Genomic DNA, 56,330 nt, shown 5'->3' with positions numbered 1-56,330 from the left:
CGGATGACGGCCTGCTCGCTGATGCCGCGGGCGCGGGCGGTGTCGGGGATCTGCTGCTCGACCAGCGGTGTCAGCACATAGCCCGGGCAGACCGCGTTGACCGTGATGCCGGCCTCGGCCAGCTCCAGCGCCACGGTCTTGGTGAAGCCAGCCACGCCGTGCTTGGCCGCCACGTAGGCCGACTTGTATTTGCTGGCCACCAGCGCATGGGCCGAAGCCACGTTGACGATGCGGCCCCAGCCCTTCTTCTTCATGGCCGGCACGGCCAGGCGGGTGGTGTGGAAGCCCGCACTGAGGTTGATCGCCAGGATGGCGTACCACCTGTCGACCGGGAACTCTTCGACCGGCGCCACATGCTGGATGCCGGCGTTGTTGACGAGCAGGTCGATGGCGCCGAACTCGGCAATCGCCTTGCCCATCATGCGGTCGATCTGGTCGGGCTGGCTCATGTCGGCCGGGTCGTAGCGCACCTGCACATCGTGCTGCTCGATCAGGGTCAGGCGCAGTTTCTCGATGTCGTGCGGGTCGCCGAAGCCGTTGAGCACGACGTTGGCGCCCTGGGCGGCCAGCGAGCGGGCGATGCCGAGGCCGATGCCCGACGTGGAGCCGGTGACGAGGGCGGTCTTGCCGATGAACATGACGGTTCTCCTTACTTGGAAACTGAAGGGGGTGGGGTGCCGCGGTCAACCTCGGTCGTGCGGGTGAAGCGCAGGTGCGTGATGTCGAGCGGGAAGAACAGGCCCCAGGTCCACTCGACCCAGATGCGCGTCTTGCGGCCCAGCGTGGGCATGCGCAGCAGGTAGTAGCCGCGCCACAGCAGCCAGGCGGGCAGGCCGGAAAGCCGCAGGCCGAACAGCAGCGCCACGCCCTTGAGGTGGCCGGTCGTGGCCATCATTCCGCGGGCGGCATGAGCGAAGGGCCGGGTCGGCTGGCCGCTGAGGCAGCGCAGCAGGTTGTCGGCGAGGGCCTTGGCCTGGGCGACGGCAAACTGCGCCGTCGGTGGACAGCTCTGGCCGTCGTGGGCGTTGGGTTGGGCGGCACAGTCGCCCAGCGCCCACAGGCCGGGCTCGCCTGACACGCGGCCGTCCGGGCCGGTGGCGATGCGGCCGCGCTGCAGCGGTAGCGCCAGCGCCTCCACCAGCGGGTTGGGGCGGGTTCCGACGGTACAGACGACGGTCGCGCTGGGCAGCTTCTGGCCGTCGGACAGTTCGACGGCATCGGCGCAGATGCGCGCCGCCCGCGTGCCGCAGCGCACGTGCACACCGCGGCGCGACAGCGAGCGTGCGGCGGCGTCGCCCAGGGCCGGCGGCAGTTCGGGCAGCAGGCGGTCGCCGTCGTGCAGCAGCGTGATGCCGAAGCCGGCGGCGCGGGTGCGTGGGTAGTGGCGGCTGGCGCTCTTGACGAAGTCGGCCAGCGCGCCGGCCACCTCGACGCCGGAGAAGCCGCCGCCGATGACGACGAAGTGGGCGAGGGCCCGCCGCTGCGTCGCGTCATCGCAGAGCTCCATACGAGCCAGCGCCTGCAGCACGCGGTTGCGGATGTGCATGGCGTCGCCCACCAGCTTCAGCGGCAACGCGTGCTCGGCCATGCCGGGCAGCAGGTCCAGCCGGGCGCGCTGGCCCAGGGCCAGCACGAGGTGGTCGTAGCCGAATGTCAATGGGCCGTGCAGGGTGTCGCAGGTCAGGCGCTGCGCGGCCTTGTCGATGCGGCTGACGGCGCCCATCACAAAGCGCACGCCGGGCAGCATCTCGCGGATGGGTGCCACCACATGCTCCGGAAAGACACCCGCGCCGACCACCTCGGGCAGCATGGGGTTGAAGGTGGTGTAGCTCTCCTCGCTGATCAGCAGCAGCTGCCAGCCAGCGGGCAGGCGGCCATGCAGGGACTTGGCCAGCGTGGTGCCGGCAAAGCCGCCGCCGATGATGGCAAGCGTGCGGACTGGCGGGTTAGGTGCTGTGGTGGACATGGCGGCTGGAGGATGCGAGGGCCGCAGTGTCTGGATCGCCGCGTCAGCCGTGAAATCTCATCAATTCATGACCCGATGCGTGTCGGTTATCGCGGTTTGTGTAAGGAAACCACCGGCCCGTGCGACCGCCGCGCATGGAGCTCTACCAGATCCGCTACTTCCTGGCCGTGGCCGAGACGCTGAACTTCACGCGCGCGTCGGAGCGTTCCTTCGTGTCCCAGCCCGCGCTGACCAAGGCCATCCAGCGCCTGGAAGAGACCATCGGCGGGCGGCTGTTTGACCGCACCAAGAACTCCGTGCAGCTCAGCGAGCTGGGCCAGGCCATGCTGCCCAACTTCCGCCAGATCTTCGACACCGCCCAGGCCGCGCGCGAGCAGGCGCGCCGTTTCAAGCGCGACAAGCGCGAGGTGGTGCGCGTCGGCGTCATGTGCACCATCGACTTCCATCAGGTGCTGCCTGGCTTTGTCGAAAGCCAGGATCGGCATGCCATCGAACTGCATTTCCGCGAAGGCAACCTGGAGGCGCTGACCGACGAGCTGGACCGCGGCGACGTCGATATCGGCATCATGTGCTCGCCTTATGAGACGCCGCGCCGCTTCGAGGCGCAGATGCTGTTCCTCGAGGACTACGTCGTCGCCATCGGCGAGGACCATCGCTTCAGTGGCCGGCAGACCATTGACATGGCCGAGCTGGATCGCGAGCGCTACTGCGAGCGCATCTACTGCGAGTTCTCCAGCTATATCGAGCGCCTGCTGATTGATCGCGGCGTGCGGCTGGAGGTGGTGCAGCAGTCCCACCGCGAGGACTGGATTCAGGCCTTCGTGCGCTCCAACTTCGGCGTCGCCTTCATGCCCCGGTCCATCGCCGACGCCGCCGGGCTCATGCATGTGCGCACGGCCGACTGCCCGATCGTCCGAGAGGTCAAGCTGCTGGTGCAGTCGGAGCGGCCGCTGAGCACGGCGCAGCAGGCCGTCATCGATTCACTGGTGGCCCACGACTGGCGGCCGGCGGCCTAGGTTTCCGGGCGGCGCCACAGCCAGATCGCCACGGCGGCCATCATGGCGGGCACGGCGATCTTCACGGCCAGCGGCGCCGGTGTCAGCACCAGCATGACGGCACTGCAGGCCATCATCACGACCGCCAGCCACTTGGCGCGACGCGGCACGGCGCCGCGCTCGCGCCAACGGCGGATGCCGGGGCCGAAGTGCGCGTGGTTGAGCAGCCAGGTCTCCAGCGCCGGCCAGCCCTTGCCGGCCGCCCAGGCGGCCAGCAGCAGGAAGGGCACCGTCGGCAGCACCGGCAGCACGACGCCGATCATGGCCAGCACGAGGCTCAGCACCGCCAGCGCGCGCCACAGCAGTCGGGCCAGCGCGCGGTGCATGCCGCTGCCTACTTCAACCCGCCGCTGAGGAACTGCTGCAATCGCTCGCACTGCGGGCGCAGCAACATTTCCTTGGGGTTGCCTTCCTCTTCGACCTTGCCCTGGTGCAGGAACAGGCAGTGGTTGGAGACCTCGCGCGCAAAGCCCATTTCATGGGTCACGACGATCATCGTGCGGCCTTCCGCCGCCAGGTCGCGCATGACCTTGAGGACCTCGCCGACCAGTTCCGGGTCCAGCGCCGACGTGGGCTCGTCGAACAGCATGACCTCGGGGTCGACCGCCAGCGCCCGGGCAATGGCCACGCGCTGCTGCTCGCCGCCCGACAGCTGGGCCGGGTAGACGTTCGCGCGATGCGAGACGCCGACGCGCGCCAGCAGCGCCTGCGCGCGCTCGATGGCCTCGGCCTTGGGCTTGCCCAGCACGTGGATGGGTGCCTCGATGACGTTCTCCAGCACTGTCATGTGAGCCCAGAGGTTGAAGTTCTGGAACACCATGGCCAGCTTGGCGCGCCACAGCTGCAGCTGCTGAGGCGAGGCGGCCTTCAGCGTGCCGTCGCGGTCGCGGGTCAGCTTCAGCGCTTCGCCGCACAGGCTCAGTTCGCCTTCGTTGGGCTGTTCCAGCAGGTTCAGGCAGCGCAGGAAGGTGCTCTTGCCCGAGCCCGAGGACCCGATCAATGTGACGACATCGCCGCGACGCGCCGCGAAGGAAATGCCCTTGAGCACCTCGCGATCACCGAAGCGCTTGTGGATGTTGGTGGCCTGGAGTTGGATCGTCATTTCAGTTTCTCTTTGCGGGCCGAACGCAGGGCCGCTCCCAAGCCGGCCCGCGCTGGCGATGTGCTCGCGGCTCGATGCCGCGAGCATCGCCGTCCCCCAGGGGGCTGAGGCCGGACACATGGCGCCCTGCGGGCGGCATGTGCCTGCCGAAGGGCTGCGGCACATGCCGCAGCGCGGTCTGCAAGACCGACCGGACCTGCCCGCGTTCAGCGCGGCTGGGCTGGGCGAGGGGCTTCATGTCAAGCACCGAGCAGCTTGCCGGTGCGCAGCGCCTCGCGGCCCGCGACCTTGGCGACGCGCATGCCGGCGTTCGCAAAGCGCAGGAAGTCGCGCGCGAAGAACAGGCCGTCGACCGGGCTCTTCAATTCAGTGACCTCGGCCGTGATGGGGTCGATGACATGGGCCAGCACTTCGCCGGCCGTCACCTCCACACCCACCTCCTTGACGAAGGTCAGCACGCCGGCCACCGGCGACTTGATCGGCATGCTGCCGGCCAGCGGGCGGGCGTCGCCGATGGCCTCCGGCACTTCGGGCTTGTCGCCGGCAATCAGGCCGCGCCAGCGCAGGAAGTCGACGATGTTCTTCGCATCGGCGGCGGCCAGCTCATGCGTCACGTCGGCCGCGCCGCGCAGCTCGACGGTGACCGACAGGCAGGCCTGCGGAATCGGGAACTTGCCGCCGAAATGCTTGTCCCACTTCCACCAGACCTGGGAGCAGGCCTCGTCGAAGGGGTTGTCACCCGAGTCCTGGGCCAGCAGCGTCAGGCGCGAACGCAGGAAGCGCGCCAGCGGGTCGCAGTCGGGCCAGCAGGGCGTCTCGGTGTAGAGGTGCATCAGCGCCTGGGCGTCGCAATGCAGGTCCAACACGATGTCGGCGTCGCAGGACAGGCTCAGCAGCTTGCGGCGCTGCGACTGCAGCTCGGTATCGACCGGGCTGGCCAGCACCGCCGCCTTCAGCGCGCGGCGCAGCAGGGCGACATTGGCCGCGGCGTCGCTGCCCAGCTGGGTTGCGACCGCCTGGGCGACGGCATCGATCTGGTCCGGGTAATGGCGGTTGAAGTTCTCACCCGTCGTCAGCTCGAAGCGGCCCAGATGGGCATGCAGCATGAACTGGCTCAGGCCGATGGGGTTGGCCATGGGGACGAGGACGATCTCGCCGCTGATCTGGCCGGCAGCCTCCAGCGCGTCAAGCTGCAGGCGCAGGTGGTGGGCGACCAGCATGCCAGGCAGCTCGTCGCCGTGCAGCGAAGCCTGGATGTAGGCCTTTTGTCCGCCGGGCTGGCCGTAATGCAGCGAGACCAGCTCGCGCTGCGTGCCCGGGGCAGGGGAGAGCAAGGGATGGCGTTGGATATTCATGGCTAGCGGGACATCATCGGCTTGAGCCAGCGGTTCTCGGCCCAGCGGAACAGGCCGACCAGGCACAGCGTCAGCACGAAATAGAAGGCGCCGGCCGTGATGAAGGCCTCGAAGGGAAGGTAGTACTTGGCATAGACCTGTTGGGCCGCGCCGGTCACGTCCAGCAGTGTCACCGTGCTGGCCAGCGAGGTGCCATGCAGCATGAAGATGGCCTCGTTGCCATAGGCCGGCAGGGCACGGCGAAGCGCGGCAGGCAGAACGATGCGGCGCAGCATCAGCCCGCGGCCCATGCCCAGCGCCTTGGCGGCCTCGATCTCGCCGGCCGGCAAAGCGCGGATGCTGCCCGCAATGATCTCGGTCGTGTAGGCGGCCGTGTTCAGCGTGAAGGTCAGCCAGGCGCAGAAGGTGGCCGACGACAGCCAGGGCCAGGCCCAGCTGTCGCGCACGATCTCGAACTGGGCCGCGCCGTAGTAGATGAGGAAGAGCTGCACCAGCATCGGCGTGCCGCGGAAGACATAGGTGTAGAGCCAGACAAGCCGCGATGGCCAGCCCAGGAACACGGTCCGCACGATGGCCAGCGGCACGGCCAGCACCAGGCCGCCTGCCAAAGACAGTGCCAGCAGCTGCAGCGAGGTGACGAGCCCGGTTAGGTAGAGCGGGAAGTTCTCGCCGACGGCATCGAAGTTCATTTGTGCACCCTTCGCGCTTCGCGCTGTCCCGCCAAGCGGGAGCGAGCCCCTTCGGGCGGCCGTGCGGCGCTCATAACCGGCCCGCCTTGGTGCCGATGGCCAGGCGCCGCTGTGCCCAGGCGAAGACGAGTTCCGACACGCTGGTGAACACGAGATAGATGAGGGCCACGGCCAGGAAGAAGGTGAAGGGCTCGCGGGTCGTGCCGGCGGCCTGCTTGCCGCGCGTCATCAGGTCGGACAGGCCGATGATGGACACGATGGCCGTGCTCTTGATCAGCACCAGCCAGTTGTTGGAGATGCCGGGCAGGGCATGTCGCAGCATCTGCGGCAGTGTGATGCGCCAAAGCACCAGGCGGGGGCTCATGCCATAGGCCAGGCCCGCCTCGCGCTGGCCCGGCGGTACGGCCAGGAAGGCGCCGCGGAAGGCCTCGGTCAAGTAGGCGCCAAAGATGAAGCCGATGGTCAGCACGCCGGCGATGAAGGGGTCGATGTCGATGAAGTCGTCATGGCCAAGCTTGGGCGCGATGGTATTGACGGCGAGCTGGCCACCGTAGAAGACGAGCAGCATCAGCACCAGGTCGGGCACGCCGCGGATCAGCGTGGTGTAGGTGGCTGCCACGCCTCGCGCGACGCGTGAGCGCGACAGCTTGGCCAGCGCGCCAATCAGGCCCAGCAGGGAGGCAATGGCCAGCGAAGACAGCGCTACCGCCAGCGTGACGGCGGAGCCTTCGAGCAGGCTGGGGAGGAATCCGTGCAACATGAGAAAGAAGGCCGCGCTCAGCGGGGAGGGGTGATGAGGTCGAAGCTGAAGTAGCGGTCGTTGAGAGTCTTCAAAGTGCCGTTGCCGCGCATTGCGGCCAGTGCCTCGTCGATGCGCTGGCCCAGCGTCGCCGCATCGGCCTTGCGCAGGCCCACGCCGATGCCCTTGCCGTAGTAGCGCTGGTCCTTGGCGAAATCGGGCCCGACAAAGCCGAAGCCGCGGCCGTCGGCATGGTTGAGGAAGCCGAACTGCGCGATGACGGCGTCCACCAGCGTGGCGTCCAGGCGGCCAGACTTCAGATCCAGGAAAGCCTGATCCTGGGTGGCGTAGCGCATCAGCTGAATGCCTTTGAATTGTTCGGCCAGGAAGCGTTCATGGATGGTGCCGCGCTCCACGCCGATGCGCTTGCCCTTAAGGCCGGCTGGGCTGACGTCGGCGCGTGGGTCGCCGCGCATGACCAGGCGGGCCGGCGAGTAGTAGTAGGGCGACGAGAAGGCAACGACCTGCTGGCGCTCCGGCGTGATCGACATCGAGGCCATGATGGCGTCGATCTTGCGCGATTGCAGCGCCGGGATCAGGCCGTCGAACTCCAGGATGACGGGCGCGCACTGCTGGCCCAGACGCGCGCACAGGGCCTGGGCCACGTCGATCTCGAAGCCCTTGAGCTGGCCGTCGGTGCCGATCTCGCTGAAAGGGGCGTAGCCCACGGCGAAACCGATGCGCAGGCGCTGCGGCGCCTGGGCCCCGGCCGTACCGGCGAGGGCCAGGGCAACGGGCAGGGCCAGGGCGGAGCGGCGACGCATCACTGCTTGGTGCGCGGCGCGATGTCGTAGTCGAAGTATTTGTCGGCGAGCTTCTTGAACGTGCCGTTGGCCTGCACGGCATCGATGGCGGCGTTGAACTTCTTGCCCAGCGTGGCCTCGTCGGCCTTGCGCATGCCCACACCGGTGCCGACGCCGAAGACCTTGTCGTCGATGATGGCGGGGCCCGAGAAGGCAAAGCCCTTGCCCTCTGGCTTCTTCAGGAATCCGAAGTCGCCGGCGGGCGAATCCATCAGCGTGGCGTCGATGCGGCCGGACTTGAGGTCCAGGAAGACCTGGTCCTGGCTGCCGTAGCGCACGATCTCGCTCTGCTTGAAGGTCGCGGCGGCGTAGGTCTCATGCGTCGTGCCGCGCTGCACGCCGATCTTCTTGCCCTTCAGTCCCGCGGCCGTGGGGTCGAGCTTCACGCCCGCCTTGGCGATGAGGCGGGCCGGGGTGTTGTAGTAAGGCTTGGAGAAGGCGACAACCTTCTGGCGTTCCTCGGTGATGGAGACGCTAGCGAAGATGGCGTCCACCTTGCGCGATTGCAGGGCGGGGATGAGGCCGTCGAAGTCCTGCTGCACCAGGGTGCACTGGGCCTTCATTTCGGCGCAATAGGCCTGCACGAGCTCGATCTCGAAGCCCTTCAGCTTGCCGTCCGGGCCGATCTCGGAGAAGGGCGGGTAAGCGCCTTCGACGCCGATGCGCAGCTTCTTCCATTCGGGTGCCTGGGCCTGGGCCAGCGAGGCGACGGCCAGCAGGGCCAGCGCGATGAGGGAGCGTTTCTTCATGTCAAACCTCTTGGGTGGGACGGTGTTCAGCGGGCGACGTTGGGTAGCCAGTCGCGCAAGGCCGCAAGGGTAGCAGCCGGGTCTTCCTCCTGAGGCACATGGCCCAGCTTCGGGAAAACCACCAACTTGTTGTTCGGGATGGCTTTTGCGAACTCGCGGCCCCAGCGCAGCGGGATCAGCCGGTCGCGCTCGCCCCAGAGGATGAGGGTGGGGACCTTGATCTCGGGCAGGCGTTGGAAGGGGCCAGGAGCGAGCTGATCCATGCGCCGCATCAAGGCGACACGGTTGCCTTCGCGCAACGTCAGCTCGTAGTAACGGTCCACCAGGGCGGCGGTCACGCGGCTCTTGTCGCCGTAGACGTCGAGCACGCTTTCCTCGATGGCGCGGCGTGGCAGCAGCCAGCGCATGGGCTCGCGCAGCACCGGGATGCGGGCGATGCGAAAGCCCAGCGGCATGGATTCCGGCTCGAAATCGAAGCCAGCGGCGTCGACCAGGACGAGGCCGGCGACGCTGGCGGGGTCGGCCAGGGCCACCTGCCAGGCGATTTCGCCGCCCAGGGAGTTGCCACCCAGAATGACCCGACCCACGCCCAGGCGCGCCAGCAACTGGCGCACGAAGGCGACGTAGCGGGCATCGCTGTAGTCGTTGTCGGCGTTCGGCCCGGTCAGGCCGAAGCCGGGCAGGTCGAAGCTGATGACGCGCCGGGTGGACTTCAACTCGGCCGCCCAGCCTTCCCAGGTGTGCAGGCTGGCGCCGGTGCCATGGATGAGGACGATGGGCAGCGGGTCACTGCTCGGCCCCTGGTCGCGGTAGTGCACGAGCAGGCCATCGAGGTCGACGAAGTCCGACGGCGGCGGCGCCCAGCGTGGCACCAGGCTTTCCAGCGAGCGGTCCGGCGCCTTGCTGACGGCAAAGCCGAGCGCCGCCAGCATCAGCAGGATGCCGATGGCCTTCAGCGCGAAGTCGCCAAATCGCCCTTTCATCACGTTGGGCTCAGATCGGCGTTGACGCCGCGACGATCATCAAAGACGAAGCAGTTGCCGTGGTAATGCTTGCCGCCGGTGTCCTCGAAATACTTCAGGATGCCGCCATCGAGCTGCCAGGCCGTCAGGCCTTGCTCCTCCAGCACCATGGCCGCCTTCTCGCAGCGGATGCCGCCGGTGCAATAGCTCACCACGGTTTTGCCGACCAGTTCCTGCTTGTGCGAGGCCAGGGCCTCGGGGAAGTCGCTGAACTTGTCGAGCCGCCAGTCGATGGCGCCGTCGAAGGCACCCTGGTCGACCTCGAAGCCATTGCGCGTGTCCAGCATGACGATCTCGCGGCCGGCGTCGTCATGGCCCTGGTCCAGCCAGCGGGCCAGCACGGCCGGCGCCAGGGCCGGTGCGCGCGGCGCCTGGTCAGGGCGGATGGTCGGGTGGTTCATGCGGATGATCTCGGGCTTGACCTTGACCTTCAGGCGCTGGAAGGGCTGCACCTCGCTCCAGCTCTCCTTGGGTGTCAGTGTCGCGAAGCGTGGGTCGGTGCGCAGCTCGGCCACCCAGGCGTTCACGGCTTCGGCCGGGCCGGCCAAGAAGAGATTGATGCCCTCCTCGGCGATCAGCACCGTGCCCTTGAGGCCCAGGGCTTCGGCGCGGGCATGGAGCCGATCGCGCAGCGCTGCCGTGTCGGCCAGCGAGACGAAGAGATAGCAGGAGATGTTGAGGATGGGGCCGGACTGCATGAGGCCGCGGATTATCGGGGCGGCTCAGTCAGCCCAGCGCGAAGCAATGCCGCGCACCTCGTCCAGGCAGGCATTGAGCGCCTCGACGATGCGCGGGTCGAAATGGCTGCCGGCGCCGTTGCGGATGAAGGCCAGCGCCTCGTCGTGGCTCATGGCCTGCTTGTAGGGCCGCACGCTGATCAAGGCGTCATAGACGTCGGCAACGGCCATCAGCCGGGCCGACAACGGAATGGCCTCGCCGGCCAGGCCGTCCGGATAGCCACTGCCGTCCCATTTCTCGTGGTGGTGGCGGGCAATCTGCTTGCCGAAGGTCAGCATCGGACCGGCGTCGTCGCCAAGGCGGTCGATGGCGCGCTGCAGCAGGTCGGCGCCGTGTTCGGCATGGGTCTTCATGACCTGCCATTCTTCCGGCGACAGCTTGCCGGGCTTGAGAAGGATGGCGTCAGGGATGGCAACCTTGCCGATGTCGTGCAGCGGCGCGGCTTTGGCGAGCTCGTCGATGGCTTCGGGCGTGAGGTCCAGCGGCCCGTCGGGCTGGGCGGCGATCCACTGTGCCAGCGTACGCACATATTCCTGGGTGCGCTGGATGTGGTTGCCGGTATCGGCGTCGCGGAACTCCGCCAGGCCGACCATGACGAAGAGGGTGGTGTCGCGCAGCCGCTCGACCTCACGCCGGCGCGCGCCCAGCTCGCCGCTCAGCAGCTCGTTGTGGCGCAGCAGGTGGTCCTCGGCCAGCTTGAGCTGCAGATGGGTGCGCACGCGGGCCAGCACGGTGGCGGGGTTGAAGGGCTTGTGGATGAAGTCGGCGCCGCCGACCTGGAAGCCGGCGCTCTCGTCCTCGGGCCGGGTCAACGCGGTCAGGAAGATGACGGGCACGCGGCGTGTGGCCGGGTCGGCCTTGAGCCGGCGGCAGACCTCGTAGCCATCCAGCTCCGGCATCATCACGTCGAGCACGATCAGGTCGGGCGGTTGGCGGCGGCATATTTCCAGCGCCTTCGCGCCGCTGACGGCCAGCTGCACGCGGTAGTCGGGCTTGAGCACCTGGGCCAGCAGCGTCAGGTTGGCCGGCGTGTCGTCGACGACCAGCACCGTGGCCTGTGACGTACCGGTGAACTCGGGCAGCATCATCGTCATGGCGGGCTTGCGTCCTTGGTCTCACCGCGCAACGCGGCCTGGGCCTCGTCGAAATCGAAGCGTTGCATGGCACCCGCCAGGGCTTTGGCCCGCGGTGCCGGCAACATCTCGATGAAGGCGGATTCATGCTGCTCCCACAACGTCAGCGCATTGCTGTCGGCCTCGCCCAGCAGGGTGTCGAGCTCATTGATCAGCGTGGCCGGGTCGGTGCCGGGCGTTGTCCGGTTCAGGACTTTGGGCAGGGGCAGGAGCAGGTCGACCGGCAGAGGGCGGTCCAGGTCCAGCAGACGGCGCAGCATGTGCGGCAGCAGGGGCTTGCTGCACAGGGCCTCGGCGCCCAGGCGCAGTGCGCGCTCGCGCAGCACCGGCGTGTCGAAGGCGCTCAGCAGCACGGTGCGGCGGGCGCGCGACGGGCCGCTGTCGCGCAGGCTGGCCAGCAGCTCGCTGCCCTCCATGTCGGGCAGCACCCAGTCGACGATCAACAGGTCATAGGGCTGGCTGGCGGGCACGGTGACCAGGCGGGACAGGGCCTGGCGGCCCTGGGCCAGCAGGTCGATGCGGCTGGTCGGTGCCAGCGCCTTCAGCAGCGCGATCAACGTTTCGTGGCCACCGCTGTGGGCCGCCTGCACCAGCAGCACGCGCTGCGGTGGCGGGGCGGGCGGTGGCGCCAGCTCAGGGCAGGGAGCCGGCGGCAGGCTGAGCTCGAACTCGCTGCCGCGGCCCGGAGCGCTGCTTGCCGAGAGGGTTCCGCCCATGCGCTCGGCCAGCGCGCGGCAGATCGCCAGGCCCAGGCCCGTGCCGCCAAAGCGTCGTGTCGCGCCGGCCTCGGCCTGGGCGAAGGGCGTGAACAGGCGCGCCAGTTGGTCCGGCGCCATGCCCAGACCGGTGTCACGCACGCGCAGGATCCAGCCGCCGGCCGCATCCAGCTCGGCGCTGAGCTTGACCTGACCGGTTGGCGTGAATTTGACGGCGTTGACGAGCAGCTCGGTGATGAGCTGGGTGAGGCGCACCACGTCGCCGCGGCGCGCGCCCGCCGCGCCCAGCAGCTCCGGCGAGGCGATGTCGCAGACCAGTTCCAGCTGCTTGGCCTGGGCCGCCGGCCGCACGGCTTCGAAAGCACTGGCCAGCAGCTGCTCGAGGTGCAGGGGCTCGGCGGCGAGCTGCATGCGGCCGGCGTCGAGGTCGGCGTAGTCCAGCAGGCCATCGATGAGCCTGACGAGGGACTCGCCGGCGCTCGCCACCTGCTGCAGCCGGCCGCGTTGCTCACCGGGCAGCCGCCCGGCCAGCATCAGCCTTGTCAGGCCGAGCACGGTGTTCATGGGCGTGCGGATCTCGTGGCCGATATTGGCCAGGAAGTCGGATTTGGCCCGCGAGGCCGCTTCGGCTGCGGCGCGCGAACGCTCCAGTTCGATGAGACGGGCTTCGATGAGGTCTTCGGCCGTGCCCAGGCCCCTGGCAGCGGGCGCGAGTTGGGTCAGGCGCCCGAGCTGGCGCGACAGGCCCCACAGCGCGACGCAGAACATGGTCTGGCACAGCCCAAGGTTGGCGATCAGCGGCCAGCCTTGCATCAGCCATTGCGGTGGCGTGCCGGAGAAGCGCAGCAGCGTGGGCGGCGCCAGCATGGCGACGAGCAGGCTCAGCGAGATCCAGAGCGCCTCGCGGGCGCGCCAGGTCGTGAACAGCAGCAGGCTGCCACCCATGGCCCAAGGCGCAAAGCTGCCCAGGGTGTAGAGGCTCGGTCCAGGGTCGGGCCGCAGCGTGAACACCAGCATGGTCAAGGAGAAGTACAGGGCCAGCAGCGTGACGCCGATGCGCTGCCACAGGCGCAGCCGCTGCGGCCGCCGCCAGACGAGCAGGGCCAGGGCTGAGAAGGCGGTCGCGATCAGCGGATAGGCGATGCGGTCGCTGGGTTCGATGACACCCATGACCGCCTCACTCGCCCAGGCGAACAGCGCGGAGGCGACGATCACCTTGAAGAGCCAGCGCGTGCCGACCGGGCCGAGGACGACGATGACCGGGGCCCTCAAGCCATGCCCTTCAGCACGAGGGCCGCGGCATCAAAGTCGAGTGCGGCCAGGGCCTCCTCCAGGCGCTGGCGCACATCGGGTGCCAGGCCGCTGTGGGCGCCATGGGCCTGCCACCAGTCCAGCGCGCGGCTGTCGCTCTGAGTCAGGAGCCGATGCAGCTCGGCCACGTCACCCGGGCCGCCCGGGCGCGGGGCCGCCGCAGCATCCCAGTTGCGCGCCAGGGCGGCCTGGATCTCGGTCTGCAGCAGCGCCAGGGCAGGTTCGACGCGGCCGAGATGCCGGCTGGCGCTGTCGGCGTCGGCCGCGGCGGCACTGCGTTCCAGCGCGAGGGCGGCCTGGTGCAGGGGCTGAGCGCCCAGCGTCGCGGCCAGGCCCTGCAGCGTGTGGGCGGCGCGGCGCAGTTCAGCCCAGTTGCCAGCAGCCAGCCAGTCGGACCAGCCGGCCAGCCCGGCGGTGTACTGGTCGGCAAAGCCCTGCAGCGTGCGACGGTAAAGCGCCGTTTGGCCATCGAATTGGCGCAGCCCGGTCTGCAGGTCCAGCGCCGGGCGCGGCGGCAGCGGCGCCGGGGGCTTGGCAGCAGGACGGTAGCGCTGCAGCTCGCGCACCAGGCGGGCCACGTCCAGCGGCTTGGCGATATGGCCCTGCATGCCGGCGGCCGTGCATTGGGCGCGCTCCTCGGCCAGCGCATGGGCCGTCATGGCCAGCACGGGCAGGGCGTCGAACTCGGGCAGCTCGCGCAGTTTGCGCGTCGCGCTCAGGCCATCGAGCACGGGCATCTGCAGGTCCATCAGCACGAGGTCGTAGGCGGCTGGCCCGCGCTCCAGCAGGCGGTCCAGGCCTTCCTGTCCGTTGGCTGCGACGTCGACCTGGGCGCCGCGGCTGCTCAGCAGGCGCAGCGCGATCTCCTGGTTGACGGGATGGTCCTCGACCAGCAGCACGCGCAGCCCGGCCAGGGATTGGGCATCCAGGCCGGCGGGCCGGTCGGCCGGGGCGTCGCCGAGCAAGCGGCGCAACTCCCCGGGCAGCAGCGGCTTGGGGCAGAGCGCGCGGGCGCCGAAGCTGCGCGCCTGGGCCGGGCCGTCGTCGACGCCTGGCGGGCAGAGCACGGCGATGCGCAAGGCCGGGTGATCGCGTCGCAACTGGGCCAGCAACTCGGCACCGGTTGCGCCCGGGCCGGGCAACTGCCAGTCGAGCAGCAGCCACTCGAAGGGCTTGCCGGCCTGGTGGGCCTCGACCAGCGCGGCCCGCGTGCTGGCGGCATCGGTGCTGGCGCCCAGGCCAGCGCCGAAGCCGAGATGGCGCAGCAGGGCCAGCGTCGCCTCGCGACCCTCGGGGCGGGCCTTGGCGAGCAGCAGGCGTTGCGGCTTGAGCGGCGCGGGCGTCGCGGCGCCCGCGTCCAGCAGCAGCGGCAGGCGGATCTCGAAGCTGCTGCCCTGGTCGGGCGTGCTGTGCACGCCGAGCACGCCACCCATCAGCTCGACGAGGCGGCGCGTGATGGCCAGGCCCAGGCCGGTGCCGCCATGGCGCCGCTGCATGGGCGCGTCGCCCTGCCGGAATTCGCGGAACAGGCCGTCGAGCTGCTCCGTGCTCATGCCGATGCCACTGTCCTGCACGGTGATGCAGAGCGGCACGCGGCCCTGATCGTCGGTGGGTGCGGCCGCCAGGCGCAGCTGCACCTGGCCCGCCGGCGTGAACTTGAGGGCGTTGGCCAGCAGGTTGACCAGCACCTGCTGCAGCCGCAGCGCGTCGCCGCGGAGCTGGCCGCGCGGGCCGAGCAGGCTGGCGTCGGCCCAGTCGCAGATGAGCGCGACAGCGGGGTTGGCATGCACCGGCCTGACCAGCTCCATGGCCTGGCCGACGACGTCCTCCAGCCGCAGCGGCAGTGACTCGATCGCCATGTGACCGGCCTCGATCTTGGCGACGTCCAGCACGTCGTTGACGAGGCTGAGCAGCATGCGCGAGGCAGCATCGGCCTTGGTCAGCAGGTCACGCTGTTCGGGCGTTAGCTGGGTCTGCAGCGCCAGTTGCGTCATGCCCATGACGGCATTCATGGGCGTGCGGATCTCGTGGCTGAGCTGGGTCAGGAAGCGCGTCTTGGCTTCGGTGGCCGACCGGTGTGACTCGGCCGCATCGACGCCGCGCCGCAGCACCAGCATGCACAGCGCGGGCAGGGGCAGCAACAAGGTATTGATGACCAGGGCAGCGTCGACGGCCGCGCCGCCTGCGTCGCGCAGGCTCCAAAGCAGGGCCAGAAGCGCCAGCAGCGCCGCCATGGCAAGCCAGAGTAGGCCAAGCGTGAACGTGCGCTGGGGCATGGGCGATCGCGTGTGAACTTGCCGATTATGGTTGTCGCGGATGACCCGAATGTGCGACGGAATCCGTAGCCACGCCCTGGGGAAAGCCCCGGGCATGCCTGTGGTTGTCGGGGAGGTGCAGCGGTTATTCTGACCCGCCATGCCGCTCATCCTCGTAGTCGACGACCAGCCGAGCAACATCCATGCGCTCTACCAGCTGCTGGTGGACGAATGTGAGGTCTCCATGGCCACCAGCGGCGCCGAGGCGCTGGCCTTCTGTGCCCAGCAGCTGCCCGACCTGATCCTGCTCGACGTGCTGATGCCCGAAATGAGCGGCTATGAGGTCTGCGACCGCCTGAAGGCCGATCCGCGCACGCGCGGCGTGCCCGTCATCTTCGTCACCGTGCAGGGCAGCGCCGACAACGAGGCCCAGGGCTTTGCTCACGGCGCGGTCGACTACATCCCCAAGCCCTTTGTCGACGTCGTCGTCAAGGCGCGGGTGCGCACCCAGCTGGCGCTCAAGCTGGCGTCCGAGAGCTTTGCGCGTTCGCAGATCGAGCTCTTCCAGCGCGACAAGCTGGCCTCGGTCGGCCGCACCATCTCGGGCATCGCCCAGGAGCTGAGCTCACCGCTGGGCAACGCGCTAATCTCGGCCTGCACGCTGCAGGACGACCTGACCCATCTGCGCGGCTTGTCCAGCAGCGGCAATATCAAGCGCAGCGACCTCGACAAGCACCTGCGCGTCAGCGAGGAGAGCGTCGGCCTGGTGCTGTCCAACCTGCAACGCACGTTGTCCATCGTCGACTCCTTCCTGCAGTCCACGGCCGACAACTTCGGCGACCAGCGCCGCAGCTTCTCGCTGCTGGAACTGGTGCACGAGGTGGTGGCCGGCCTGGCACCGGCACTCCAGACTCACCAGGTGCGCTGCGAGCTGGACGCCGGCGACGATCTGCACCTGCTGAGCTTTCGCGGCGCCCTGGCCAAGGTGTTGTCCACGCTGATCCAGAACGCCGTCAAGCATGCCTACCGCGAGGCCGGAGGCGAGGTCCACCTGCGCGTGCGGCCGCTGGGCACGGACCAGCTCACAGTCACCGTGCAGGACCATGGCGTCGGCATCCCGCCCGGCATGCTCGGGCGCGTCTTCGACCCCTTCTTCTCGACGCGTTTCGGCCCCAACCGCAGCGAGCCTGGCCTGTACATCGTGCGCAATCTCGTCACCTTTGCACTGGGCGGGCAGATCCAGGTCGAGTCCACGCCCGGCGTGGGCACCACGGTGCGGTTGACGCTGCCGCTGATATCGCCCGAGGCGCGGCGCGCGGCGGGTTGATGCTGGCAGGCATTCGCGCCCGACTGGCGTTGCTGGGCGGCCTGCTGCTGGTGCTGGCACTGGGGCTGGGGCTCTATCTGCTGCAAAGGCCGTCGGCGCAGGCCGCGCAGGGCCCCATCGTCATCGGGCTGCTGCATGCCTTGAGCGGCCCGATGGCGGCCAGCGAGGCGCCGCTGGTGGCCACCGTCAAGCTGGCAGTGGAGGAAATCAATGCCGGCGGCGGTCTGCTGGGCCGACGCGTCGAACTCAGGATCGAGGACACGCGCTCCGAGCCGCGCGTTGCTGCCGCCGCCGCCGAGCGCCTCATCAGCACCGAACATGCGGTCGCCCTGTTCGGCTGCTGGTCGTCCAACTGCCGCCAAGCTGTCAGGCCGGTCGTCGAAATTCACCGTCATCTGCTGTTCTACCCGCTGGCCTACGAGGGCATGGAGCAGTCGCCGAACATCATCTACACCGGCCCCACGCCCAACCAGCACGCGCTGCCCGCCACCGACTGGGCCATGCATGGCTTCGGCCGGCGGGTCTACCTCATCGGCACCGACGGCCTCTACCCGCGGCGTGTCAACGCGATGCTGCGCGACTTCATCCTGCTGAGTGGCGGCCAGGTGCTGGCCGAGCGCTATGTGCCGCTGGCAGGCACCGACATGGGCGGCGTGCTGGCCGACCTGCAGCGCGTCCAGCCCGATGTCGTCATCAGCACCATTGGCGGCAGCAGCAATCGCGCCTTCTTCGATGCCCTGGTGGCGGCCGGCCTGACCGACCTGCCGCTCATGTCCCTGCGCGCCGCCGAACCCGAGATGACCGCCTACGACGGCGGCCGGCTCGACCGCCATTTCACGGCCTGGAGCTATCTGCAGTCGCAACCCGGGCCGGCCAACGAGGCCTTCCTGGCGCGGCTGCGGCGCAGCCAGGGCGAGGGCATCCAGGCCAGTGATCCGGCGGTGTCGGCTTACATCGGCGTGCAGCTCTGGGCCGCCGCGGTGCGCGAGGTCGGCAGCGCGCAGACGGACGCGGTCAATGCCAATGTGCTGCAGCAGAGCATCTCAGCCCCCCAGGGCTTCGGGGCGGTGGACAGCCAGAGCCGGCATCTGTGGCGCCAGCTGCGCATCGCCCAGGTCAAGCCGGGCGGCCAGCTCGCCGAGGTGTTCGCGCTGCCGCGCTACATCAAGCCGGCACCGTGGCCGGTCTTCCGTTCGGCAGAGCACTGGATGGCGGTGCTGCCGCGCACCGAGGGCGCGCCGTGATCGCCGCCGTGCCGGTCGTGGAGTCGACGCGCCGCGCCTGGCGCGTCGGCCCGGCCCTGCTGCTGGGCCTGATGCTGCTGTCGATGCTGCCCCTGGGGCTGGTCGGGCTGTGGCAGCTTTCCAGCTTTGAGAACAGCCTGCATGAGACGGTGACCGAAGGCCTGGTGGCGATCTCGCGCAAGAAGGTCCACGAGATCAACGAATACCTCAACGAGGTCGAGGTCGATGGCCGCCTCGTCGCCCAGGCCAGCGACACGCGCGAGCTGCTGGTGCAGCGCGGCGACGCGGTGGCTACCCGCGTGAGTGCCGGCAGCCGGGCCTTTTTCGAGCGTCTCTACGACAGCGGCAAATACCTCAACCTGCTGCTGGTGCAGCCCGACGGGCGCATCAGCTTCGCGATGAAGGCACCGGCCGGCTCGACACCCGAGCTGGCGCGGCTGGACGGCGGCGCCTACGAAGGCAGCGAGCTGCTGGCCGCGCACCGCCGCGCCATCGGCCAGCTGGACCCGCAGTTGACGCCGGCCCAGCGCCTGCGCGGCGAGGGCCCGGCGACGCTTTTCCTGGTCCATCCGGTGGTCGATGGCGATCGCGTGCTCGGCAGTGTCGTGTTGCAGCTCGACCTGGACCGCCTGCTGCGGGTCGCGACCGAGCGCTCGGGGCTGGCGCTGACGGGCGAGACGGTGCTGGTGCAACGCCAGGGCGACCGGGCCGTCTTCATCAACGACCTCAAGCGGCCGCCGTTGCAGACGCTGACCGGCTCGCTGGACCTGGCCTCGCCCGAGCCGCCGCCGGCCGTGCGCGCCCTGCGCGGTGAAAGTGGCAGCGGCCTGACGCGCGACTACGCCGGTATCGAGATCGTCGCGTCCTGGCGCCATCTGCCCGCGCTGGACTGGGGCATCTCCGTCAACATCGACGCGGCCGAGGCGTTTGCGCCGGCGCGTGCGCTGCGCGACCGCTTGGCTCTCGCCCTCGGCCTGTCCCTGCTGCTGGCCCTGGGCCTGGGTCTGCTGCTGGGGCGTCGCCTGGTCGAGCCCGTCCAGATGCTGAGCGGTGCGGTGGCCCGCATCGCCGGGGGCAAGCTGGATGAGCGAGCGCCGGTCTGCGGCTTTGCCGAGTTCCGCGAGCTGGCGCGCAGCTTCAACCAAATGACGGAACAGCTCGTCGTCGAGCGCCAACTGCTGGAGGCGCGCGTCGAGCAACGCACGCGCGCGCTCAATGAGAGCGAGCAGCGCTTTCGCGGCGTCTTCGAGCGCGCCCAGGTCGGCATTGCGCTGTGCGACGCCCAGGGTGTCATCCTCGACGTCAATCAGGCGCTGACGGCGATGCTCTGCCGCGAGGCCGGGGCGCTGCGCGGCGCCAAGCTGGCCGATCTGCCGGACTTCCGGCCCGGCCGCCTGCCCGGTGGCGAGCTGGCGCGCCTGGCGGCCGGGCGGTTGGACCATGTCCGCTTCGAACGTGGTTTCGCGCTGCCCGGCGGCGGCGAGCTGTTCGTCGACGGCAGCGCCAGCGCCATCCGCGATCGCCGTGGCCGCCTCGTCAACGTCGTGCAGATGCTGGTCGACGTGACCGAGAGACACCGCGCCGAAGTTGATTTGGTACGTGCCCGGGTCGCGGCCGAGGCGGCCAGCCAGGCCAAGAGCGATTTCCTGGCCAACATGAGCCACGAGATCCGCACGCCGATGAGCGGGGCCCTGGGCATGCTCAACCTGCTGCTGCGCACCGAGCTGTCGCCGCGCCAACTCGACTATGCGGCGAAGGCCCGCACGGCGGCCCAGGCGCTGCTGGCCGTCATCAACGATGTGCTGGATTTCTCCAAGGTCGAGGCCGGCAAGATGGAGCTGGACCCGCACCGCTTCGAGCTCAGCGACTTCATGCGCGAGCTGGCCGTCATCCTGTCGGCCAACGTTGGTGCCAAGGACATCGAGGTGCTGTTCCGCCTCGACCCGCGCCTGCCCAGCGCCCTCGTCGGCGATGCCACCCGGCTGCGCCAGGTGCTGCTCAACCTGGCCGGCAATGCGCTGAAGTTCACCGAGCGCGGCGAGGTGGTGCTGGGGCTGTCGTTGCTGGGCGAGACGGGTGGGCAGGCGCGGCTGCGCTTCGAGGTTCGCGACACCGGCATCGGCATCGCGGCGGACAAGCTCGATCACATCTTTGCCGGCTTCAGCCAGGCCGAGCAGTCGACGTCGCGCCGCTACGGCGGCACCGGCCTGGGCCTGGCCATCAGCCGGCGGCTGGTCGCGCTGATGGGTGGCGAGCTGCGCGTGGACAGCCGCGTCGGCGAGGGCAGCCGCTTCCATTTCGATCTGCTGATGGCGACTGCGCCGGCCGAGCGCGGTGAGCCCGACACGGCGCAGCGCGGCCTCAAGGTTCTGATCGTCGACGACAACCCGATGGCCCGCGAGGTGCTGCAGGGCATCGGCGCCAGCCTGGGCTGGGACTGCGACCTGGCAGCCAGTGGCGAGCAGGCGCTGGACGTGGTGCACGAGGCCGCCGAGCGCGGCGAGCCGCATTACGAACTGATCCTGATGGACTGGCGCATGCCGGGGCTGGACGGCTGGGAGACCTCGCGGCGCATCCGCGCCAGCCACGAGTCCGATGCGCCCGTCATCATCATGGTCACGGCCCATGGCCGCGAGCTGCTGGCCGAGCGCAGTGAGCAGGACATCCAGGGCCTGGGCGGCTATCTAGTCAAGCCGGTGACGGCGTCCATGCTGCACGACGCCGTTGCTGAAGCCACGCGTGGGCAGCCGGCGCCGCTGCCGCGGGCCACCGCCGAACCCCGACTGCAGGGCATGCGCCTGCTGCTGGTGGAGGACAACAGCGTCAACCAGCAGGTGGCCCAGGAGCTGCTGGAAGGCGAGGGCGCCGTCGTGACGGTGGCCGGCGGCGGCGTCGAAGGCGCCCATCTGGCCAAGGTGGCGGAGCCCGTTTTCGACGCCATCCTGATGGACCTGCAGATGCCCGACATCGACGGCTTCGAGGCCACGCGGCGCATCCTCGCGCACCGGGCCGACAGCCTCATCATCGCCATGACGGCCAATGCCATGGAATCGGACCGCCAGGCCTGCCTGGCCGCCGGCATGCGCGACCATGTCGCCAAGCCCGTGGACCTGGAGCAGCTCGTCGCCAGCCTGCGCCGCCACGTCGGCCCCATCCCCATGCGGCCGGCGCCGCCCCCGCCGCCGGTGTCGGCACCGCTGCTGGAGCGCGAGGCAGCGCTGCAGCGCCTGGGCGGTCGGGCCGCCTTGTACGAGCGACTCGCCAAGTCCTTCGCCCAGGACGCGCCCGCGGAGATGGACACGCTCAGGTGCCATCTGCAACAACAAGCCCTGGCCGACGCGACGCGCGTGCTGCATACCCTGCGCGGCTTGGCTGGCGCCGTCGGCGCCACCGCGCTGGCCGTATCGGCCGGCCGCCAGGAGTTGGCATTGCGCGAGGGTGGCAGCGCCAGCGCGGTCGATCTGGTCGGCTTGCAGGGGCTGCTCGACGCCAGCCTCGCCATGCTGTCCGCCGCTGTCGTGCCCGGCCCGCCGCCGCCCACTGCTCCCGCCATCGTGAGCGAGCCTCTGGAAGCACTGCGCCGGCTGCGCCAGTTGCTGGTCGAGCGCAATATGCGCTCGGTCGCAGTCTGCGAAGAGCTGTCCACGCAGCACGCCGACGCCTTCGGCACCGAGCTTGCCCAGCTTTCCACGGCCGTGGCGAAGCTGGACTTCGGCAAGGCCCTGAAAGCCTGCGACCAGTTGCTGGACCGCCTCAATCCCCGCTGAGCGCCGGTTGGGCCACCCGACGGGCAAAACCCATTCCCGGGGTGCGGGCGCCATGGGCTTGCGTACAATGAGAATCATTCTCATCAAACCGACTCGTCCGCCGAGCCCGCCCATGTCCGAGCAGCTGTTCTCCAGCCTCGCCGCCGCCCCTGCCGGGCAGGCGCTGACCGTCCAGCAGGTCAGTGCACCCGGGCATTCGCCGGAATGGGCGGCGTGGCTGGCCGATCTGGGCTTTCTGCCGGGTGAAGCCGTGCGCGTGCTGCGCCGCGGCGCCCAGCGCACCGGCAACCTGGTCGTGCGCATCGGGCAATCGACGTTTGCGCTGCGCCATGCCGAAGCCGAATGCATCGCCGTGACGCCGCGCGGCCATGACTGAGTCCATTGTCCATGTCCACCGCGGCGGCAAGCTGGTGGCCCTGGTTGGCAACCCCAACTGCGGCAAGACGGCCCTGTTCAACGGCCTGACCGGCAGCCATCAAAAGGTCGCCAATTACGCTGGCGTGACCGTCGAGCGCAAGGAAGGCCGCCTCGTCACCGTGGCCGGCAAGGCCTTGCGCCTGCTGGACCTGCCCGGCACCTACAGCCTGCACCCGCGCTCACCCGACGAGCGCGTCACCTGCGATGTGCTGGCCGGCCGCGCCAAGGGCGAGAAGCGGCCCGACCTGGTCGTCTGCGTGCTGGATGCCACCAATCTGCGCCGCAACCTGCGCCTGCTGCTGGCCGTGCGCCGCATGGGCCTGCCCGTCGTCGTGGCGCTGAACATGGCCGACCTGGCCGCCCGGCGTGGCCTCAAGATCGACCCGGTGGCCCTGGCCGCCCAGCTTGGCGTGCCCGTCGTGCGCACCGTCGCCATCCACCGCGAAGGCCTGGATGAGCTGCGTGCGCTGCTCGACAAGCCCGAGGTCTGGGAGGCCGCGCCCCTTGCCGTCGCCGGCGAGCAGCAGGTCGACGACCATGTCACTGTGCGGACGCTGCTGCGCGAGCTCCACCTCGACCATGAACTGCCCACCCTGCCCAGCGACCGCGTCGACCGCGTGCTGCTGCATCCGGTGGCCGGCTCCGTCATCCTGGCCGTCCTGCTCTTCCTGCTCTTCCAGGCCGTCTTCTCCTGGGCCGAGCCGCCCAAGGACGCCATCGAGAGCGGCATGGCCTGGCTCGGCAACCAGGTCGGCCTGTGGCTGCCCGAGGGCTGGCTGCGCAGCCTCATCGTCGACGGCGTCATCGCCGGCTGCGGCGGCGTGCTGGCCTTCCTGCCGCAGATCCTGATCCTGTTCTTCTTCATCCTGCTGCTGGAGGAGTCGGGCTATCTGCCGCGCGCGGCCCTGCTGCTGGACCGGCTGATGGGCAGCGTCGGCCTGTCGGGGCGCAGCTTCATCCCGCTGCTGTCCAGCTTTGCCTGCGCCATCCCCGGCATCATGGCCACGCGCTCCATCTCCAATCCGCGCGACCGCCTCGTCACCATCATGATCGCGCCGCTGATGACCTGCTCGGCGCGGCTGCCGGTCTATGCCCTCCTGATCGGCGCCTTCGTGCCGCACCGCGAGGTGGCGGGCTTCGAGCTGCAGGGGCTGGTGCTGTTTGGCCTCTACTTCGCCGGCATCCTCGGCGCGTTGGCCGTGGCCTGGGTGCTCAAGCGCTTCACGAGCACCGGCCGCCTCGTGCGGCCGCTGATGATGGAGCTACCGAGCTATCACTGGCCGCATCCGCGCTCCATCGCCATTGGCCTGTGGCAGCGCGCCATGATCTTCATCAAGCGTGTCGGCGGCATCATCCTGGTGCTGACCATCGCGCTGTGGCTGCTGTCCAGCTTCCCCGGCCCGCCGGAAGGCGCGACCGGGGCGCCCATCCAGTACAGCGTGGCTGGCTGGCTGGGCGCGGGCCTGGCCAAGATCTTCGCGCCCATCGGCTTCAACTGGCAGATCAGCCTGGCCCTGGTGCCGGGCCTGGCGGCGCGCGAGGTGGCCATCAGTGCGCTGGGCACGGTCTACGCGCTGTCGGCCACCGGCGACGATGCCGCCCAGGCGCTGGCGCCGCTGATCCAGCAGAGCTGGAGCCTGGCGACGGCCCTGTCGCTGCTGGCCTGGTATGTGTTCGCGCCGCAATGCATCGCGACGCTGGCGGCGGTGAAGCGCGAGACCGGCGGCTACAAGATGCCGCTGATCATGACGGGCTATCTGTTTGGACTGGCCTATCTGGCCTCCTTCATCACCTACCGCGTCGCGCTCTGGCTGGGCGCGTGAGGGCAGCGTATTTCGGGCCGAGCGCTGGGCCGCTCCCGAGCCGGCCCGCTTGGGCGTGTGCTTGTGGCTCAATGCCACAAGCATCGCCGTCCCCTCGGGGGACCGGCTGGGCGCGCCCGCGTTCAGCGGGGCGAGACCGGACGAGGGGCTTCAGGGAGTAGGCCGCGTCGGCACCGAGGCGCTGCAGATGTCGATATAGCCGGGGCTGTGCACGAACCAGCCGCTGCGAAAGCGCCTGGCATCGAGTAGCTGCGTCCAGGTGGTGGACTCGGTGCGCAGCACCTGCAGTGCGGGCCGCTCGGCGGTCGGCACTTCGGCCAGCAGGCGGATGCGCTGGATGCCGGTGCGCTGCTCGGGCTTGTCGTAGAAGCCCATGGCCGCGCCGCCGCGGGGCAGGCCGGACAGCAGCTCCATGCCCTTGAGCACGCGACCCACCACGGTGATGTTGAGATCCAGCCCGCGCGGCGCCTGGCCGATGACGACATAGAGCTCGGTGCCGTTGCTGGAATCGATCGCGTCGCTGCGCCCGGCGCCGACCATGCCGTAGCAGTGGGCCAGCCAGGCCCTGCCGGCCTTGGGATCAGCGGCGACCGGGAAGCCTTCGGCAAAGCCGGTGCGTGGCGCCCAGCCTTCCACGTCGGGCAGCCTGGTGAAGGCGGCTTCCTTGCCGACCTTGTCCAACGGCACGGAGAACTCGGCGGGCAGCTTGGCTGAGGCGCCGGCCGGCAGCGGCTTGGCTTTGGCGGCGTCCTCGCCATCGGGGTCGCCCCATTGGGTGACGAAGTTGTCCTGCACGCGCAGGATGGCCAGGCCGTCCCAGTAACCACCGCGGGCCAGGGCGCGGATGTTGGCGGCATGGGCCGGCGCAAAGCGCGGGGCCAGTTCGATGATGACCTGACCCGACGCCAACTCCATCAGCAGCGTGTTCTCAGGATCGAGCCCGCGCCAGTCGCTGGCCGGCGAGCCAGCGAGGATCTGCTGGGCGGTCTTCTTCGCGGCCGCCTTGACCGGGGGCTTGGCAGCCTTGGAGGGTGCGGCAAGGGCGGTGGACAGCAGGCCGGCGGCGGCCAGCGCGAGAGCGATGTGTTTCATGGGCGCGCAGCTTAACGGCGGAGGGGCTTCCTACAATGCGGCGATGCCCGAGACCGCTGTTCAAGACCTGCAAGACCTGCCCTATGTCCACCTGCGCATGCACACCGAGTATTCGGTCGTGGACGGCACCCTGCGCACCGACGATGCCGCCGATGCGGCCGCGGCGGATGGCCAGGTGGCGGCGGCCATCACCGACCTGGCCAACCTGTTCGGCGGCATCAAGTTCTACAGCGCAATGCGCAAGAAGGGCGTGCAACCGATCCTCGGCGCCGACTGCTGGCTGGAGACCGACGCCACCGACAAGCCGCCGACGCGCCTGCTGCTGCTGGTGCAGAACAGCCAGGGTTATCTCAACCTCAGCGAATTGCTGTCGCGCGCGTGGATCGACAACGTGCAGCGCAACCAGGCCTGCCTGAAGTGGGAGTGGTTGACGGAGCTGGGTGGCGGGTTGATCTGCCTGTCGGGCGCCCAGCATGGCGGCCTGGGCCAGGCGCTGATGCAGGGCGACAAGGTGCGCGCCAGGGAATGGGCACAGCGGCTGTCCGAGGTCTTCCCGGGCCGCTTCTACATCGAGCTGCAGCGCGCCGGTCTGCCCGGCCAGGAGGCGCTGGTGCAGGCCAGCGTGCCGCTGGCGGCGGAGTTGGGGCTGCCGGTGGTAGCCACCCATCCCATTCAATTCCTTGGCGAGGATGACTTCGAGGCCCATGAGGCGCGCGTCTGCGTGGCCGAAGGAGAGACTCTCGCCAACCCCAAGCGCATCAAGCGCTTCCTGCCCAGCCAGTATTTCAAGACGCAGGCGCAGATGCGCCAGCTGTTCAAGGACATCCCGAGCGCCATCCAGAACACCACCGAGATCGCGCGCCGCTGCTCGCTGACGCTGGTGCTGGGCAAGCCACAGCTGCCCAATTTCCCGACGCCGCTGCTGGACGACGGCACGCCGATGCCGATGGAGCAGTATTTCCGCGAGCTGAGCCACGAGGGGCTGGTGGGGCGGCTCAAGCATCTCTTCCCCAACGAGGCCGAGCGCGACAAGGAGCGCCCGCGCTACGTCGAGCGCCTGGAGTTCGAGCTGAACACCATCATCAAAATGGGCTTCCCGGGCTACTTCCTCATCGTCTCGGACTTCATCCGCTGGGCCAAGGCCAACGGCTGCCCGGTCGGCCCGGGCCGGGGCTCGGGTGCGGGCTCGCTGGTGGCCTATGCACTGCTGATCACCGACCTGGACCCGCTCAAGTACAACCTGCTGTTCGAGCGCTTCCTGAACCCGGAGCGCGTGTCGATGCCCGACTTCGACATCGACTTCTGCCAGGGCAACCGCGACCGCGTCATCGACTACGTCAAGGACAAATACGGCCGCCCAGCGGTCAGCCAGATCGCGACGTTCGGCACCATGGCCGCCAAGGCCGCGCTGCGCGACATCGGCCGCGTGCTGGGCATGGGCTTCGGCCATGTGGACAGCATCGCCAAGCTCATTCCCGCGCCGCCGGGCAAGACGGTGACGCTGGCCAAGCTGCCGCCCAACTTCGACCCCGACAAGGCCAAGGTCATCTACGCCCGCCACGAGGCGCCGGAACTCGAGGAGCGCGAAAAGAGCGACGAGGAAGTGGCCGAGCTGCTGAAGCTCGCCGCCCGCGTCGAAGGCATGGTGCGCAACATCGGCATGCACGCCGGCGGCGTGCTGATCGCGCCGGGCAAGATCACCGACTTCTGCCCGCAATACCAGCAGCCCGGCTCAACCTCGGCCGTCAGCCAGTTCGACAAGGACGACGTCGAGGCCATCGGCCTCGTGAAGTTCGACTTCCTGGGCCTGGCCACGCTGACCATCCTGGAGCTGGCCAAGGACTTCATCGTCGCCCGCCACGCCGACCGCGCCGGCTTCGACTGGGCCAATGTGCCGCTGGTCGACAAGAAAGTCTTCGACCTCTTCGGCAAGGGCTACTCCGAGAGCGTGTTCCAGTTTGAATCGCCCGGCATGCAGCGCCTGTTGAAGGACGCCAAGCCCTCGCGCTTCGAGGACCTGATCGCGCTGGTGTCGCTGTACCGGCCGGGCCCGATGGACCTGATCCCGTCGTTCGTCGCGCGCAAGCATGGCAAGGAGGCCATCGAGTACCCGCACCCGCTGCTGGGGCAGGTGCTGGAGGAGACGTATGGCGTCTTCGTCTACCAGGAGCAGGTGATGCAGGCCGCCCAGGTGCTGGGCGGCTACAGCCTTGGTGGCGCCGACATGCTGCGCCGCGCGATGGGCAAGAAGAAGGCCGAGGAAATGGCCATGCACCGCGAGATCTTCCGCAAGGGAGCCGCGGAGAAGGGCATCGACCAGGCCAAGGCGGATGAAGTCTTTGACTTGATGGAAAAGTTCGCGGGCTACGGCTTCAACAAGTCGCACGCCGCCGCCTACGCGCTGCTGTCGTATCACACGGCCTGGCTGAAGACGCACTACACGGCCGAGTTCTACGCCGCGAACATGACCATCGAAATGGACGACACCGACAAGCTCAAGGTGTTGCTCAACGACGCCAAGATCTTCGGCATCGAATTCCAGTCGCCTTGCGTCAACAAGGGCGTCTACCGCTTCGAGCCGATGACGAACCGCCTCGTCAATTACGGCCTGGGTGCCGTCAAGGGCACGGGCCGCGGCGCCATCGAGGCCATCATCGCGGCGCGCGAATCAGGCGGGCCCTTCCTGAGCTTCTACGACTTCTGCCTGCGCGTGGACCGCAAGGCCGTCAACAAGCGCGCGGTGGAGGCGCTGATCAAGGCCGGCGCCTTCGACAGCATCAACCCCGAGCGCTCACGGCTGCTCGCCAGCGTCGGCCGCGGTTACACGCATGCCGAAACGCAGGAGGCCAATGCCGATCAGGGCGGCCTGTTCGATTTTGGCGACTCGCATGCGGCCTCGCATGTCGAGCCCGATCTGGTCGACGCGCCCGTATGGAGCATCAAGGAGCGCCTGTCGCTGGAGAAGACCGCCATCGGCTTCTACCTGTCGGGTCACCTGTTCGACCACGGCGGCGCCGAGGTGCGGCGCATCGTCAAGCGCCAGATCGCCGACCTGGTGGACAGCCGCGAGCCGACGCTGGTGGCCGGCATCGTCAGCGACATGCGCGTCATCAACGGCCAGCGCGGCCGCGTCGCCATCTTCAAGATCGACGACAAGAGCGACGCCATCGAGGCCGTGGCCAACGAGGAACTGCTGAACGCCAACAAGGAACTGCTGGCCGAGGACGAACTCATCATTGCCCAGGGCAAGGTGCAGAACGACCGCTTCTCGGGCGGCCTGCGCATGAATGTGCAGGCGGTGTGGAGCCTGTCGGCGGCGCGCGCCAAGTTCGGCCGGCATCTGCTGCTGGGCAATGCCGGTGCCGCCGGGTTGGTCAAGGAGCTGGTCGAGCGCTTTCCGCCGCGCGAGGTCGAGACGGAGGAGGGCGGCAAGCGCAAGCTCGGCCTGCCCGTGCGCGTGTCGGTCAAGGCCGAGCCGGATGGCGACAGCGTCGGCGCGCGCTGGCTGGTGGAACTTGGCGAGGCCAGCCGTTTCTGGCCCGCGGACGAGGCTTTAGCCAAATTGGGCACGGCGGCTGAGGTCATTTACGAAGCTGGATGAGCCCCGGCATCGGCGATGATTCCCGCCGATGCTGCAAGCCGTGCCCAAGCCCGCATCCCAGTCGATGGGGCTCAACCGTACGCCACCGGTCACGGGGTTGATCCTGACCGGCGGCGGCGCACGTGCCGCCTACCAGGTGGGCGTGCTGGCGGCCATCGCCCAGCTGCGCCGCGATGCCGGCGCGACGCAGCAGAACCCGTTTCCCGTGATCAGCGGCACCTCGGCCGGCGCCATCAATGCGTCGACGCTGGCCTGCCACGCGGACGACTTCGACGCCGCCGTCGACGGCCTGCTGCACCTCTGGCAGGGCCTGCATGTCGAGAACATCTACCGTGCCGACGCGTTCGAGGCGGTGAGGAGCGGCGCGCGCTGGCTCAGCATGTTGAGCCTGGGCTGGGCCATTGCACGCTGGACGCGCAGCCGCCCGCGCAGCCTGCTGAACAATTCACCGCTGCGCGAGCTGCTGGCCCGCTACCTCGACATGCCGCGCATCGAGACCATGCTGGACGGCGGCCATCTGCGCGCGCTGGCGCTGACCGGTTCCAGCTACACCTCGGGCCAGCACGTCACCTTCTTCCAGACCCATCACCACGTCGTGCCGTGGTTGCGCGAGCAGCGCATGGCGGTGCAGACCAAGCTGAGCCTGAGTCACCTGATGGCGTCCTCGGCCATCCCCTTCATCTTCCCGGCCGAGCTGCTGGAGCTGGAGGGCGTGGCCGAGTGGTTCGGCGACGGCTCGATGCGCCAGAGCGCGCCGATCTCGCCGGCCGTGCACCTGGGTGCCGAGCGCGTCCTCGTCATCGGCGCGGGCCGCATGAAGGAACCCGAGGGGCGCCGCGTCACCGCCACCGAGGCCCATCCCAGCATGGCCCAGATTGCCGGCCATGCGCTGTCCAACATCTTCCTGGATGCGCTGGCGGTGGACGTCGAACGGCTGCGCCGCATCAACCGCACGCTGGCCCTGTTGTCACGCGAGACGCGAGCGGCAACGGCGCTGCGGCCCATCGAGCTGCTCGTCATTGCGCCCAGCCGGCGCCTGGACGAACTGGCCGGCGAGCATCAGGCCAGCCTGCCGCCCTCGGTGCGCGCCATGCTGCGGGCCTTCGGCGTCAGCGGCAAGGGCAAGACGACCAGCGGCTCGGCGCTCGTGAGCTATCTGCTGTTCGAACCTAGCTTCGTCAACGAATTGATCAACCTGGGCATGAGCGACACGCTGGCCAAGCGCGCCGAGGTGCAGCGCTTCTTCGGCTGGCCGGCGCGGGCGCCGCAGATCGACCCGGCGCTGCTGCGCAAGAGCCGCTCAGCCGGCTTCGCTGCCGGCTGTTGAAGAGTCGCCGGCTTCGCTGCCGGCTGTTGAGAAGGCCGAGCCGGCCACGCGCAGGCCGTTCGCTGACAGCTTGCGCGCCGTGGCGGTCTTGACGCCCGGCACGCGCTGCAGCAGGTCCGCCCAGTCCTTGAAGGGCCGCGCGGCCAGCAGGCGCTGCACCAGGGCCGGGCCCAGGCCGGGCAGGGATTCGAGTTCGGCGCGGGTCGCGGTGTTGGCCTCGACCTCACCCTGAGCCAGGGCAGGGAGTGCCGCCCACAGCAGCAGGGCCCGCCGCTTCATCGTCAGGCCTCGCCGACCTGGGCCCGCACCATGGCCGCGTAGGCACCATCGCGCGCGATCAGCTCGGCATGGGTGCCGGTCTCGACGAGCTTGCCGGCGCCGAGCACGTGGATGGCGTCCGCATCGCGGATGGTGGACAGCCGGTGGGCAATGACGATCAGCGTCTTGCGGCCCGACCAGGCGGCCAGGGCCTGTTGCACGGCGCGCTCGCTCTCGGTGTCCAGCGCCGAGGTGGCTTCGTCGAAGATCCAGATCGGCGCGTCCTTGTACAGTGCCCGGGCAATCGCGAGACGCTGGCGTTGGCCGCCAGAGAGCTTGCTGCCATTGGCGCCGACGTGGGTTTCGACACCCTCGGGCAGCGTCTGCACGAAGTCCCACAGATGAGCGGCGCGCAGCGCGGCTTCGAGCCTGGCCTCGTCGCGCGGCTGAGCGTAGGCGATGTTGTTGGCCACGGAGTCGTCGAAGAGCACGATGTCCTGCGACACCACCGCGAACTGCCGGCGCAGCGAGAGCCGCGTCAGCGTGCCGATGTCGGTGCCGTCCAGCAGGATGCGGCCGGCGTCCGGCGGGCCGAAGCCCAGCAGCAGGTGGATGATGGAACTCTTGCCCGCGCCCGAGGCGCCGACCAGCGCCGTGGTCTTGCCGGCGGCGAAGGTCAGGCTGAGGCCGTCCAGCGCGGGCTGGCCGGCGCCGGGATAGGTCAGGCGCACGTCGTCCATCCGGATGTCGCCTTGCGCCGGGCCAGGCAGCTCGCGCGTGCCGGTGTCGACCTCCTTGGGGGCGTCCATCAGCTCGAAGCAGCCCTTGGCGATGACGCTGGCACGCGTCAGCGGCGAGGCCAGGTCGGACAGGTGGCGCAACTTGGAGAGCAGCAACAGCAGGGCCGCCACGTACTTGGCGAAGTCCTGCACGCCGGTGCCCTCAGTGCGCGCCTGCCACAGCGCCATGCAGATGATCAGCGACAAGCCCACGCTCGCGACCAGTTGGGACACGGGCTGGGCCAGCGCACCCGCTGCGGCGGCTTTGAGGTTGTAGCGCCGCACTTCCAGCGCCGCCGCTGTGAAGCGCTGACGCTCGTAGTCCGCAGCGCCGAACTGGCGCACCGCGCGCCAGGCGCGGGTGATGTCGTCCACCTTGTTCACCAGTACCAGCTGCGAGTCGTAGGAGCGCGTGGACATCTGCCGCATGCGCTGGTTGAGCTTCTTCATCACCATCGCCATCACCGGCGTGATGACCAGCGCCATCAGCGTGAGCTGCCAGTTCAGGTAGAACAGCAAGACCGCGAAGCCTATGGCGGCCAGGCCGTCGCGCAACAGCGCAATGCCCACGTCACCTGTCAGCTGCAGGATCTGCTGCGGGTCGTTGACGACCTTGGTGACCGCTGTGCCGGGCTGCATGCGGGTGTAGACCTGGGCATCCAGCCGCAGCAACGAGTTGACCAGTGCGGTGCGGAAGTCCAGCACGCTGCGCGTCTGCGTCCAGTGGAAGAGGTATTGCCCGGCAAAGCTCGATGCACCGCGCACGATGTACAGCCCGATGAGTACCACCGGCACCATCCACAACGGGTAAGCGTCCTTGGTGAAGCCCTTGTCGTCGAAGGCATAGCTGATCAGCTGGGGCAACAGCCACTCGGTGCCGGCCAGACACAGGTAGGCCACGATGGTCAGCAGCGCGCCCCACCGATAGGGAAAGACGTATTGGCCCAGACGTCGGGCGATGGAGGCGTTGGCGTCGGCGGACATGGGACGGGATTGTCGCGGGGTTTGCCTGCGTCGCCGCCTGCCGAGCGAGTGGGCAGGCCCATAGAATTCGCCCGCTTTCCGCTCCCCCTGCCTGATGCCGTCGCGTCCCTCATCGCCTGCCGCCACCGACTCCCGACCCCGCACCGTGGTCCTGCTCCAGTGGGTCGGCATGGGCGACCTGGTCTGGCATGTGCCGTACTTTCGGCGCGTCGCCGAGACCAGCCAGGGCGGGCAGGTGTCGCTGATCGCCTCGCCGACCGTGTTCGCGCCGCAGCTGGTGGGCCATGAACCCTGGGTGCGCGAGATCATCGACTTCGACCGCCACCCGCGCCGCCATGAGGGCCGACAGGGGCGTCACCGTGGCGTGCTGGGCCTGTTCCGCATGGGTGTGGAGCTGCGCGAGAAGCAGTTCGACCGCATCGTGCTGTTCACCAACTACACGAACCGCTCCCTGGTGGCGCTGACCGCAAAGATCCCTGAGCGCCTGGGCTATGGCACGACCTGGCTGCAGCGCCGGCTGCTTTCGCACGGGCCGTGGATTCAGCGCTACACCGGCCCGGCCGTCGGCACCTACGAGGACGCCACGATGTTCGCCATCGCGCATGGCTGGTGCGATGCACCCATCGTGCCGAGCCTCGTCGTGCGCCCCGAAGCGCTGGAGCGCGTGAAGGCGCGGGTGCAGGGCCTGCCGCAGCCCATGCATGCGCTGTGCATCGGCTCGTCGGAGCCCTACAAGCAGTGGGGCACCGACAACTTCGCTGCCCTGGCCGCCGAGCTCGCCCGCGCCGGCCACGGGGTGCTGCTGATCGCCGGCCCGGCGGAGCGCGAGATGGCGCAGACCATCCTGCAGCGCATCGAGCCAGCCCTGCGCCCGCGCATTCTGGCCATCACGGACGGCACGGTCGCCGAGACCGTGGCGGCCATGTCGCTGATGCGGACCTGCCTGGGCAACGACACGGGCGGCGTGCAGATCGCCGCTGCGGTCGGCACGCCGACCTGGGTGATGCTGGGCCCACGTCCGCTGCTGGCGCATGACCCCGAAACGCTGCACATGCTGACCGCGCCCAGGCTGGCCGACATCCAGCCCGGCGCCGTTGCCCGTATCGCGCTGGCGCAGGCCGCATGAGCCCGGCAGACACCCGCCCCAAAACGGCCGTGCAGCTGCAGCTCAACGGCATGGGCGATCTCGTGTGGCATGCGCAGTACTTCCGCTGCGTGGCCGAGCAGAGCCGCGACGGCCAGGTCAGCCTCATCGCCGCGCCCACCACGATGGCCCGCGAGCTGCTGGGCCACGAACCCTGGGTGCGCGAAATCATCGATTTCGACCGGCGCCCGCGCAAGAGCGAGCGTCGCCGCGGCCGCCACAGCGGCCTGGATGGCCTGTTGCGCCTGGGTGCCGAGCTGGCCCCCAAGCGTTTCGACCGCATGGTGCTGTTTTCTGACCATCCGGGTCGCGCCATCATCGTCTGCTGGCGCGCCGGCATCCGCACCGTCCTCGGCTTCGGCGAGACCTGGCTGCAGCGCCTGCTGCTGACCCGATCGCCCTGGATCAGTCGCTACCGCGGCCCTGCCGTGGCCGGCTACAAGGACGCGACGAATTTCTCCATCGCCCAGGGCTTCTGCAGCGCGCCCATCGTGCCGCGCATCAGCGTGCGCCCCGATGCGCTGGCGCGCATGAGCGAGCGCCTGGCGCCATTGCCGCGGCCCTTTCATGCACTGGCCATCGGCGCGTCCGAGCCCTACAAGCAGTGGGGCGAAGACAACTTCGTCGAACTGGCCAATCGCCTGGCCGCGCGTGGCCACGGCGTCCTGCTGCTGGGCGGGCCGGCGGAAGGCGTGCTGGCGCAGGCCATCCTGGCGCGCGTCGAGCCGGCATTGCGCGAGCGCGTGGCGACGATGACCGACAGCAGCGTCGCCGAGAGCGTGGCGGCCCTGTCGCTGGCGCGGTCCTGCATCGGCAACGACACGGGTGCCGTCAACATCGCGGCCGCGGTGGGCACGCATGCCTTCATCGTGCTCGGCCCGCGCCCGCCGCTGGAGCACGATCCCGAGCACGTGCACTTGCTGCAGGCCGCGCAGCTGTCGGACATCCGCGCCGCGGACGTCGAGGCCCGTGTGCAAGAGGTGATCGGCTAGCGCGCCAGCGCTTCCCGCCAGACCGCCAGCGTGCCGCGGGCCGTGGCCTCCCAAGTCCGCGTGCGCGCGTAGGCCAGTGCCGCTGCGCGGCGAGCGGGCGTCATCGCCACCGCGGCCGCAATGCCCGCGGCCAGCGCCTCGATGTCCTCCGGGTCTGCGATCGCGGCGTGGCCACCAGCCGCCTCGGGGCAACTGCCGCGGTCGCTGGCCAGCACGGGCGTGCCACAGGCCATGGCCTCCAGGATGGGCAGGCCGTAGCCCTCGTACAAGGACGGGAAGAGATAGGCCGCCGCGCCGGCGTAGAGCGCGGGCAGGTCTGTGTCGCTGACAAAGCCCGCAAAGTGCACGCGCGAGGCCAGGCCCAGCTCGGCAAGCCGTGCCGCCAGGGCCTCGCCTTGGGTGCGGGAGTGTTCGCCGCAGACCGTCAACGTGTAGTCCTGGCCGAAGCGCCCAGCGGCGAAGGCCTCGATGGTGCGTGCCAGGTTCTTGTTGGGCGTGGAGCCGACGAACAGCAGATAGGGCCCCACCAGCCCATGGCGCGTGCGCACGGCCTGAACCTCGTCCGCCGTGTGCGGCCGGAACTCGGGTGCCACGCCCGGATGGACGACCTTGAGCCGCGCCGGATCACCGCCGACCAGGCGCAGGAAGTCCTGCCGCGTGTTCTCGCTGACGCACACCAGCCGCACGCAGCTGTCGCGCAGATGTTCGTAGTGGCGCAGCTTGCGCTGGCGCTTCTTCTCGTCGGTGTAGTTGATGTTCAGCGCCGCGTAGAGGTCGTGCACGGTTGCGACGGTGGGCACGCGCCAGGGCGGCTGGCGTTCGTCGGGCACATGGAGCAAGGCACAGGCCGGGCGCGGCAGCGGCCAGACGGGGCCCAACCAGCAGCGGCTGGACAGCCGGGGCCCCTGGGCCAGCCGGTCGCGCAGCTGCCAGCGCGAGCGCTTGCACAGCTGCAGCAACTCGAATTCGTCCTGCGGCGGCACCTGCAGCGCCGACAAGGCTTCAATGAGCTGGCGCGTGTAGCGACCGATGCCGGTGCCGCGTTCGTCGGTCAGGTTGGTGGCCTCGATCGCGAAGACGGGCGGGCGGCTCATGTCAGGCGATGCCCAGTGCGTCCAGCGCCTGCGGGAGGTCGAGGTAGTCCACGGCCGACGGGGTCGGCTGCCCGTTTTTCGCGAGAAGAACGCAGCGCCCGACGCCTGCCGCCCGGCCAGCTTCGACGTCCGATGGCTTGTCGCCGAACATCAGCGAGCCGGCGAGGTCGACGTCCAGCGCTTCGGCGCTGCGCAGGATCATGCCGGGCGCGGGCTTGCGGCAGTCGCAGTCGAGCGCGTAGCGGGGCAGCTGCGCGTCGGGCAGGTGGGGGCAGTACTCGATGGCGGCCAGCGTGATGCCCTGTTGCGCCAGGTGCTCCCGCAGCGCGTCGTGCAGGTGCTGCACCGCCGCTTCGTCGTAGTAGCCGCGCGCCACGCCCGACTGGTTGGTCACGATGACGAGGGCGTAACCGGCAGCCTGCAGGCGGCGCAGGCCATCCAACGCGCCAGGTACGAAGGTGAAGTCTTCCCAGCGGTAGACGTAGCCGTGGTCGATGTTGATGACGCCGTCGCGGTCGAGGAAGGCGGCGGGGCGGCGCGCGCTCATCGGCCCTGCGCGCGGATGCGGTTGACCAGGGCGGTCGTCGAGTAGCCGTCGACGAAGGGAATGGCGCGCGCATCGCCCCCCCACGAACGCACGAGGCGCGTCTCTTCCAGCGCTTCCATGTCGTAGTCGCCGCCCTTCACGTAGAGCTGCGGGCGCACGCGCGCCAGCAGTGCGCAAGGCGTGGGCTCGTCGAAGAACAGCACCGCGTCGACCGACGCCAGGCCAGCCAGCACCAGGGCGCGGTCGACGTCGCGGTTCAGCGGCCGGTCCGGCCCCTTGCCGAGGCCACGCGCTGAGACGTCGGAGTTGACGGCCACGACGAGGCTCGCCCCTTGCTCGCGCGCCGCATGCAGGTAGGCCACGTGGCCGCGGTGCAGCACATCGAACACGCCGTTGGTGAACACCATGGGTCGGCCCAGCGTTGCCAGCCGCGCCGCCAGCGCGGCGTCGCCCAGCGCGGCGGCGTCGATGAGCTTGTCTTCCAGCATGCTCATGCCGCCAGCTCGTCGTAGCTCACCGTCGCTGTGCCGAACTTGCCGACGACGATGCCGCCGGCTTTGTTGGCCAGGCGCATGGCTTCGGGCAGCGGCACGCCGGCGCTGGTCATCACGGCCAGCGTCGCGATGACGGTGTCGCCTGCGCCGGTCACGTCGAACACCTCGCGGGCGCGTGCCGGCTCGTGAGTGACGCCGCTGGCTTCGAACAGCGTCATGCCTTCTTCCGAGCGCGTCAGCAGCACGGCGCCGACGTCGATGTCGGCGCGCAGCGTCTCGACCTTGGCGCGCAGCTCTTCCTCGCCGCGCCAGGCGCCCGCGACCTGGGCCAGTTCGCCCCGGTTGGGCGTGATGACGCTGGCGCCGGCGTAGCGCTTGTAGTCGCTGCCCTTGGGGTCGACCAGCACGGACTTGCCCGCGGCGCGGGCCATTTCGATCATGCGCGGGATGTGCGTGAGGCCGCCCTTGCCATAGTCGGAGAACAGCACGACGTCGTGTCGGGGCAACTGCTCGGCGAAGGCCTCAAGCATCTCGCCCAGCGCCTCGTGGTCGGGCTCGTTCTCGAAGTCCACGCGCAGCAACTGCTGGGCGCGGCCAATGATGCGCAGCTTGACGATGGTGTAGAGCTGCTTGTCCTCACGCAGCACGGTCTCGATGTCGCGCTCGTGCAGCAGTTCGCGCAGGCGGCGGGCCGGTTCGTCCTGGCCGACGACGGTCAGCAGCGTGGCCCTCGCGCCCAGCGTGCGGATGTTGAGCGCGACGTTGGCGGCGCCACCCAGGCGCTCCTCCTCGCGTTCGATGCGCACGACGGGCACGGGCGCCTCGGGCGAGATGCGCTCCACGGCGCCGTGCCAGTAGCGGTCCAGCATGACGTCGCCGACGACGAGGATGCGGCGGGAGGCGAGCAGTTCACGCGAGGGCAGGGCGCTCATTGGCCCACGCCCAGGTTGGCCTCGATCAGGCCGCACAGCGTGTGGCCGATCAGCAGGTGCGCCTCCTGGATGCGGGCGGTGATGCCGTGCGGCACGATGATGCTGTCGTCGCACAGCGCGCCCAGCTTGCCGCCGTCGCGGCCCAGCAGGCCCAGCGTGTAGATGCCCATGGCCTTGGCGGCCTCGACGGCGCGCAGCACGTTGCCGGAGTTGCCAGAGGTCGAGATGCCGATCAGCGCATCGCCGGCGCGGCCCAGGCCCTGCACCTGGCGGGCGAACACATCGTCAAAGCTGTAATCGTTGCCGATGCAGGTCAGCGCTGAGCTGTCGGTCGTCAGCGCCAGGCCGGCGAGCGGGCGGCGGTCCTTGATGAAGCGGCCCGTCAGCTCGGAGGCCAGGTGCTGGCTGTCCGCGGCCGAGCCGCCGTTGCCGCAGAACATGATCTTGCCGCCCGCCTTCAGCGCGTCGGCGAGCCGTTGGCCGGCCTGCTGCACTTGTGGGTCCAGCGCTCCGAGCTCCTGCATCAGTTGCAGGTGTTCGTCCAGATTGCTCAAAAACAGGGAATTCATGGGAAATCACGGGCTCGTGCCCGCCTGCAGACCGATGTTTCAAGTATCGGCGATGGTGGGCCGTGCCAACCGATGCCGACCTGCACCGACTGGTCGGCGTACGCTCCCAAGCTCTACGGCCGGCGTGGCTTCACTTGCCGCGGGCGACGAGCTGGACCAGGGCGCTGAAAGGCGACACGAGACCACGCCGCCAGTTGCGCTCGACGATGGCGCGGTCCACGCTGCGCAGCTTGAGCACGGCGGGCAGCACGCGGGGGCAGGGCACCAAGGCCAGGCGGGCGTACAGGTGGCGCTGGCGCCAGCCCACGCCGGCTTGCCATGCGAGCGGGCCGTCTTCTGCGCGCAGCAGCACCAGGCGGGCGAGTTGCGGCTCGCGGTCCAGCAGGTTGCCTGCCGCCATCTGCATCAGCAGATCGCGCGCGGATTCATCGGTCAGCGCCTGCACGACACGGGCATGTCGACCTTCGCCGTGCAGGCGTTGCAGCAGCGCCTCTGCGCCTTCGTCCAGCGCCCGGTCGAAGGCGGCAGCCAGCGCGGTCACGAAAGCCCCGCCAGGCACCGAAGCCATCAGCCAGTTCTCGATGATGGGCAGCTCGGGCCGGGTTGTGTAGCGGTCGATGTAGAAGCCGACATAGTCCGCAGCGCGGCGCCGGCGTGTCTCGTGAAGCCAGGCCAGGTCGCGGCTCAGCAGCATGGACGCGTCCATCCAGACACCGCCGTGCCGCGCCAGCAGCTGGACGCGCAGCCAGTCGGCCTGGCGGTGGGGCGGCATCTCGTCGAAATCGGTTCGCAGCGCGGGCAGCCATTGCGAGACGCTGGTGCGGTCCAGCAGGCGCAGTTGGTGGTCGGGCGCGAAGCGGCGCCAGTTGGCCAGGCAGGCCTGGATGAAGGCCGGCGCCGGGCTGGGCTGCCAGTAGGTCCAGATGATCCTGGGAACCTCGTCCTGGCAGAGCGGCGCGTTGTCGCCCACCATGATGGCGCGGGTCTGCGTCGGTACGCGGGCCCTCAGCACGGTGGCCAGTTCGCGCAGGAACAGGCCGGCGACGATGAGGACGATGCCCGTGGACAACCAGGGCATTCAGGTCAGCCGGCGGTCGAGCTGGCGCTCAAGGATGGCGAGGGGGCTGGCCGTGCGGTCCACCTGGGCCTCGGCCGGCAAGTGCAGGGTCTGTTCCATCATGAACTGGCCGGACATGACCGCATGCGACGTCTGGTCGGAATAGCAGACCCAGGTCGAGCCAGGCGGGAAGGGCATCTCGACCTGCGGGCTGCTGCGCTGGTAGTCCAGGTCGCCCTTCATGCCGTCGTGCAACTGCAGCATCAGGTGGTCGTATTCGGTGCGCAGCGACTTGGTCACGTGCAGCGCCTTCAGGGCCTTGGCCTGCCAGGCCACATAAGGCTTGGCGCGTGGCACGAAGCGCCGGGCGATGTCCTCGAAGGCCTCGCCGACGCGCCAGACGCGCGGCTCGCCGTTGGGGTTGAGGTTGGTGAACACACGCAGAATGCGCTCGCCGCGGTTGGGGCGCGACGGGAAGGCGTCCACATGCAGGCGGCGGTCATCGGCGCGCCAGGACTGCACGCGCGACTCGACCTGCATGGGCCGATAGCTCGTGGGTGCCAGGCGCAGCGCCGGCTTGTAGGTTGGCGCGATTGCGTCGATCAGCGAGCAGGCGCGGGCGCGGAAACGCCCGATCATGGCTGCCAGCCTTGCCCGCTCTTCGCCCTGCACGGCGGCGCCAGCGAGCACGCCGTCAAGGCGCAGGCTGATGTTGCGTGACTTCTCGTCACGCACGTCGGGGCGCAGCAGCCCGGCTTCTTCTGAAGTCAGTTCGAAGCGCAGCTCCGGGAAGAACAGCACCCGGCCGGCTTCCAGGTCGGGCACGAGACCATGCCTGGGCGAGGTCCAGTCGCGGCTGTCGACAGTGACGATGCGGTTGTCCATGCTCGTGGGTTCACTCACGCCAATGGTCGGCGATCCACTTTGCCGGGCGGGCGTGACGCCAGTTGCCTTCCGAGCGGCCGACCAGCGCATCGGGTGGGTTCATCACGCCGTGGAAGACCAGCACGCGCGCGCCGGCCGGAATGAAGGGGTCGCGCCAGAAGCTGGTGGGCCACATCGGCAGGCAGTGGTACTTGTAGCTGGCACACCAGTCCGTGGGCCAGTAGCCCAGCTTGCCCTGGTCGTGCAGGAAATGGCTGAGATATTCCTGCTCGTTGCGGTACTTGGCGCGCACCTCGTCCTGGTGAGCGATGAAGTGGGCCAGCACGTCGGCGTGGGCGCCGATGCGGAAACGGTAGACCGAGGAGTTGCCCGTCACGCGCCAGGGGCGCTTCCAGTCCTTGATGATGAGGAAGTCGCCGGGCACGGCGAAGAATTCGGTCAGGTCGCCGACGATGACGACGTCCAGGTCCAGGAACAGGGCCGTGCCCTTCAGGCCGAAGAGGTCGGCCTGGTAGGTGCCGAGCTTTTTCCAGCCGCCATCGCGCTTGCCTTGGCTGGCGTGCGTCTCGGGCAGCGGCAGGCTTTCGACCTCGGAGCGGATGCCGTTGGCGTCATCGGTGAAGCAGACGAAGCGGAAGGGGCCGCGCAGGTGGCGCGCGGCCATGCCGTACAGGCGGTTGACGTACTCGGGGCCGTACTTGGTGCCCCACTTCATGCAGATGACGAAGCGGTCTTCGGCTGCGCTGCTCATTTCAGTTGTTCCATAGTCATTGCGGGCCGAGCGCCGGGCCGCTCCCAAGCCGGCCCGCGCTGGCGATGTGCTTGCCGGTCAATACGGCAAGCATCGCCGTCCCCCCGGGGGACCGGTCAGGCGCACCGCGTTCAGCGGTGTGCGGCTGGGCGAGGGGCTTCATCTACGCGAGTTCCTCAATGGGTTGCGGCGGATAGCTGTCCCAGTTGAGGCAGGCCGGGCATTGCCAGAAGTAGTGGGCGGCCTCGAAGCCGCAGGCGGCGCAGCGATAGCGCTGCAGCGGCTTGGCGGCCTTTTCCAGCGTCTGGATCATGGGAGCGGCCTCGTCGGCGGGCAACGCGCCGGCATTGAGCTTGAGCAGCTCCGTGGCGGCCGACAGGGCCGGCTGCTCGCGCAGATGGGCCGCGAGGCGCTCACGTTGGGGGCCAGGCTGCAGGCCTGCCAGTGCGCGCAGCAAATGCATGCTGGGCGAGCGGTGGTATTGCTCGCTGATCAGCGCGATGGCGCGCTCGGGCTGGCCCAGAGACTTGGCGGCGGCGGCGCAATCGGCGGCGACCAGGTTGAAGGCCGGCGGGTTGGCTGCGAGCAGCTTGGTGAAGGCGGCAAGCGCGGCTTCGGCCTGGCCGGCCTTCAGCAGCATCTGGCCCTGCAGCACATAGGCGCGGGCCGCTTCGGGCGCGCGGCGCTGCGCCTGTTCAAGCAGGGAGGGCACCAGGTCGACATGCCCCTGGGACTGGGCGACCAGGGCCTGCTCGCAGAGGTAATGCGCGATACGACCGGAGAAGGAGCCCGTACCTGCGGCTTCCAGTTCTGCGGCAACCTCGGCGGCCTTGGCCCAGTCGCGCGAACGCTCGTACAGCGACAAGAGGGCCAGGCGCGCCTCACGCTCGAAGGCGGTACCGCGCAGTTCGGCATAGGCCGCCTCGGCGCGGTCGAACAGGCCGGCCTTGAAGAAGTCCTGGGCCAGTTCGTGCTGGGCGCGATCGCGGTCGGTCTTGGGCAGGTCGCCGCGGCGCAACAAGTGCTCGTGCACGCGCACGGCGCGCTCGGTCTCACCGCGGCGGCGGAACAGGCTGCCCAGGGCGAAGTGCAGCTCGGAGGTGTCGGGGTCGTTCTGGACGGCCTCGATGAAGGCATCGATGGCCTTGTCCTGCTGTTCGTTCAGCAGCAGGTTCAGACCCTTGAAATAGGCCTTGGGCGAATCACGCTGTTCCAGCTTCCACTGCTTGGAGTCGAGCTTGGAGGCCAGCCAGCCGAGGACGAAGACGACGGGCAGGACAAAGAGCAGCCAGCGCGGATCAAACTCCATCTTGGTGGGCGGCGTAAGGGGCTGCGGGGACTTCGGGTGTGGGTTGGGGCATGCCGGGCAGGGGTTCGACGCGTTGGGCGGCGCGGCGGTGGCGCCACCAGGCGGGCACCATGGCCAGCACGCCAAAGGCGGCGCCGAAGCCGAAGGCCAGCAGCACGATGATGACCTGCGGCGCGCGCCACTCGTGGCCGAAGAACCAGCGCACGACGGCTTCGTGGCTGTTGTTCAGCGCGAAGGCAAACAGTGTGAAGAAGAGCAGGGCTCGCAGGAGCCAGACGAGGGTGCGCATGGCCCGGGATTCTGACTCAGGCGGGGTCAGGCGTCCGTCACAGGAAGATGCTTGTCGACTGCCTCGCGCAGCGCCTTGCCGGGCTTGAAATGAGGAGCCAGTTTCTCGGGGATCATGACCTGCTCGCCGCTGCGCGGGTTGCGGCCCACGCGGGGCGGGCGGCGGCTGATGGAGAAGCTGCCAAAGCCGCGGATCTCGATGCGGTGGCCGCGCGCGAGGGCGTCGCTCATCGCGTCGAGGATGGTCTTGACCGCGAACTCTGTGTCCCGCTGGGTCAGTTGGCCAAATCGTTCGGCGAGGACGGCGACGAGGTCGGAGCGGGTCATAAGCGAGGCGGCTTGTCTCTTGAAATTGAAACAGGCCCGCTGGCGAGGCCGGCGAGCCTGTGGGGAGCATACCCGGCCTCCAGCAATTCGCTAGAGGACCGGGCAGTTCAACCAGGGCTTAATTGCCCTGGTTGTCCAGCTTGGCGCGCAGCAGGGCGCCCAGGCTGGTGGTGCCGGCGTTTTCACGCTCGCTCGACTGGCTCAGGCGCGTCATGGCTTCCTGGTTGTCGGCGTTGTCCTTGGCCTTGATGGACAGCTGGATGTTGCGGGTCTTGCGGTCGATGTTGACGACGACGGCGGTGACTTCGTCGCCTTCCTTCAGCACGTTGCGGGCGTCTTCCACGCGGTCGCGGGAGATTTCCGAAGCGCGCAGATAGGCCATCACGCCGTCAGCCAGCTCGATCTCGGCGCCGCGCGGGTCGACGGTCTTGACGATGCCGGTCACCGATGCGCCACGGTCATTGATCGTGGTGTAGGCGGTGAAGGGGTCGCTGTCCAGCTGCTTGATGCCCAGCGAGATGCGCTCGCGCTCGACATCCACGGCCAGCACGACGGCTTCGACTTCCTGGCCCTTCTTGAAGTTGCGAACGGCGGTTTCACCGGTCTCGTCCCAGGACAGGTCGGACAGGTGCACCAGGCCGTCGATGCCTTGCGCCAGGCCCACGAACACGCCGAAGTCGGTGATCGACTTGACCGGGCCCTTGACCTTGTCGCCGCGCTTGACGTTCTCGGCGAACTCTTCCCACGGGTTGGCCTTGCACTGCTTCATGCCCAGGCTGATACGACGCTTGTCTTCGTCAATTTCCAGGACCATGACTTCGACTTCGTCGCCCAGCGAGACCAGCTTGCTGGGGGCGATGTTCTTGTTGGTCCAGTCCATTTCGGAGACGTGCACCAGGCCTTCGATGCCCGGCTCGATCTCGACGAACGCGCCGTAATCGGCGATGTTCGTGACCTTGCCAAACAGGCGCGTGCCGGTCGGGTAGCGGCGAGCAACGCCGAACCACGGGTCGTCGCCCAGCTGCTTGATGCCCAGCGAGACGCGGTTCTTCTCGGCGTCGAACTTCAGGACCTTGGCGGTCAGTTCCTGGCCAACCGTCACGACTTCGGACGGGTGACGGACACGGCGCCATGCCATGTCGGTGATGTGCAGCAGGCCGTCGATGCCGCCGAGGTCCACGAACGCACCGTATTCGGTGATGTTCTTGACCACGCCGTTGACGATGGCGCCTTCGGACAGCGTCTCGAGCAGCTTGGCACGCTCTTCGCCCATGGAGGCTTCGACCACGGCACGACGCGACAGCACAACGTTGTTGCGCTTGCGGTCGAGCTTGATGACCTTGAATTCCATGGTCTTGCCCTCGAACGGGCTCATGTCCTTCACCGGGCGCGTGTCCAGCAGCGAGCCGGGCAGGAAGGCGCGGATGCCGTTGACCAGGACGGTCAGGCCGCCCTTGACCTTGCCGGAGACGGTGCCGGTCACGAAGTCGCCGGACTCCAGGGCCGTTTCCAGGCTCAGCCACGAGGCCAGGCGCTTGGCCTTGTCGCGCGACAGGATGGTGTCGCCGTAGCCGTTTTCGATGGCGTCGATGGCGACGGAGACGAAGTCGCCGACCTGGACTTCCAGTTCGCCCTGGTCGTTCTTGAACTCTTCGATGGGCACGTAGGCTTCGGACTTGAGGCCTGCGTTGACGACGACGAAGTTGTGTTCGACACGAACGACTTCGGCCGAGATCACTTCGCCAGCGCGCATGTCGGAGCGCTGCAGCGACTCCTCGAACATGGCGGCAAAGGATTCCATGCCGGAGGCTTGGGCGGTTTGGGTTTGGGACATGTGATGGATCCTGATGCGCCGGGGAGCCCCGGACGCGGCGTGCAGACAAGCTGCGGGTTAAGTTGTTGACATCGCGGCCCTCAGTGAACTGACGTTCGGAGGGAAGGGCCGCGGGCCGTGGCTTCTCAAGCCTGGACCTTCTCTGGCACCTCGTGCGTAACGAGGCGCGTCAAAAAGGCCTGCGCTGTTGCCACCAATCCAGCACCTGATCCACCGAGGCTTCGATGGTCAGCGCCGAGTTGTCGAGCAACTGCGCGTCCTGCGCGGGTTCCAGTGGCGAGGCTGAGCGGTTCTTGTCCCGTTCGTCCCGCGCCTCCAGATCTTCGCGCAAGCTATCGATATTAGCCGAAATTCCTTTGGAAATCAACTGCTTATGCCTGCGCTCAGCGCGCGTCGCGGCGCTGGCGGTGAGGAATACCTTGAGGGAGGCGTCGGGGAAGATGGCTGTGCCCATGTCGCGGCCGTCGGCGACGAGACCGGGCAGGCGGCGGAAGTCGAGTTGCAACTGATGCAGGGCCTTGCGCACCTGAGGATGGACGGCGACCTGTGAGGCCAGCAGGCCGGTCGCTTCGGCTCGCAGCCGGGCACTGACGTCTTCCTGGCCCAGGAAGACATGGCCATCGCCGAACCGCAGTTGCAGCGTCGGCACGATGGCGGCGACGGCGTCGCCGTCATCCAGGTTCAAGCCGGCGCGGCGCGCGGCCAAGCCCGAGACGCGGTAGAGCGCACCGGAATCAAGCACGCCAAAGCCGAGCGCCTTGCCCACCTCATCGGCCAGCGTGCCCTTGCCGGAGGCGGTCGGGCCGTCGATGGTGACGACCGGAATGTCGGCAGCGTTGGCCATCACGACGCCGAACAGCGTCTCGAAGTAGTCCGGGAAGGTCTTGGCGACGCAGTGCGGCTCGAGGATGCGCACCGGCACGGCGTGATCGGTGACAAGGCCGTTGAAGGCGGCCAGCGAGAAACACATGGCGACGCGGTGATCGTCGTAGGTGTGGATGGCCGCGGCCTTCCAGTCCTGCAGCGGTTCAACCCGGATCCAGTCCGGCCCTTCGTCGACCGTGGCACCCAGCTTGCGCAGCTCGGCGGCCATGGCAGCAATGCGATCGGTCTCCTTGACGCGCCAGCTGGCGATATTGGTCAGCGTGGTCGGGCCGTCGGCATAAAGCGCCATCACTGTCAACGTCATCGCCGCGTCGGGGATGTGGTTGCAGTCCAGCGTGATGCCCTTCAGCGGCCAGGCGCCGCGGCGTACTTCCAGCCAATTGGGCCCGGTCTTGACCTGCGCACCCATGGCGGCAGCGGCCTCGATGAAACGCACATCGCCCTGCAGGGATTCGCTACCGACACCTTCGATGCGGATCGGCGTATCGATCGCGGCGATGGCGCCGAGGCCGACGAAATAGGACGCCGAGGACGCATCGCCCTCGACGAAGACCTCGCCGGGCGAGCGATAGCGGCTTCCGGCCGGGATGATGAAAGCCTCCCAGCCTTCACGCTTCACCGCGATGCCAAAACGCTCCAGCAGGGCCAGCGTGATCTCGATATAGGGCTTGGAGATCAGCTCGCCGATGACCTCGATGCGGATGTCGCGCTCGGCGACCAAAGGCAAGGCCAGCAGCAGCGCGGTCAGGAACTGGCTGGACACGTCACCGCGCACGCGCACCGGCGTGTCCAGCGCAAGCGTGGACGGGCCGCGCAGGCGCAGCGGCGGGTAGCCGGCGTTGCCCAGGTCGTCGATCTCGCAGCCCAGGCCGCGCAGCGCGTCGACGAGATCGCCGATGGGACGCTCATGCATGCGCGCCACGCCGGACACCTCGAAGCTCGCCCCCTGCGTCGCGGCCAGCAGGGCAAGCGCTGCGGTCAACGGCCGCATGGCGGTGCCGGCGTTGCCGAGAAAGAGTTTGGCGTCCTTGGCGCGAAGGCGGCCACCCAGGCCGTCGATGACGATGGCCTCGCCTTCGTTCCAGACGCCGCAGCCGAGCGCCCGCAGCGCATCGAGCATGACGGCCGTGTCGTCGGACGCCAGCAGGTCGCGCACGGCGGTCTTGCCTTCGCTCAAGGCCGCCAGCAGCAGCACGCGGTTGGAAATGCTCTTGGAACCGGGCAGGCGCACGGTGCCTGCGGCGCCGCGCAGGGGCGGCAGGTCGAGAAAAGGGATCTTGAACATCACTTGCCGGCTGGTCGGCCGGGAGGAGGGGCAGGGGGCGGATTGCCCCAGGCTGAACGGCCTTCGGAGATGGGACGCAGCGCGGCTTCCAGGGCCGGCGCATCACCGGATTCGATCAGCGCTTCAAGCTGATCGAGCATGGTGCGAAAACGCTTGGACTGGGCCAGCACCTCGTGCTTGTTGGCCAGCAGGATGTCGCGCCACACGGACGGCTCACCGGCGGCGATGCGGGTGAAGTCGCGAAAGCCTGGGCCGGCCAGGCTCAGGTAGTCGCGCGCGGCCGGCTGCTCGGCGATGGCCTGGAAATAGGCAAAGGCCAGCAGATGCGGCAGGTGGCTGACTGCGGCGAAGGCCGCGTCATGGTTGTGCGGCCGCATCTTCAGCACCGTGGCGCCCAGGGCGGACCAAACGTCGGTTGCACGCTGCACCAACTGCGGATTGGTGAAGGGCTGGGGCGTCAGGATGACCTGACGGCCTTCGTAGAGATTCGCCTCGGCATGCTGGACACCGCCCGACTCCTTGCCGGCGATGGGATGGCAGGGCACGAAGCTGGAAGAGCGGTCACCCAGGGCGCGGCGCGCGGCCTCGATGACGTCGCACTTGGTCGAGCCGACGTCCATGAACAGGACGCCCGGATTGACGAGGTGGCGGATGGCCTTGAGCGTGCTCTCGGTGGCCGACACGGGTACCGCGATCAGCACGATGTCCGAACCTGACACCGCCAGCAGCGCCGATTCGGCGGCCACATCGATGACGCCCAGCTTCTTGGCCTGCTCCGTCGTGGACGGCGACTTGCTGTAGCCGACGACGCGTTTGACCAGGCCGGCTTTTTTCATCGCCAGCGCGAAGCTGCCACCCATCAGGCCGCATCCAATCACGCCGAGCTGTTGAAACATGGTTAGTTTTTCACCGGGTAGGCGCCCAGCATCTTGAAGAAGGCGCAGAGCTCGCGCAACTCAGCCAGCGCGTCGGCGACGTGGCGCTGCGTCGGATGGCCGTCGAGGTCGATGTAGAAGTAGTAATCCCACTGGCCGGTACGGGCCGGGCGGGACTCCAGACGGGTCATGGACACGCCGTGCTTCTTCAGCGGCACCAGCAGATCGTGCATGGCGCCGGGCCGGTTGGGCACGGAAACGACCAGGCTGGTGCAGTCGCGCCCGGTGGCCGGCGGTGTGGCCATCGTCTGCGGCAGGCAGATGACGGCGAAGCGCGTGCGGTTGTATGCCTCGTCCTGGATGGCGTGCGCGGTGATGTGCAGGCCGAAAACCTGCGAGGCACGTTCGCTGCCCAGGGCGGCCCAGGCCGGGTTGGTGGCGGCCAGGCGCGAGCCCTCGGCATTGCTGGACACGGCGCGGCGCTCGACGTCGGGCAGGTGCTTGTTCAGCCAGTTCTGGCATTGGGCCAGGGCCTGCGGGTGCGCGAGCACCGCTTCGATGCCGTGCATCGAAGGCTCCTTGCGCATCAGGTTGTGGCGGATCAGCAGGCTGACCTCGCCGACCACATGGCAGGGCGTGTGCAGGAACAGGTCCAGCGAGCGCGTGACGACGCCCTCGGTCATGTTCTCGACGCCGACGACGCCGAACTGCGCGCTGCCGCTGGCCGTCGCGTGGAAGACCTCGTCGAAAGTGGCGCAGTAGGTCATGTCGGCGGCGCTGCCGAAGTATTCGAGAGCGGCCTGCTCGCAGAAGGTGCCGATGGGGCCGAGCACGGCGACGCGCTGCGGCGACTCCAGCGCCAGGCAGGCGGACATGATCTCGCGCCAGATGGCCGCGACGTGCTCGGACTTCAACGGCCCCGGGTTGGCAGCACGGATCTTGTCGATGACCTGGGCGACGCGGTCCGGGCGGAAAAAGGGTGTGCCCTCGGCGCGCTTGATCTCGCCGACTTGCTCGGCGACGCGGGCGCGCTGGTTCAGCAGGTCCAGCAGTTGGCGGTCCAGGCCGTCGATCTGGTCGCGCAGCGCGAGCAGTGCCTGGGAGGCGACAGGTTCAGCCATGGCGGGCCTCGAAGTCCTTCAGGAATGACACCAGCGCCTGCACGCCTTCCAGCGGCATCGCGTTGTAGATGGACGCGCGCATGCCGCCCATCGACTTGTGACCCTTGAGCTGCAGCAGGCCAGCGGCCTTGGCCGCGGTCAGGAAGCTCTCGTTGAGCTTTTCATCCTTCAGGAAGAAGGGCACGTTCATGCGTGAGCGGCAGCTGGCGTCGACGCGGTTCTCGTAGAAGCCGGAGGCATCCAGCGTCGCGTAGAGCAGGCCGGCCTTGTCGATGTTGCGCTGCTCAATGGCGGCCAGGTCGCGCTTGCCGGCGTACTCAAAGCCTTTCACCCACTGGAACACCAGACCCGCCACATAGATCGCGAAGGTTGGCGGCGTGTTGAACATGGACTGGGCTGCCGCTACGGTTTCGTAGTTGAAGGCCGAAGGACAGATCTCCAGTGCGCGGCCCAGAAGGTCTTCGCGCACGAAGACCAGGGTCATGCCGGCCGGGCCGATGTTCTTCTGCGCGCCGCCGAAGGCCAGGCCGATGCGGCTCCAGTCGATGGGGCGCGACAACAGGTGGGAGGAGCAGTCGATGACCAGCGGCACGCCGTTGCCGATACGGGGCAGGTCGTGGAACTCGACGCCGTCGATGGTCTCGTTGGTGCAGACGTGGACATAGCTGGCATCGCTGCGCAGCTGCCAGTCGCGCGGGATGGCACCGCCCTTGCCGATGTCGGCGGCGATCTGCACGTCGGCATAGCGGCGCGCCTCGGCGGCGCTCTTGCGCGACCAGGAGCCCGTCACGACGACATCGACCTTGCCGCCACGGCTCAGGTTCAGCGGCACGATGGCGTTTTCACCCAAGCCGCCACCCTGCATGAAGAGGATGCGGAAGTTGGCCGGCACGGCGAGCAGCTCGCGCAGATCCCGCTCAGCCGCTTCCGCGATGGAGATGAACTCCTTGCCGCGGTGGCTCATCTCCATGACGCTCATGCCACTGCCGTGCCAATCCAGCATCTCGGCCGCCACCTGTTGCAGCACCGGTTCAGGCAGTGTGGCGGGGCCGGGGGCGAAATTGAACGGGCGGGCTGTGGTCATCGAGATCCGGGAGGCTACTTCTTGGGCGCGGAGGCTGCGGGCTTGGGCGCGGCGGCCGGCGGAGGCTGCAGGCCCAATTGCTTGGCCAGCGTGGTCTGCAAGGCCTTGAGACGGCCTTCCAGCGTGGGGCCGGCCTCGGCCATCACCTTTTGCGCGACGGCCTTCTGCAGTTCGACGCTGGCAAGGCCGAATTTCTGGCTGACCGGCGATTCTGCCCAGGCGACGACCTGCTTCAGTTCGTCCTCGTTGAAGCGTTCGTCCAGCAGGGCCGAAGCCGTGGGCCCAATCGCCTTGGCGATCTTGTCCTTCAGGTAGGGCACGTTTTCCTCGATGAACTTCTTCAGCTCGGCGTCCATGGCCTTGGCCGTCGCGTCGCGCTTCTCGGGCGGCACTTGCTGCAGCGCGGCGCGGCCGCCTTGCGTCAGCTGTGGCAGGGGTTGCTGCACGATGCTGGCCGCCATGCTGTCGGCCATGCCCTGCTGCTGCAGCGCCACGATCTTGTCGATCAGAGCCTTCTTGGCCGGCGACGGATCGGCCAGGGCGGTGCCAGTGGCCAGGGCCAGGGCGAGGGCCAGGCCCAGGTTGCGAGAGGTCATGTGATCAGTCCTTGGGGGCTTCGGAGGAGTCATCGGTAAGGCCGGCCTCGCCATCTTCGGCAGGGGCATCGGTCTCGTTGGCGTCGTTCTCGACGATGCGCTGCAGGCCGGACAGCTTGCTGCCGTCGTCCAGCGCGATCAGTGTGACGCCTTGCGTGGCGCGGCCGAGTTCGCGGATCTCGCTGACGCGGGTGCGCACCAGCACGCCCTTGTCGGTGATCAGCATGATCTCGTCCTCGGGGCGCACCAGCGTCGCGGCGACGACGCGGCCATTGCGCTCGCTCTGCTGGATGGCAATCATGCCCTTGGTACCGCGGCCGTGGCGCGTGTACTCAACGATGGACGTGCGCTTGCCGTAGCCGTTCTCGGTGGCGGTCAGCACGCTCTGGGTTTCGTCTTCGGCCACCAGCATGGCGATCAGGCGCTGATCGGGCTCGAGCATCATGCCGCGCACGCCGCGGGCGGTGCGGCCCATCGGGCGCACGTCGTCCTCGTCGAAGCGCACGGCCTTGCCGCCGTCGCTGAACAGCATCACATCGTGGTGGCCGTCGGTCAGTGCGGCGCCGATCAGGTGGTCGCCCTCGTCCAGGTCGACGGAGATGATGCCGGCCTTGCGGGGATTGCTGAAGTCCTTCAGAGAGGTCTTCTTGACCGTGCCCATGGCCGTGGCCATGAAGATGAAGTGATCTTCAGGGAAGCTGCGGAACTCGCCGGTCAGCGCCAGCACGACGGTGATCTTCTCGTCGGCCTGCAGCGGGAACATGTTGACGATGGGCTTGCCGCGCGAGTTGCGCGAGCCCTGCGGTACTTCCCAGACCTTGAGCCAGTAGACGCGGCCGCGGTTGGAGAAGCACAGCAGCCAGTCGTGGGTGTTGGCGATGAAGAGCTGGTCGACCCAGTCGTCGTCCTTCGTCTGCGTGGCCTGCTTGCCGCGGCCGCCGCGCTTTTGAGCGCGGTATTCGCTCAATGCCTGGCTCTTGATGTAGCCGGTGTGCGAGAGCGTCACGACCATGTCGGTCGGCGTGATGAGGTCTTCGGTGCCGAGTTCCTGGGCGTTGTGCTCGATGACGCTGCGGCGAGCGCCCAGCTTGGTCTGGCCGAACTCGTTCTTCAGCTGCACCAGCTCGTCGCTGATGATGGTTGTCACCCGGGCAGGCGTGGCAAGGATGTTGAGCAGATCGGCGATCTCCGCCATCACTTCCTTGTACTCGCCGACGATCTTGTCCTGCTCCAGGCCAGTCAGGCGTTGCAGGCGCATCTGCAGGATTTCGCCAGCCTGCGATTCCGACAGGCGGTACAGGCCGTCGGCCTGCATGCCGTACTCGGGCTCAAGGCCTTCGGGACGGTAGGCGGAGGGGCCACCGGCCGACAGCGTCTCGGTGCGCGACAGCATCTCGCGCACCAGCGACGAATCCCAGCTCTTGGCCATCAGGGCAGCCTTGGCGACGGGCGGCGTCGGCGAGGTCTTGATGGTCTCGATGAATTCGTCGATGTTGGCCAGCGCCACCGCCAGGCCTTCCAGCACATGGCCGCGCTCGCGGGCCTTGCGCAGTTCGTAGATCGTGCGGCGGGTCACCACCTCGCGGCGGTGCTCCAGGAACACGATGACCATGTCGCGCAGATTGCATAGCTTGGGCTGGCCATCGACGAGGGCGACCATGTTCATGCCGAAGCTGTCCTGCAGCTGCGTCTGCTTGTACAGGTTGTTCAGCACCACCTCGGGCACTTCACCGCGCTTGAGCTCGATGACCACGCGCATCCCGGACTTGTCGGACTCGTCCTGGATGTGGCTGATGCCCTCGATCTTCTTTTCCTGCACCAGTTCGGCAATGCGCTCAAGCAGGGTCTTCTTGTTGACCTGGTAGGGGATCTCGTCAACGATGATCGACTGGCGCGAACCCTTGTCGATGTCCTCGAAATGCACCTTGGCGCGCATGACGACGCGGCCGCGGCCGGTGCGGTAGCCATCGCGCACGCCAGCCAGGCCGTAGATGATGCCGGCGGTCGGGAAGTCCGGCGCCGGGATGATCTCCATCAGCTCGTCAACGGTGCATTCCGGGCTCTTCAGCGCGAACAGGCAGGCGTCGACAACCTCGTTGAGGTTGTGCGGCGGGATATTCGTGGCCATACCCACGGCAATACCCGAAGCGCCATTCACCAGAAGATTCGGCAAACGGGTCGGCAGTACCAGGGGTTCCTTATGGCTGCCGTCATAGTTGGGTCCGAAATCGACGGTTTCCTTGTCGATGTCAGCCAACATTTCGTGAGCGATTTTGTCGAGACGAATCTCGGTGTATCGCATTGCAGCGGCGTTATCTCCGTCGATCGAGCCGAAGTTGCCTTGACCATCGATCAGCATGTGGCGCAGGCTGAATGGCTGCGCCATGCGGACGATGGTGTCGTAAATGGCCGAGTCGCCGTGCGGGTGGTATTTGCCCATGGTCTCGCCCACCGCCTGCGCACTCTTGCGGTACTTGGCGTTGTAGGTGTTGCCCATCTCGTTCATCGCGTACAGCACGCGACGGTGCACCGGCTTCAGGCCGTCACGCGCATCGGGCAGGGCGCGTCCCACGATCACGCTCATCGCGTAGTCGAGATAGGAGCGGCGCATCTCCTCCTCGAGGCTGATCGGGAGGGTTTCCTTGGCGAACTGGGTCATGCGGCAGGATGACGCACGCGCTACACGGCCGCGGCGTCCTCAGAGGTAGGTGAAAGGCGCGAATTCTATGCGGCCCGCCCCCCTGTAGCAGCAGCGCAACATCGTCACCATGGCCTTGAACGTAGGCCGCCACAATGCGTTGGTCTCGGTGCCCCCATGGCACAATCGTCGGGTCCCTAGGAGAAACCCTAAAGTCTCTCCTGAGGTTAGAGGTTGAGTACTGACTCTCGCAGGGCAACTGCGGCATTCCTTGAGAGGAGAATCATGAAGAAACTGAATCGTGTGGCGTCGCTGTTTGCGGTGGCCGCGGTCGCCGTTGCTGCGTCTGGCGCATCGGCCCAAGCTATCGACAACTGGCGCGCAACCGACGGCACCGTCTGGAAGAACGGCACCAACGAATATTGCTGGCGCGACAATTTCTGGACACCCGCTACGGCCGCCAAGGGCTGCGACGGCGAAATCAAGCCGGCACCCAAGGTTGAGCCGCCGGTACCGGTTGCTCCCCCGCCTCCGGCCCCGGCTCCCCAGCCTCCGAAGCCGGTTCCCCCGCCGCCGGCTCCGGTCAGCGAGAAGGTCACCTTCGCCGCTGATGCCTTCTTCGACTTCGACAAGTCGACGCTGAAGCCCGAAGCCACCGCCAAGCTGGACGACCTGGTCAGCAAGACCAAGGGCATCAACCTGGAAGTCATCATCGCCGTTGGCCACACCGACTCGGTGGGCAGCGATGAGTACAACCAGAAGCTGTCGATCCGCCGCTCGGAAGCCGTCAAGGCCTACCTGGTTGGCAAGGGTGTCGAGCCGAACCGCGTCTACACCGAAGGCAAGGGCGAAAAGCAGCCCGTCGCCGACAACAAGACGACCGAAGGCCGCGCCAAGAACCGCCGCACCGAGATCGAAGTCGTCGGTACGCGCAACAAGTAAGCTCAGCGCCCTCGGGCGCTTTGCGCAAAGCCCCGCACGGTCCGCCGTCGGGGCTTTTCTACTTTCTGGATGTCATGACGATCAACGCCGATCCGCAAGAGCTCGCCAAATTCGGCGAACTGGCCCACCGCTGGTGGGACCCCGAGAGCGACTTCAAACCGCTGCACGAGATCAACCCGCTGCGCCTGGGATGGATTCAGCAGCTCTGCCCTTTGGCAGGCAAGCGTGTGCTGGACGTCGGTTGTGGCGGCGGCATTCTGAGCGATTCCATGGCACGTGCCGGCGCCCAGGTGCTGGGCATCGACCTGTCGACCAAGCCGCTGCGCGTCGCAGAACTGCACGCCATGGAGGCGGGGACCGAAGGCGTGGAATACCGCGAAATCGCTGTCGAAGTGTTGGCCACTGAACAACCGGCCAGCTTCGACGTGGTTACCTGCATGGAGATGTTGGAGCATGTGCCCGACCCGGCCTCGGTCGTGCGGGCGCTGGCGACGCTGGTCAAGCCCGGCGGCTGGGTCTTCCTATCGACGCTCAATCGCAACGCCAAGTCGTTCTTGCTCGCCATCGTTGGTGCGGAGTACGTACTGCAGATGCTGCCCAAGGGCACGCACGAATATGCGCGCTTCCTGAAGCCGTCGGAGCTGTCGCAGTTCTGTCGCGACGCCGGGCTTGAGCTGCAAGGCAGCCGCGGCCTGACCTACAACCCGCTCACGCAGCGCTACAGCCTCGGCAGCGACACCGACGTGAACTACCTGCTGGCTTGCCGCCGTCCCGCTTGAAGCTTGCCGCCCCCTGGTCGCATCTGCAGGCCGTGCTGTTCGACCTGGACGGCACGTTGATCGACAGTGCTGCTGACCTTGCGGCGGCGGCCAATGCGATGCGCGCCGATCGTGGTCTCACGCCGCTGCCGTTGCCGCAATATCGGCCGCATGGCGGCTCCGGCGCGCGCGGCATGCTGGGCCAAGCCTTCGGCGCGGCGCCTGGTCAGTCGGGCTATGACGAACTCAAGCGTGAATTTCTGGATCGCTACGAAGCGCTGATGTATGACAGCACGCGCACATTTGTCGGCATCGAGGCGGAGCTTCTCGGGCTCGCTGATGCGGGCCTGGCATGGGGCATCGTCACCAACAAGGCCGAACGCTTCGCCTTGCCGCTTGCCAAGGCGCTGGGTTTGGCGGCCGGCGCCATCGTGGGCGGCGACACCACGAGCCATACCAAGCCGCACCCCGCCCCGCTGCTGGAGGCAGCACGCCGCTTGAACGTGGTACCGGCGTCCTGCCTCTATGTCGGAGACGACGAACGCGACATCCTGGCCGGTCGCGCTGCTGGCATGGCAACGGCCGCTGCGGCGTGGGGCTATCTCGGCCATAGCGGTGAATTTCGTCATTGGGGCGCCGACCTGGAGCTGTCCGCGCCGGGTGAGCTCTTGAAAGCGCTCGATCTGGCCTAAGATGCAAGGTCTCTGGGGCCGACTTGGTTTCGACGTGGGTGCGGATCCGGAGTAGGGCATGTCGAGCACCAGTCCGCTCGTAAAACCACTGGAAACAAAGTAACTGCAAACGACTCTACGTTCGCACTCGCCGCTTAATTGCGGATGAGCTTCTCAACGGCAGGCCGATGGGCCGGGCTGAGTTCCGCAAGGGGCAAGGCTGAGAAGTCACTCACATCGGCTGGCGTCGCACCGGGTCACTCGGTGGGGCGTGAGATCAAGTGACTGGCGGGAAAGCTAGCGTGCCACTGCGCGAGTTGACCGTGAGATTCAAATCAGCCGGCTAAACATGTAGATCTGCCCGGTGATGGCTTGCGGACGGGGGTTCAATTCCCCCCGGCTCCACCATCTCAGAGTTCAGCGGGGTCCGCTGAAGTTCAAAAGGCCTAAGTCAATCAACGACTTAGGCCTTTTTCTTTGTCCATCAGCGTCCGGGTAAGTGCGCCACCTTCCGGCATCTGGCCGGGTAACTTTCCGGGTAACACAGGCGACCCGGGTAACATCCCTCGCCGAGTTACCCGGCTCAGTGCCCGGGTCATGGGGGCGACATGGCTGCAAGCGACCTTCTTTCAGACAAAGCGATCCGGGCGGCGATCAAAACCGCCGAAACCGATGGCAAGGCCCGCAAGGTTGACCTGCCCCCAAACGCCGTGCCAATTGATAGTTCGGAGCCCTGGTTGAAGGTTACTGGATCTCTGTATTGATGAGTCCGGCGTGCAGGGCGGGATCGGCCGCGTTTCTGCGGTGCTGCTCAGCAAATTGCGCCGGCGGTATTCGTCCAATGCTGCCGTGCGGACGGACCTCGTTGTAGTCACGGCGCCAGGCGGCGATCTCGGTTCTGGCCTGCTTCAATGTCTCGAACCAATGCTCGTTCAGACAT

49 protein-coding genes and 1 other RNA gene (1 of these 50 running past the window's edge) are annotated in these 56,330 nt (G+C 68.2%); 14 read left to right on the top strand and 36 right to left on the bottom strand.

What is annotated here, in order from left to right:
* Both ACXJLH_RS21920 and ACXJLH_RS21915 read right to left on the bottom strand, forming a co-directional pair.
* Positions 1-638, bottom strand: the 5' portion of a protein-coding gene (locus ACXJLH_RS21920) for a 3-hydroxybutyrate dehydrogenase (RefSeq protein WP_457446244.1). The gene continues 145 nt to the left of window position 1, outside the view; 638 of the gene's 783 nt are visible here — the first part of the coding sequence; its start codon is at positions 636-638; its stop codon lies off the left edge, out of view.
* 11 nt (positions 639-649) lie between these two features.
* Entirely contained in the window at positions 650-1,966 is a 1,317-nt protein-coding gene (locus tag ACXJLH_RS21915; protein WP_457446242.1) for an NAD(P)/FAD-dependent oxidoreductase, read from the bottom strand.
* A gap of 119 nt (positions 1,967-2,085) precedes the next feature.
* Between ACXJLH_RS21915 and ACXJLH_RS21910 the strand changes: the two genes are divergently transcribed.
* Entirely contained in the window at positions 2,086-2,982 is an 897-nt protein-coding gene (locus tag ACXJLH_RS21910; protein WP_457446240.1) for a LysR family transcriptional regulator, read from the top strand.
* On the opposite strand, the gene ACXJLH_RS21905 is transcribed toward ACXJLH_RS21910, so the two are convergent.
* The 12 genes from ACXJLH_RS21905 to ACXJLH_RS21850 form a co-directional block, all read right to left on the bottom strand.
* Positions 2,979-3,347 (bottom strand): YbaN family protein, encoded by a 369-nt coding sequence (locus ACXJLH_RS21905; RefSeq protein WP_457446238.1) that lies wholly within the window; start codon positions 3,345-3,347, stop codon positions 2,979-2,981. The two genes, ACXJLH_RS21910 and ACXJLH_RS21905, sit on opposite strands and share 4 nt — an antisense overlap.
* Before the next feature lie 8 nt (positions 3,348-3,355).
* The gene (locus ACXJLH_RS21900) at positions 3,356-4,123 is read right to left on the bottom strand and encodes an ABC transporter ATP-binding protein (protein ID WP_457324865.1); all 768 of its coding nucleotides are present in this window, start codon (positions 4,121-4,123) and stop codon (positions 3,356-3,358) included.
* Between the two features lie 239 nt (positions 4,124-4,362).
* On the bottom strand, positions 4,363-5,478 hold the full coding sequence (locus ACXJLH_RS21895) for a succinylglutamate desuccinylase/aspartoacylase family protein (protein WP_457324338.1): 1,116 nt from the start codon (positions 5,476-5,478) through the stop codon (positions 4,363-4,365).
* Between the two features lie 2 nt (positions 5,479-5,480).
* Entirely contained in the window at positions 5,481-6,167 is a 687-nt protein-coding gene (locus ACXJLH_RS21890) for an ABC transporter permease (protein WP_457352831.1), read from the bottom strand.
* Between the two features lie 70 nt (positions 6,168-6,237).
* A complete protein-coding gene (locus tag ACXJLH_RS21885; protein ID WP_457352829.1) occupies positions 6,238-6,927 on the bottom strand; it encodes an ABC transporter permease in 690 nt (229 codons plus the stop codon).
* Between the two features lie 17 nt (positions 6,928-6,944).
* The gene (locus ACXJLH_RS21880; RefSeq protein ID WP_457446236.1) at positions 6,945-7,730 is read right to left on the bottom strand and encodes a transporter substrate-binding domain-containing protein; all 786 of its coding nucleotides are present in this window, start codon (positions 7,728-7,730) and stop codon (positions 6,945-6,947) included.
* A complete protein-coding gene (locus tag ACXJLH_RS21875) occupies positions 7,730-8,518 on the bottom strand; it encodes an ABC transporter substrate-binding protein (protein ID WP_457446234.1) in 789 nt (262 codons plus the stop codon). The genes ACXJLH_RS21880 and ACXJLH_RS21875 overlap by 1 nt, the downstream gene beginning before the upstream one ends.
* Before the next feature lie 26 nt (positions 8,519-8,544).
* Positions 8,545-9,501: an alpha/beta fold hydrolase gene (locus ACXJLH_RS21870; protein ID WP_457446232.1), complete on the bottom strand. Its 957-nt coding sequence runs from the start codon at positions 9,499-9,501 to the stop codon at positions 8,545-8,547.
* Entirely contained in the window at positions 9,501-10,238 is a 738-nt protein-coding gene (locus tag ACXJLH_RS21865) for a sulfurtransferase (RefSeq protein ID WP_457446230.1), read from the bottom strand. The genes ACXJLH_RS21870 and ACXJLH_RS21865 overlap by 1 nt, the downstream gene beginning before the upstream one ends.
* Before the next feature lie 24 nt (positions 10,239-10,262).
* Positions 10,263-11,372, bottom strand: coding sequence for an HD-GYP domain-containing protein (locus ACXJLH_RS21860; RefSeq protein WP_457446228.1), 1,110 nt, complete (start codon positions 11,370-11,372; stop codon positions 10,263-10,265).
* Positions 11,369-13,399: an ATP-binding response regulator gene (locus ACXJLH_RS21855; RefSeq protein WP_457446226.1), complete on the bottom strand. Its 2,031-nt coding sequence runs from the start codon at positions 13,397-13,399 to the stop codon at positions 11,369-11,371. The genes ACXJLH_RS21860 and ACXJLH_RS21855 overlap by 4 nt, the downstream gene beginning before the upstream one ends.
* Entirely contained in the window at positions 13,396-15,714 is a 2,319-nt protein-coding gene (locus ACXJLH_RS21850) for a response regulator (RefSeq protein WP_457446224.1), read from the bottom strand. Before ACXJLH_RS21850 ends, ACXJLH_RS21855 begins: the two co-directional genes overlap by 4 nt.
* Before the next feature lie 139 nt (positions 15,715-15,853).
* Here ACXJLH_RS21850 and ACXJLH_RS21845 point away from each other — a divergent pair, with 139 nt between their 5' ends.
* From ACXJLH_RS21845 to feoB, 5 genes are all read left to right on the top strand, one after another.
* On the top strand, positions 15,854-17,020 hold the full coding sequence (locus ACXJLH_RS21845; RefSeq protein WP_457446222.1) for a response regulator: 1,167 nt from the start codon (positions 15,854-15,856) through the stop codon (positions 17,018-17,020).
* Complete coding sequence (locus ACXJLH_RS21840) at positions 17,020-18,264, top strand: urea ABC transporter substrate-binding protein (RefSeq protein WP_457446220.1); 1,245 nt, start codon at positions 17,020-17,022, stop codon at positions 18,262-18,264. The genes ACXJLH_RS21845 and ACXJLH_RS21840 overlap by 1 nt, the downstream gene beginning before the upstream one ends.
* Positions 18,261-22,031 carry a response regulator gene (locus ACXJLH_RS21835; protein ID WP_457446218.1) on the top strand — a complete coding sequence of 1,257 codons (3,771 nt, stop codon included), beginning with the start codon at positions 18,261-18,263 and terminating at the stop codon, positions 22,029-22,031. Before ACXJLH_RS21840 ends, ACXJLH_RS21835 begins: the two co-directional genes overlap by 4 nt.
* A gap of 112 nt (positions 22,032-22,143) precedes the next feature.
* Complete coding sequence (locus tag ACXJLH_RS21830) at positions 22,144-22,407, top strand: FeoA family protein (RefSeq protein WP_457446216.1); 264 nt, start codon at positions 22,144-22,146, stop codon at positions 22,405-22,407.
* A complete protein-coding gene (feoB, locus tag ACXJLH_RS21825) occupies positions 22,400-24,271 on the top strand; it encodes a ferrous iron transporter B (protein WP_457446214.1) in 1,872 nt (623 codons plus the stop codon). The genes ACXJLH_RS21830 and feoB overlap by 8 nt, the downstream gene beginning before the upstream one ends.
* Positions 24,272-24,421: 150 nt before the next feature.
* On the opposite strand, the gene ACXJLH_RS21820 is transcribed toward feoB, so the two are convergent.
* A complete protein-coding gene (locus ACXJLH_RS21820) occupies positions 24,422-25,363 on the bottom strand; it encodes a peptidylprolyl isomerase (RefSeq protein WP_457446213.1) in 942 nt (313 codons plus the stop codon).
* 43 nt (positions 25,364-25,406) lie between these two features.
* On the opposite strand from ACXJLH_RS21820, the gene dnaE reads away from it, so the two are divergent.
* Both dnaE and ACXJLH_RS21810 read left to right on the top strand, forming a co-directional pair.
* Positions 25,407-28,964 carry a DNA polymerase III subunit alpha gene (gene dnaE, locus ACXJLH_RS21815; protein WP_457390112.1) on the top strand — a complete coding sequence of 1,186 codons (3,558 nt, stop codon included), beginning with the start codon at positions 25,407-25,409 and terminating at the stop codon, positions 28,962-28,964.
* A gap of 28 nt (positions 28,965-28,992) precedes the next feature.
* A complete protein-coding gene (locus tag ACXJLH_RS21810) occupies positions 28,993-30,291 on the top strand; it encodes a patatin-like phospholipase family protein (RefSeq protein WP_082532913.1) in 1,299 nt (432 codons plus the stop codon).
* On the opposite strand, the gene ACXJLH_RS21805 is transcribed toward ACXJLH_RS21810, so the two are convergent.
* Together ACXJLH_RS21805 and ACXJLH_RS21800 are read right to left on the bottom strand one after the other, a co-directional pair.
* Complete coding sequence (locus ACXJLH_RS21805; RefSeq protein WP_457446211.1) at positions 30,265-30,570, bottom strand: ComEA family DNA-binding protein; 306 nt, start codon at positions 30,568-30,570, stop codon at positions 30,265-30,267. The two genes, ACXJLH_RS21810 and ACXJLH_RS21805, sit on opposite strands and share 27 nt — an antisense overlap.
* 2 nt (positions 30,571-30,572) lie before the next feature.
* The gene (locus ACXJLH_RS21800; RefSeq protein WP_457446209.1) at positions 30,573-32,312 is read right to left on the bottom strand and encodes an ABC transporter ATP-binding protein; all 1,740 of its coding nucleotides are present in this window, start codon (positions 32,310-32,312) and stop codon (positions 30,573-30,575) included.
* Positions 32,313-32,457: 145 nt separating this feature from the next.
* Here ACXJLH_RS21800 and ACXJLH_RS21795 point away from each other — a divergent pair, with 145 nt between their 5' ends.
* Positions 32,458-33,438, top strand: a complete 981-nt coding sequence (locus ACXJLH_RS21795; protein WP_457446207.1) for a glycosyltransferase family 9 protein — start codon at positions 32,458-32,460, stop codon at positions 33,436-33,438.
* The gene (locus tag ACXJLH_RS21790; RefSeq protein ID WP_457446205.1) at positions 33,435-34,448 is read left to right on the top strand and encodes a glycosyltransferase family 9 protein; all 1,014 of its coding nucleotides are present in this window, start codon (positions 33,435-33,437) and stop codon (positions 34,446-34,448) included. Before ACXJLH_RS21795 ends, ACXJLH_RS21790 begins: the two co-directional genes overlap by 4 nt.
* Here the strand turns inward: ACXJLH_RS21790 and ACXJLH_RS21785 are convergent.
* The 18 genes from ACXJLH_RS21785 to gyrA all read right to left on the bottom strand — a co-directional run bounded on the left by ACXJLH_RS21785 (position 34,445) and on the right by gyrA (position 53,040).
* Positions 34,445-35,542 (bottom strand): glycosyltransferase family 4 protein, encoded by a 1,098-nt coding sequence (locus ACXJLH_RS21785; RefSeq protein WP_457446204.1) that lies wholly within the window; start codon positions 35,540-35,542, stop codon positions 34,445-34,447. The genes ACXJLH_RS21790 and ACXJLH_RS21785 overlap by 4 nt on opposite strands.
* Position 35,543: 1 nt before the next feature.
* Positions 35,544-36,089 (bottom strand): D-glycero-beta-D-manno-heptose 1,7-bisphosphate 7-phosphatase, encoded by a 546-nt coding sequence (gene gmhB / locus ACXJLH_RS21780; protein ID WP_457446202.1) that lies wholly within the window; start codon positions 36,087-36,089, stop codon positions 35,544-35,546.
* Positions 36,086-36,583, bottom strand: coding sequence for an adenylyltransferase/cytidyltransferase family protein (locus ACXJLH_RS21775; protein WP_457352794.1), 498 nt, complete (start codon positions 36,581-36,583; stop codon positions 36,086-36,088). The genes gmhB and ACXJLH_RS21775 overlap by 4 nt, the downstream gene beginning before the upstream one ends.
* Positions 36,580-37,515 (bottom strand): D-glycero-beta-D-manno-heptose-7-phosphate kinase, encoded by a 936-nt coding sequence (gene rfaE1, locus ACXJLH_RS21770; RefSeq protein ID WP_457446200.1) that lies wholly within the window; start codon positions 37,513-37,515, stop codon positions 36,580-36,582. Before rfaE1 ends, ACXJLH_RS21775 begins: the two co-directional genes overlap by 4 nt.
* Positions 37,512-38,084 carry a D-sedoheptulose-7-phosphate isomerase gene (locus ACXJLH_RS21765; RefSeq protein ID WP_457446198.1) on the bottom strand — a complete coding sequence of 191 codons (573 nt, stop codon included), beginning with the start codon at positions 38,082-38,084 and terminating at the stop codon, positions 37,512-37,514. The genes rfaE1 and ACXJLH_RS21765 overlap by 4 nt, the downstream gene beginning before the upstream one ends.
* Positions 38,085-38,214: 130 nt before the next feature.
* Entirely contained in the window at positions 38,215-39,162 is a 948-nt protein-coding gene (locus tag ACXJLH_RS21760; protein ID WP_457446196.1) for a glycosyltransferase family 32 protein, read from the bottom strand.
* The gene (locus ACXJLH_RS21755; protein WP_457446428.1) at positions 39,163-40,026 is read right to left on the bottom strand and encodes a Kdo hydroxylase family protein; all 864 of its coding nucleotides are present in this window, start codon (positions 40,024-40,026) and stop codon (positions 39,163-39,165) included. It abuts the gene before it with no gap.
* A gap of 10 nt (positions 40,027-40,036) precedes the next feature.
* Complete coding sequence (locus tag ACXJLH_RS21750) at positions 40,037-40,777, bottom strand: glycosyltransferase (RefSeq protein WP_457352782.1); 741 nt, start codon at positions 40,775-40,777, stop codon at positions 40,037-40,039.
* 163 nt (positions 40,778-40,940) lie between these two features.
* On the bottom strand, positions 40,941-42,086 hold the full coding sequence (lapB, locus tag ACXJLH_RS21745) for a lipopolysaccharide assembly protein LapB (RefSeq protein ID WP_056202104.1): 1,146 nt from the start codon (positions 42,084-42,086) through the stop codon (positions 40,941-40,943).
* Entirely contained in the window at positions 42,076-42,375 is a 300-nt protein-coding gene (locus ACXJLH_RS21740) for a LapA family protein (RefSeq protein WP_056202107.1), read from the bottom strand. Before ACXJLH_RS21740 ends, lapB begins: the two co-directional genes overlap by 11 nt.
* Positions 42,376-42,401: 26 nt before the next feature.
* The gene (locus ACXJLH_RS21735; RefSeq protein WP_056202110.1) at positions 42,402-42,701 is read right to left on the bottom strand and encodes an integration host factor subunit beta; all 300 of its coding nucleotides are present in this window, start codon (positions 42,699-42,701) and stop codon (positions 42,402-42,404) included.
* A 118-nt stretch (positions 42,702-42,819) separates the two neighbouring features.
* A complete protein-coding gene (gene rpsA, locus ACXJLH_RS21730; protein WP_082532915.1) occupies positions 42,820-44,535 on the bottom strand; it encodes a 30S ribosomal protein S1 in 1,716 nt (571 codons plus the stop codon).
* A gap of 169 nt (positions 44,536-44,704) precedes the next feature.
* The gene (locus tag ACXJLH_RS21725) at positions 44,705-46,705 is read right to left on the bottom strand and encodes a bifunctional 3-phosphoshikimate 1-carboxyvinyltransferase/cytidylate kinase (RefSeq protein WP_457446194.1); all 2,001 of its coding nucleotides are present in this window, start codon (positions 46,703-46,705) and stop codon (positions 44,705-44,707) included.
* Complete coding sequence (locus tag ACXJLH_RS21720) at positions 46,705-47,601, bottom strand: prephenate dehydrogenase (protein ID WP_056202119.1); 897 nt, start codon at positions 47,599-47,601, stop codon at positions 46,705-46,707. Before ACXJLH_RS21720 ends, ACXJLH_RS21725 begins: the two co-directional genes overlap by 1 nt.
* Positions 47,602-47,603: 2 nt before the next feature.
* Positions 47,604-48,701: a prephenate dehydratase gene (gene pheA / locus ACXJLH_RS21715; RefSeq protein ID WP_056202122.1), complete on the bottom strand. Its 1,098-nt coding sequence runs from the start codon at positions 48,699-48,701 to the stop codon at positions 47,604-47,606.
* Positions 48,694-49,785 carry a 3-phosphoserine/phosphohydroxythreonine transaminase gene (serC, locus tag ACXJLH_RS21710; RefSeq protein WP_457446192.1) on the bottom strand — a complete coding sequence of 364 codons (1,092 nt, stop codon included), beginning with the start codon at positions 49,783-49,785 and terminating at the stop codon, positions 48,694-48,696. Before serC ends, pheA begins: the two co-directional genes overlap by 8 nt.
* 14 nt (positions 49,786-49,799) lie before the next feature.
* The gene (locus ACXJLH_RS21705; protein ID WP_056202128.1) at positions 49,800-50,381 is read right to left on the bottom strand and encodes a DUF2059 domain-containing protein; all 582 of its coding nucleotides are present in this window, start codon (positions 50,379-50,381) and stop codon (positions 49,800-49,802) included.
* Positions 50,382-50,385: 4 nt separating this feature from the next.
* Positions 50,386-53,040 (bottom strand): DNA gyrase subunit A, encoded by a 2,655-nt coding sequence (gyrA, locus tag ACXJLH_RS21700; RefSeq protein ID WP_056202130.1) that lies wholly within the window; start codon positions 53,038-53,040, stop codon positions 50,386-50,388.
* Positions 53,041-53,304: 264 nt separating this feature from the next.
* Between gyrA and ompA the strand changes: the two genes are divergently transcribed.
* The 4 genes from ompA (at position 53,305) to ssrA (ending at position 55,798) form a co-directional block, all read left to right on the top strand.
* The gene (gene ompA / locus ACXJLH_RS21695) at positions 53,305-53,961 is read left to right on the top strand and encodes an outer membrane protein OmpA (RefSeq protein ID WP_056202133.1); all 657 of its coding nucleotides are present in this window, start codon (positions 53,305-53,307) and stop codon (positions 53,959-53,961) included.
* A 74-nt stretch (positions 53,962-54,035) separates the two neighbouring features.
* Complete coding sequence (ubiG, locus tag ACXJLH_RS21690) at positions 54,036-54,740, top strand: bifunctional 2-polyprenyl-6-hydroxyphenol methylase/3-demethylubiquinol 3-O-methyltransferase UbiG (RefSeq protein ID WP_056202136.1); 705 nt, start codon at positions 54,036-54,038, stop codon at positions 54,738-54,740.
* Positions 54,737-55,411, top strand: coding sequence for an HAD-IA family hydrolase (locus tag ACXJLH_RS21685; protein ID WP_457446190.1), 675 nt, complete (start codon positions 54,737-54,739; stop codon positions 55,409-55,411). The genes ubiG and ACXJLH_RS21685 overlap by 4 nt, the downstream gene beginning before the upstream one ends.
* A 14-nt stretch (positions 55,412-55,425) precedes the next feature.
* Positions 55,426-55,798, top strand: a transfer-messenger RNA (tmRNA) gene (ssrA, locus tag ACXJLH_RS21680).
* A 336-nt stretch (positions 55,799-56,134) separates the two neighbouring features.
* On the opposite strand, the gene ACXJLH_RS21675 is transcribed toward ssrA, so the two are convergent.
* Positions 56,135-56,330 (bottom strand): integrase core domain-containing protein (locus ACXJLH_RS21675; RefSeq protein ID WP_457446189.1); only part of this gene is annotated, 196 nt, incomplete at its 5' end.

The organism is Roseateles sp. P5_E4 (assembly GCF_054049255.1).
Note: the sequence above shows the minus strand (reverse complement) of the source record. Positions and strands in the feature narration are given on the sequence as shown.

Bases quoted from the DNA above. Each gene is read 5' to 3' on its own strand.
- ACXJLH_RS21915 (WP_457446242.1), bottom strand. From the start codon at position 1,966: ATGTCCACCACAGCACCTAACCCGCCAGTCCGCACGCTTGCCATCATC.
- ACXJLH_RS21905 (WP_457446238.1), bottom strand. From the start codon at position 3,347: ATGCACCGCGCGCTGGCCCGACTGCTGTGGCGCGCGCTGGCGGTGCTG.
- ACXJLH_RS21900 (WP_457324865.1), bottom strand. From the start codon at position 4,123: ATGACGATCCAACTCCAGGCCACCAACATCCACAAGCGCTTCGGTGAT.
- ACXJLH_RS21895 (WP_457324338.1), bottom strand. From the start codon at position 5,478: ATGAATATCCAACGCCATCCCTTGCTCTCCCCTGCCCCGGGCACGCAG.
- ACXJLH_RS21890 (WP_457352831.1), bottom strand. From the start codon at position 6,167: ATGAACTTCGATGCCGTCGGCGAGAACTTCCCGCTCTACCTAACCGGG.
- ACXJLH_RS21885 (WP_457352829.1), bottom strand. From the start codon at position 6,927: ATGTTGCACGGATTCCTCCCCAGCCTGCTCGAAGGCTCCGCCGTCACG.
- ACXJLH_RS21880 (WP_457446236.1), bottom strand. From the start codon at position 7,730: ATGCGTCGCCGCTCCGCCCTGGCCCTGCCCGTTGCCCTGGCCCTCGCC.
- ACXJLH_RS21875 (WP_457446234.1), bottom strand. From the start codon at position 8,518: ATGAAGAAACGCTCCCTCATCGCGCTGGCCCTGCTGGCCGTCGCCTCG.
- ACXJLH_RS21870 (WP_457446232.1), bottom strand. From the start codon at position 9,501: ATGAAAGGGCGATTTGGCGACTTCGCGCTGAAGGCCATCGGCATCCTG.
- ACXJLH_RS21865 (WP_457446230.1), bottom strand. From the start codon at position 10,238: ATGCAGTCCGGCCCCATCCTCAACATCTCCTGCTATCTCTTCGTCTCG.
- ACXJLH_RS21860 (WP_457446228.1), bottom strand. From the start codon at position 11,372: ATGACGATGATGCTGCCCGAGTTCACCGGTACGTCACAGGCCACGGTG.
- ACXJLH_RS21850 (WP_457446224.1), bottom strand. From the start codon at position 15,714: ATGCCCCAGCGCACGTTCACGCTTGGCCTACTCTGGCTTGCCATGGCG.
- ACXJLH_RS21845 (WP_457446222.1), top strand. From the start codon at position 15,854: ATGCCGCTCATCCTCGTAGTCGACGACCAGCCGAGCAACATCCATGCG.
- ACXJLH_RS21840 (WP_457446220.1), top strand. From the start codon at position 17,020: ATGCTGGCAGGCATTCGCGCCCGACTGGCGTTGCTGGGCGGCCTGCTG.
- ACXJLH_RS21830 (WP_457446216.1), top strand. From the start codon at position 22,144: ATGTCCGAGCAGCTGTTCTCCAGCCTCGCCGCCGCCCCTGCCGGGCAG.
- feoB (WP_457446214.1), top strand. From the start codon at position 22,400: ATGACTGAGTCCATTGTCCATGTCCACCGCGGCGGCAAGCTGGTGGCC.
- ACXJLH_RS21820 (WP_457446213.1), bottom strand. From the start codon at position 25,363: ATGAAACACATCGCTCTCGCGCTGGCCGCCGCCGGCCTGCTGTCCACC.
- dnaE (WP_457390112.1), top strand. From the start codon at position 25,407: ATGCCCGAGACCGCTGTTCAAGACCTGCAAGACCTGCCCTATGTCCAC.
- ACXJLH_RS21810 (WP_082532913.1), top strand. From the start codon at position 28,993: ATGCTGCAAGCCGTGCCCAAGCCCGCATCCCAGTCGATGGGGCTCAAC.
- ACXJLH_RS21805 (WP_457446211.1), bottom strand. From the start codon at position 30,570: ATGAAGCGGCGGGCCCTGCTGCTGTGGGCGGCACTCCCTGCCCTGGCT.
- ACXJLH_RS21800 (WP_457446209.1), bottom strand. From the start codon at position 32,312: ATGTCCGCCGACGCCAACGCCTCCATCGCCCGACGTCTGGGCCAATAC.
- ACXJLH_RS21790 (WP_457446205.1), top strand. From the start codon at position 33,435: ATGAGCCCGGCAGACACCCGCCCCAAAACGGCCGTGCAGCTGCAGCTC.
- ACXJLH_RS21785 (WP_457446204.1), bottom strand. From the start codon at position 35,542: ATGAGCCGCCCGCCCGTCTTCGCGATCGAGGCCACCAACCTGACCGAC.
- gmhB (WP_457446202.1), bottom strand. From the start codon at position 36,089: ATGAGCGCGCGCCGCCCCGCCGCCTTCCTCGACCGCGACGGCGTCATC.
- ACXJLH_RS21775 (WP_457352794.1), bottom strand. From the start codon at position 36,583: ATGAGCATGCTGGAAGACAAGCTCATCGACGCCGCCGCGCTGGGCGAC.
- rfaE1 (WP_457446200.1), bottom strand. From the start codon at position 37,515: ATGAGCGCCCTGCCCTCGCGTGAACTGCTCGCCTCCCGCCGCATCCTC.
- ACXJLH_RS21765 (WP_457446198.1), bottom strand. From the start codon at position 38,084: ATGAATTCCCTGTTTTTGAGCAATCTGGACGAACACCTGCAACTGATG.
- ACXJLH_RS21760 (WP_457446196.1), bottom strand. From the start codon at position 39,162: ATGCCCTGGTTGTCCACGGGCATCGTCCTCATCGTCGCCGGCCTGTTC.
- ACXJLH_RS21755 (WP_457446428.1), bottom strand. From the start codon at position 40,026: ATGGACAACCGCATCGTCACTGTCGACAGCCGCGACTGGACCTCGCCC.
- ACXJLH_RS21750 (WP_457352782.1), bottom strand. From the start codon at position 40,777: ATGAGCAGCGCAGCCGAAGACCGCTTCGTCATCTGCATGAAGTGGGGC.
- lapB (WP_056202104.1), bottom strand. From the start codon at position 42,086: ATGGAGTTTGATCCGCGCTGGCTGCTCTTTGTCCTGCCCGTCGTCTTC.
- ACXJLH_RS21740 (WP_056202107.1), bottom strand. From the start codon at position 42,375: ATGCGCACCCTCGTCTGGCTCCTGCGAGCCCTGCTCTTCTTCACACTG.
- ACXJLH_RS21735 (WP_056202110.1), bottom strand. From the start codon at position 42,701: ATGACCCGCTCCGACCTCGTCGCCGTCCTCGCCGAACGATTTGGCCAA.
- rpsA (WP_082532915.1), bottom strand. From the start codon at position 44,535: ATGTCCCAAACCCAAACCGCCCAAGCCTCCGGCATGGAATCCTTTGCC.
- ACXJLH_RS21725 (WP_457446194.1), bottom strand. From the start codon at position 46,705: ATGTTCAAGATCCCTTTTCTCGACCTGCCGCCCCTGCGCGGCGCCGCA.
- ACXJLH_RS21720 (WP_056202119.1), bottom strand. From the start codon at position 47,601: ATGTTTCAACAGCTCGGCGTGATTGGATGCGGCCTGATGGGTGGCAGC.
- pheA (WP_056202122.1), bottom strand. From the start codon at position 48,701: ATGGCTGAACCTGTCGCCTCCCAGGCACTGCTCGCGCTGCGCGACCAG.
- serC (WP_457446192.1), bottom strand. From the start codon at position 49,785: ATGACCACAGCCCGCCCGTTCAATTTCGCCCCCGGCCCCGCCACACTG.
- ACXJLH_RS21705 (WP_056202128.1), bottom strand. From the start codon at position 50,381: ATGACCTCTCGCAACCTGGGCCTGGCCCTCGCCCTGGCCCTGGCCACT.
- gyrA (WP_056202130.1), bottom strand. From the start codon at position 53,040: ATGACCCAGTTCGCCAAGGAAACCCTCCCGATCAGCCTCGAGGAGGAG.
- ompA (WP_056202133.1), top strand. From the start codon at position 53,305: ATGAAGAAACTGAATCGTGTGGCGTCGCTGTTTGCGGTGGCCGCGGTC.
- ubiG (WP_056202136.1), top strand. From the start codon at position 54,036: ATGACGATCAACGCCGATCCGCAAGAGCTCGCCAAATTCGGCGAACTG.